Raw genomic sequence first — 57,671 nt, 5'->3', positions numbered from 1 at the left:
TGGAATTTTCTTTCGGATGATCGGGATAAATCTACCGATCAATTAGTTGCCAAGATTATACTCCCGAACACAACAACGGTAGATTCTCTTTACGGTTGGAGCCGGGGACCTCAAGATCAAATAGTGCTACAAAAGTCAACAGGTAGCTATAAGGCTACTGCAACAGACATTAATGACCATGACTTTGCCAAAGTTCGGGCTGTCTTTCCTACCCGATTGTTATATAAATCGCGTGTTGAGGTCAATGACCAACAATTTGCACTGGCCCAGGCCAAACAAGAAGAACAAGCATACCAAGAAAAAATAACCAAGCAGAGAAAACAGGATGCATACCTTGCAGCCCTGTGGGAAAAGCTGGTATACCTGTTCATTATTTTGAGCATCGGATTTTCCTACTTTCTCTATAATAGATACGGTAAAAGACACTCGACCTCGCATCTATCTTCTACTGAAACAATTATGATTCCCGGTCGTCTACGTCCGGCTACTGTGGGTTGGTTACTTCAAGGGCGCAATATTTCAAGTCACCTTCTGATGGCCACCGTTCTTGACCTGGCCCGCCGCGGATATTTCAAACTGCGTGAAGAGGATCCTGAAGAGGCGTTTTTATCGGATAATAAACCCACTTTTTCCATTACAAGAACCAGTAAAGAAATTGATGAAAGAGTAACAAAGTGGGAGAAACTGCTTGTCAACTTTATTGAAAGAAGAATACAGGAAGAGGACAAACAAAAGCTGCACAACATTTTTAAAAGCGGTAATTCGAAAGTCACCTCATGGTTTACGGAATGGAAAAATAGCTTTAAAGCATACTGCAAAGATAAAGGCTGGGTTGATCAAGAAAGTTATACCGGCTTGTATTGGAATCTATCCATTCAATTCTTATTGATGAGCCTCAGCATCGTTGCCTTAGTATTTACTGGGCCGGAAGCCCTGGCAAGTCTCTTGATCACTTTTTTAGCTTTTATCTTTTCTTTTGGGATTGTCCGCCGTACGCCGAAGGGAGAAGAAGTTTATCACCAGTGGAAAAACTATGAAAAAGGCCTTAAAAAGGCGAAGGAACACAATATCTCTTCTGACAAGTTAGACAAACATTTTATCTACGCTATGGCCTTTGGCCTGAAAGGTAAAAATATTGAGACGCTAATTACTACTAATACAGAAATGATCCCGGCATTTGCATGGATCGCTTTCAGTTCAGACACTACCTCAGTGGCAGATGTGGCAAATAGCTTTAGTTCTCTAAGTGCTACGGGTGGAGCATCCTTTCCAGGAGCCGGTGGTGGTGCAGGAGCCTCTGCCAGTGCTGCCGGAGGTGGAGCCTCTGCCAGTGCGGGGTAATCAACTGTTCCATATCAGACGATTGGAGCCTCGTCTCATATTCCAGTAAGAAAAAACTATGTCTCTCGGAGCTCAGAAGGGGATAGTTAGAAATCAGAACTCAGGAATCAGAAGGGATATTGCCAAGAAAAATCTCAAAAGCGCTCCCCCTTTTTTCTCCTCCTGGTGGATAAATGGTGCTGTTTCTTGAATAATATCCAAAATTAAGGATCGGAATTTAAGTTTATTTTGGAATACTTGACTCCTTATTTTGGATAAATTCCTATCTCTCGTCGGGCGACTGGGAGGGCGTCCGGGGAATCATCTAAAGCAGTCGAAGGATGTCCAATCCAGCTGGCATAATAGATCATCTGTGAGTCATAACCTTTGGTCATGCCGGGAGTGTAACTCCCTTGGAGCTAGTGCAAGTTCAAAACTCAGGAGTCAGTATAAATATTGCTTGAATAATATCCCACAGTAAGGTGTCTCTCCTCCAGGGAGGAGAACAAGAGGTGGGTCGCCCATATCAACATGAGTGCCCCATACTGTCGCAAGTTTGCAACTTGTGACAGTATATTATTGCACAATTGATACAACTCACCAATACATGTGTCGTCCATCTTTTATTATTACTCCATTTTAACCATGCATCCTCTCGGCTAATTAATAATCCCATCCTATAAGCTCCTCAATATTATCTAATGAAGGCGGCGTCCGGGTCCTCAATGAATTACTGAATGTACCGGTCAAATATGACAAGGCAGTATCAAAACGGTCAGAACTACTATCCTTTTTTTCACGAATCAATAACGTTATCTGAAAAAGTGTGATCAGCTTTTTAAAGAGTGGCTTTGCTGTAGCCTCAACCTGATCTCGGTCTTCCATCTCTCCTATTAACTGCCACACACTTTTTACCTCAGAAAGCTGTTTGTTCAATAGACTGCCATACTCTTCAGAGGTCGCTGCTGTATCAGCGATATGCTTAAATATAAGCTTCAACCCATCTGATTTCCGTGCTGCCCGCAGCATATCCAACACAATAATATTTCCCGAACCCTCCCAAATAGGTAGCACATTGACATCACGCAACAGTTTGGGCATCACAAAATCCTCAATATAGCCGTTGCCGCCCATCAGCTCCATACATTCGCGAACTGCGTACACAGCATGCTCCGCCGAGCACCACTTCGCCATTGGAGTAATTATCCGCAGTAGATCTCTTTCGCTTTCATCTCCATTTTCAGAAGCATCCATAGCTTGTAACCCTCGCCAGACCAACAGAAAATTCGCCAAGTATTGCGCACCCAACTCATAAAACTTCTCCCTAATAAGAGCATGTTTTGTGGCCTGCTTTCCAAATGTTCTGCGATGATTCAAATATTGCCAAGCTTCAATAATAGCACGTCTATTAGCCGCCAAAGCAGCTACAGAATTGTAATTACGTGAGATATTAATCATACGAGCCATTAGCTTAAATCCTTCGCCCTCTTCTCCCAGGCGTTGGCCCACTGTATCATCGAATAGCACTTCTCCGGTAGCCATAGATCGCACGCCCAGCTTATCCTTCAGGCGGACAATATCCATGGAATTCCTATCACCGTTCGGCAGTGTTTTCTCTACCAGGAATAAAGAAAGTCCTCTGGTACCTTCTTTAATGGGCCCCGTTCGTGCCAGAGCCATAATCACATCAGCATTTACGTTACTACAGAACCACTTTTCTCCATTTAATACATACTTATCGCCCTCAACTTGTTCTGCCCTCGTTAGATTCGCTCCAACATCGGAACCCCCGGATTTCTCTGTTAAAAACATCGCCCCCGAATATAACTCCTCTCCCTGCTTGGCCCCCAGTTTGGGCAGTAGTCGTTCTTGTACTTCTGCAGGAGCTAACTTGCTCAATCAAATAGGCAGCGCCATCCGTCATACAATGGGGACAGTATTGTCCCAGTTCACTCATCGCATATAGCTGGCCGATTGCAAAGCTAAGTCTGTGTCTGCTTCCTTTAAACTCTCTTTTTTTGTTGGGATGGTATTTTAAGTAAAACATTTTCGACCTGGCAGCAATATCCATCAGTTCCCAATAAGCCGGATGAAATTCAACCTCATTAATATCGTTGCCCAGTTGATCTCTCTTTTTAAGTTTAGGTGGATTCTGGTCTGCAGCCATCGAAAGTGAATCCATTGTAACAGCAGCCACTTTCCCCAGTGTCACCAACGTTGATCCAATAAACCGGCGGTCGTCTTCTGACACATACCTGTTTAAATATGAATGCAGTATGCGATCACTGGTATAAAAATTTTTGTTCCTGCGATACTCCTCGGTTAGTACACTGTTTTTGGAGGATGACATACGATAACCCTCTCTTTTTTATTACTAATATGGTTACCAGCAACTTGCCTATTTTCATCCTCAAAGTACAAAATAAATATCCCTGCAAATTGATATCGGCAAACTGAAAAGGAAGGTAGAAAATTCTGCATCCGCAGCAGAACTACGGATGCAGATTAACATTGAAATATGAGAGGCCGATAATTACTTATCAGTAAGAGCAACCACACCGGGCAGATCTTCTCCTTCGAGGAACATTAAGCTGGCCCCGCCCCCGGTAGAAACGTGGGATACGGCATCCTCAAGTCCAGCCTGTTTGATAGCGGCCGCAGAATCTCCCCCGCCAATGATCGTAGTAGCCCCCATCTCGGTGGCTTCTGCCAGTGCTTCTGCTACAGCATTAGTCCCATCAGCGAAGTTTTCCATTTCAAAAACGCCCATGGGCCCATTCCAAACGACAGTTCGAGCATTTTTAATAATATTCCCAAATGAAATAGCCGACTGGGGACCGATATCAACGGCCATCCAGCCATCCTCAATACCATTCATCCCCACGACCTTATGTTCGGCATCATTTTTAAACTCATCAGCGATAACAGAATCCGCCGGTAATACAAATCTTACCCCTTTCTTTTTGGCTTTTTCTATCAGATTTCCGGCTAATTCAACTTTATCCTCTTCTACCAATGAATCACCAATAGGCAGATCCTTGGCTTTATAGAATGTATAGGTCATGCCACCGCCCACAATAATGGTATCGACTTTGTCGAGCAGGTTTTCGATAACGCCAATTTTATCTGACACTTTGGCCCCACCTAAAATAGCCACAAAGGGACGATTCGGATTATTGATAGATCCACTCAGATATTTAATCTCTTTCTCGAGCAAGTATCCTGATACTGCCGGCTGCAGATAACGTGTAACCCCTGCTACCGATGAGTGGGCCCGATGACTACTTCCAAATGCATCATTACAAAACAGATCGCCGTGATCAGCCAATTTTTTACAGAAACTCTCGTCATTTCCTTTTTCGCCGGGATGGAAACGAACATTTTCTAGCAGTACTATTTCACCATCAGCAGCCTTATTAATTACTGATGCTGCTTCTTCGCCAATGCAATCTTCTGCAAAATATACCTCTGTATCTACCAATGTCCGAAGATGCTCTGCTACCGGTTTCAAACTCAATGACTTATCAACCGCCCCTCCCGGTCGCCCGAGATGACTCATCAAAATAAGCTTTCCGCCTTGCTCAATTACATATTTTATAGAGGGTAAAGCCTGTATAATACGGTTGTCATCTCCAATCCGCCCATCTTCAATAGGCACGTTAAAGTCTACGCGCATTAATACTTTTTGGCCTTCAATATCTACATCTTTCAACGTCATCTTATCCATGAGTCAACAAAATTTTGCTCGGTTTTTTATAAATAATTTAAGAGTCGGAATTTACCAGCTTATTGTAATTCGTCCAAACCAGACATTGAAACTAAACCAAATTCCATAGAAGATTATACCCTGTAAAACGATTTGTTTGAACCTTTTTTTCTATTCATTTTTAGATATCTTTGATTGATGAAATTCTAAATCCAAAATTAAGATATGAAGACCGTTTATTTCGACCACGCCGCAACCACACCGGTAGATGAGCGTGTACTGGAAGCAATGACTCCTTACTTTACCGAACACTATGGGAATGCTAACTCCCCTCACCAACTGGGTAATAACGCCAAAGTAGCTGTTGAAGAGGCCCGGGAAACCATTGCGGAAATAATCGGTGCAGAGCCTGCTGAAATCATTTTTACCAGCGGCGGTACAGAAAGTGATAACACTGCCATCAAAGGAGCATTAAGTGCTACTGGCGGCTCAGAAATTATCACCTCTTCCCTGGAACACCATGCCGTGTTACATACCTCAGAAGCGATGAAACGAAATGGCGGCAAACCTGTCTATGTAGAAGCAGATTCAGAAGGATATATCGATCCTGCAAAAGTAGAAGAAGCGATTAATGATGATACCGCCCTGGTATCGCTCATGCATGTAAACAATGAGATTGGGACCATTAACCCGCTTAAAGAGATTAGCGAAGTCTGCAAAAAACACGACATTCCCTTCCACTCTGATACGGTCCAGAGTGTGGGTAAAATTCCAGTGGATGTTGACGAGCTGGGACTCGATTTTCTCAGTATCAGTGGCCATAAGATATACGGGCCCAAAGGAATTGGCGTATTTTATATGCGTCATGCTACTCCCTGGCTACCATGGATGCACGGCGGCTCACAAGAGCGAAGACGTCGCGGAGGTACGTTAAACGTACCCGGCATTATCGGCTTGGCAAAAGCTATGGAACTTGCTGTAGATGAGATGGAAGAACATAAAAAGCATTTCCAATCATTGCGCAAGCGCCTGATCGCCGGACTTGATGGTATTTTTGGAGATCGATATCAAATAAATGGAGACAAAGAAAATGGTGTTCCCCATATCATAAATATCGCCTTCCTTGATCCACAAGGTGACGGTCTCGATGGTGAGATGTTGTTACTTAATCTTGATGTAGAAGGTATCTGTGTATCCAACGGCTCGGCCTGCACTTCCGGGGCTATGGAACCTTCGCACGTACTTGAGGGTATTGGCCTCAATAATAAGACTGCAAACTCCAGTATTCGCCTGAGTCTTGGAAAAGACAACACTGCTGAAGAGATCGATTACTTCCTTGAAAAGATTGAGCTGGTAGTAAACCGTATGATGTCAACTGCTGAAGCATGAGTCTTAAAAAAAGAGTTTGCGTCTACTGCGGGTCTAAAACCGGCACAAACGGATCCTTTAAAACCATAGCGCAACAGTTGGGACATCAACTGGCATCCAACCACATTGGCTTGGTCTATGGAGGTGGGTCGGTTGGCCTCATGAATGAAATTGCCGACGCTACCCTCAGCCGTGGCGGACAGGTTCACGGTGTTATTCCACAGCATCTTTATGATTTAGAAGTTGCCCACGAACAGCTCACGGCCCTCCATATTACCGATACTATGCACGAACGTAAGGCAATGATGGCAGAGCTTTCGGATGCCTTTATTGCCCTGCCCGGTGGTTTTGGCACCTTCGAAGAACTGATGGAAGTTATCACCTGGAAACAGCTGGGAATCCACCACAAAACCGTTATTCTCTTCAATATTGATGGCTATTACGATAAATTAATTAACTTTCTTGATCACTCGGTCGATAATGGCTTTATAACCGAAGAAAATAGAGCCTTATTAAAAGTAGCTGATGATGTTGACCAGTGTTTATCGTATTTGCCATTTTTCGAAACATAGTTTATTCCTTATGGCTATTCTTGGATCGCTTTTAACCATAGGATGTGGTTCTCAATCCCGGGATATCCCCAGTGATGTACCTCTCTCAGAAAATCCATTGCCAGCCTGTCCGGGGTCTCCCAACTGTATTCGTACAACAAAGGTTTTTGAGGTTCCTGCCGCCAAACTCTTTCCGGTGGCTATCGATTCTCTCTGTGAATTGAATCCCAAGAAACTAATACTTCCCCAAGAAGAGTATACCATCAAAAGCGTTTTCAAGGTGATGTTTTTTAATGATGATATGACTATCAAACTCACACAGCGCGACTCGGCAACAACCCTTGTACATCTGCGCAGCGCGAGTCGGGTCGGTCAAAGTGACTTGGGCGTAAACAGGCGAAGGGTTAATACATTTATTAAGAACCTTCGGGATCAGCTAACGAACACTACAGACAAGATGGCTAGTAGTAATTTAAATACCGGACAATAAACTAGCTCAAAGCCGGTTTCAAAATCCCTAAAAAGATACTTAGTACCACAAGAGCATAAATTATCATCGATATTCGGTAAGCATTCCTCCACCTTTTCTTAATCTTGCTATATAATATCTCTTTTTGCTGAGACAAGTACTTTTTTAAGATGATGTTTCTTTTAATTTCAATAGCGAGAAAGAGTATAATGATACCAAAAAGCAACTGTTTGAGCGCAAGCCATGGATACAACTGAACATCAAACCATCCCCATGGAGGGCCCACTGACATTGAACTCATAATGCTACCCGAGATAATGATTCCAATTGCTCCTGTGTAACTGCCAATAGCAGAAAGCAAGCGTTCGTAGCGTATCAATCGTTTTTGTACAGGGGTGCTATCCTCAATTCTTATTTTTATACCACAAATCAAACTACCTGCAAAAGCCACTAGCCAGATCACATAAGAAATGATATGTAACCAAAAGTAAAATTGATAAGACATAAAACGATTTTTTCACTCAACTATCCTAGTCGGAAAAGATGTCATCAATAAGATGTCCGTATTTATCTTCCACAATCCTACGTTTAATTTTAAGCGTAGGTGTTAGCTCTCCGGTCTCTACCGTAAATTCATTACTAACCAAGCGGAAATCCCGTATTTTTTCGTGCGAAGCAAGCTCACGCGATCTGCTTCGTGTTTCTTTACGATAGATATTCTGAATTTCCTCTTTCTCTAAAAGTTCTTCTATGGCATCATACTCAATGCCTTGCTCTTCGGCATGGGCTTCAAGAGCCTCAAAATCAGGAACAATAAGGGCCGCCATGTAGGGCTGTTTCTCTCCCACCACAACCAACTGATCGATCCATTTACTGGTTTTAAACATATCTTCAATGGGGCCGGGATAAATATTCTTCCCCCCGGCATTTAAGATCATATGCTTAATGCGATCAGTAATTTTTAGTTTCCCATCCACAAACTTTCCGACGTCTCCAGTGTGCAGGTACCCCTCTTCATCAACCATCTCGCGAGTTTCCTCCTCCTTTTTCCAGTACCCTTCCATTACATTGGGACCTTTGCAGAGAATTTCGCCCTGCTCAGAACTTTGATCGGTGGGGTAATCTTCACCACTTAATTCCGAGATAATCGTACTGTCCTCTAACCGCTGAATCGCTACAGTAACCCCGGGCAATACCTTGCCTACTGTTCCCATCTTTTCATCGCCATAGGTATTACAGCACATAACGGGTGAAGTTTCCGTAAGACCATATCCCTCAATAATATGCAACCCTGCAGCCATAAAGAATTGACCTATTTCTGCCTGGAGGGCAGCTCCACCGGAAACAAAAAAGCGAATACGCCCGCCGGTACGCTCTTTGAGTTTATCAAATACCAGTTTATCAGCCAATTTTTTCTGTATTGATACCAAGCCTCGTTTTCCATCGGCATACTTTTGACCAACATTCTGTGCCCATTCAAAAATTTTCTTCTTTACTACCGTACCCTCTTCAATACTTTTTGCTACCAGGTTATAGATTTTTTCAAATAAGCGTGGCACACTGATGATAATAGTAGGATGCGCTTCGGTCATATTTGCCGCCACAGTATCTACACTTTCAGCATAGTATATCTCGGCTCCCCCCGCCATCATAGCATAATATCCGGCCGTACGTTCAAAAGAGTGGCACAATGGTAAGAACGACAGGCAACGATCGTCATCGTTAATACCAATACGTTGGTGCGCAGCTTTAATATTGCTGACAATATTGCGATGTGTCAGCATTACTCCTTTGGGCTTACCTGTTGTTCCTGAGGTATATATAAGCGTAGCCAGATCCTCGGGAGTGATAGATTTACTGCGATCATGGATTTCTTGCTCCTCCTTTGGAAAAATCTTAAGCCCTTCGCTCATAGCCTCTTCGTAGAGCTTTACATAGGGATCATCCAAGTAGCTTTCGATATTAGGCGTATCGAAAGCAATAACTTGATTTAAATGCTCACAATTATCGAACACCTGGCTCGCCTTTTTTAACTGTATACCGGTAGAAACAAAAAAAACTTTTGCCTCGGAGTCCTGTAAAATATATTCACATTGATTGGGAGGCAACGAGGTATACAGCGATACATTAATGCCGCCTATAAGCTGCAACGCTAAATCTACAACGGCCCACTCGTAGCGGTTTTCGCTCAAAAGGGCTACCCGGTCTCCTGCCTCAACACCATGCCTTACAAGATATGCAGCCATAGTATTCACGTCTTCAGAAACCTGATCCCAGCTTATGGTCTCATAATCAGAGTCATTGGTAGGTTTTCGGGCAAAAGCTGTTTTTTGTGTACCCTCATATTTCTTTCTTAAATTTAAAAATAATTCAGTCAACGTTTCGAAAGCTACAACTGTTGGCATAAAGTCACCTATTTTACTTTTAAAATCGTAGATACCCCTATCATTTTGAAAAACACTGTTCGAATATAACATTCTGAAACGAAAATTCAGTACAGCTTCTCAAAAGAGGATTCGATCTTATTTTTTTAGGGATTCCAAATCCTTATATTAAAGAAAAAAATTTTGACCTATGGCGCATCCAGCGAAAGAAGAAACAATTGATTTAGTAAAAGAGATATTCAGCTCATATCTCAAAGAACATAACCAACGGCAAACGCCCGAACGTTTTATGGTTCTTAAAGAGATCTACCAGGCCGACGGCCATTTCGATGCCGACGATATCTTCTTTAACATGAAAGATGGCGGTACGCGTGTTTCTCGTGCTACTGTTTATAACACGCTGGATCTGCTGGTTGAATGCGGCTTGGTTCAACGCCACCAGTTCGGTAAAAACCAATATTATTACGAACGTGCTTATGCCTACCAACAGCATGATCACATCATCTGCAAAGAATGTGGAGCCGTAATGGAATTTTGTGATCCCCGTATCCAAGAGATAAAAACGATGATGGAAAAGATGCACGATTTCAATATCTCGGGACATTCCCTGCACTTTTTTGGTGCTTGTAATGATATCGAAAATTGTAGCCGCAAAGAAGAAATCAAAGACAAAAAAGGATCTAGCGTTAAATAATCGTGATTTAACGTCTCACTTTTTGCAGTGTGAACTTTGAATTATGATCCGTCTTGCACAGTCTGAGCACCTCAACGCTATCAACAAGATCTATAATCAAGCTGTTGAAGACGGATTACGCACTGCTCATACTCAACCACTATCACTTCAGGAAAGAAAACGTTGGTTTAATAACCATTCTTCTACTTTATATCCCGTTTTTGTTTATCAGCAGGATGACGACGTTATAGGCTGGCTTTCAATCTCTCCCTACCGATCCGATCGCGAAGCCCTCGATGATGTTGTGGAGATCAGCTACTATGTAGATTACAATCATCACGGTGAGGGCATTGGTTCGAAGCTTATGCAGTACGGGCTGGATTTCTGCTCTTCGGCTCCCTATCGTATTGTGGTAGCTATCCTCATCAACAGTAATGAAACAAGTATTAAACTCCTTGAAAAGTTTGGCTTTGTTGAAGGCGGGCGCATCCCCGATGCCATCCATTACGAAGGTGAATTTCGAGATCACCTGTATATGTTTAAAAAGCTGAACATCCCATCCCAATAAAAAAGGGACCACAAATTGCTTTGTGATCCCCCTGAAATGACGTTAAATGATAACACGTTTAGCGTTTACAACAAATCAAGATTGGATACCACCACGAGATCCCGGATCAAGTCCGGGATGACAAGAAGGGTATATATCGGTTTTAGCCATTTATCAAACTGCTAAACGAGTTAAATGATATACTTACTCAGCCAGGTATGTCGGCTGGAAACCGAAACCACACTGTAGGCGGCTATGTCCATGACTCTGGGCATGCCAATCGTAGTTGGAAGGATACCCGTGCTGTTCCCACCAAAATGGCATTCGTTCTTTTTGGCGCAATCCAATTTCGTTCATAGTAGCAGCGTCGTACAGACGACCATTTACCATGGTATGTGTTACCTGCTCAGTAACACGGATATCTTCAAGCGGGTTACCGTCAATCACGATTAGATCGGCCAGCTTGCCCTCTTCTACAGAACCGAGCTCATGATCCATCCCAAGATACTTGGCCCCGTTAATAGTGGCTACCTGCAGGGCTTCCATATTGCTCATATCTCCCTGGTGCATCATCCAAAGTTCCCAGTGAGCCCCGAGTCCCTGCAACTGCCCGTGAGCTCCCAGATTTACATTTACCCCATTACGGAGGAAGTTCTTTGTCATCTCGGCACTTTTGATATGTCCGGCTTCATATTCTTCCTGCGGTATCATCTTGCGATGACGAGAACGGGCATCCACAACACCTCGAGGAGTAAAATTAAGCAAGCGTTCTTTTTCCCATACTTTGGTGTTTTGATACCAGTAGTATTCACCCGTTACACTCCCATAGTTTACCACCAATGTTGGCGTATATCCGGTATTACTTTCACTCCAAAAGCGATGTACATCTTTGTAAACGGGAAAAATAGGGATATTATGCTCGATGCCTGTGTGCCCGTCCATAATCATGCTCATATTATGTGTAAAGGTCGAACCTCCTTCCGGCATAACCATTACTTCGAGCTCGCGCGCCGCTTTTATCACCTGTTGACGCTGATTTCGTCGTGGCTGATTATAACTCTTCACCGAAAATGCACCATAGGCTTTCGTTCGCTCAATAGCAGACTTCGCATCTTCATAACTGTTGATGGGGGCCTTAAACTCAGCATCAGCTCCATACAAAATATGTCCTGTTGAAAAGATACGGGGACCTACCATATTCCCGGCCTTAATAGCCTCTGCTTGCGAAAAGATCATATCCGTATTAGAGGACGGATCATGTGCCGTAGTGACGCCGTATGCCAGATTTGCGAAATACTCCCACTGCTGCTGGGGACTTAATCCTTGCCGGAAGTTTCCAATATGGGCATGCACATCCACAATACCCGGCATTACCGTTTTGCCCTCCACATCAATAACCTTTGCATCAGATGGGATCTCAACTTCGCTGCTGTTGCCAACGGTTTCTATGCGGTTATCACGAACGACCACCGTCCCATTGTCGATCACACGGCGATCTTTATTCATGGTAATCACACGGGCATTGGTAAAGGCTAATACGCCCTCTGGTTTATCCAGGGCCAGTTCCAGGTCTATATCCACGCCTTCTTTATAATCTAATGGCAACTCTTTGCCAGAATCCCCATTCAAAAACTCAAAGGCATCCTGCACTTCTACAGAGAAGTACTCCTGTCCGAGCGTCCAGTGTAATTTTTGTCCGTCAGCCGACCAGTGCAAATTCATTCCCGCATCTTCGGCCACATGTGCCACCGGAATTGCTTTTGTATCGGGGCCAAGTGTAATATCTGTCCCTGCTTTCGGCATAGGGGCGATATACACTTTGAACAAGTGATTAAAGGCTATCCACTTGTTATCGGGGCTGGGTACAAAATTATTTGCATATTTGGAAGTGAAATGGACACGCTTATCATTCCCCGTCAGATCCACACTTTCGTAGGAGTTATCCAGATAACTTCCGCCAAGATAGAAGACGCGCTCTCCATTGGCACTAAAGATCGCATCTGAACCGCCTTCAAACAATAGTTCTCCCTCTCCACCCGAAGCAGACATCGTATACACACCCGGTTTGGTAGTATAGGCAAAACCCTGATGGTTGTTTCCACTTTCACGTCGATAAACGATAGTATTTCCATCCGGTGAATACGACGGATTTCGATAAATACCTTTACGACTGGTCAGCTTCTTCGGCTCGGCATCACCATCTTTCCAGTCTAGCGTTTTGATGGCACCAAGGTCAGTATCACTCCATGTCACATAAACAAGCTTATCTCCATCGGGAGAAAAAGCGGGACCAAATTCAAAATTCTGCTCGTCAGTTAACCGTTCAGGCGTGCCATTTGGTAACTCTTTTTTCCACAGATAACCAGCCGCATTAAAAACGAGATATTCTCCATCGGGAGAGGTTACCGCATGACGAATCGCCTTCGCAGTAAACGTATCCGGGGCCGGATTTTGCTTAAATGTTACGGCCTCGTAAATCTTCTGCTTGATCTCTGCCTCAAACGGAATCACTTCTGTTTTTTGGCTCTCTACATCTATCCTTCGAATCTTTCCTTTTGACCAAAATACCAGCTCTTCGCTGTCAGGCGTCCAGTCGATATTTGTATAAGGACCGAAAATAGCCCATGCTTCCTGCTGATCTCTGCTCAAATCATCGTAAATCGGCCGCTCAATACCGGACTCCATATCACGGACATAGAGCACGCTTTGGGTACGAACGCGTTTTATAAAGGCCATTTTGGAACCGTCCGGCGAAATAGTGGGACTGATAGCACCACCGGGACCACCCGTAATACGATCAATCTCTCCCGTTTCGCGATCATACCGATTAACCACATAGATCTGGCTGTTGGGATCTTTGTTATACTGGAAATACCCCCCGGGATACACACTCTGGCTGTAATACAGATATCGTCCATCAGGCGAAAGATAAGGCTGACCTAAATCCTGTTGGTCATTAGCTTTCTCCACCAACTGAATTCCGGATCCACCTGATCGATGATACATCCAAAGTTCCCCTGCGCCCAAAGAACGCGTTGAAGTGTAGTGTTTTCGTGCAATCAGGTAATCACCGTCAGGCGTCCAAACGGCGTTATTGAGCAATCGAAAACTCTCATCAGTTACTTGGTGAGCATCAGAACCGTCTGCGTCCATCACCCAGATATTATCACCACCGCCGGCATCACTGGTAAAAGAGATCTTGCTGCCATCGGGACTAAAGCGCGGCTGAAGCTCATAGGCTAGGTTCTCGCGCAGCACCTCGGCCTCACCACCGTCAATAGACATTATGTAGATATCGCCCAACATATCGAAAACCACTTTCTCGCCGTCCGGACTTACATCGACATTCATCCACGTTCCTTCGGTGGTAGAGAATTCAATCTCTTTATGAGGTCCGCCGGGATCATTCACATCCCATTCATCCTTCTCATCTTGCGCATAGGCCGATGAGATTAACAAAAAAACAAAAACTGCTGATAAAAGTTTTCTCATAACTCAATCTTCTGGTTCAAAATAATTTGACTTAAAGTATAAAAAATAACGCTCACCCTGAGACCTTTCTCAAACTTTTATCCTAATCACCCGATCTTTTCTTTGCCCTTCAGTAACCACCTATTATATTTGGCTCTAATTTCTAAATTTGAATCACTGCCACTATCATGAAACGCTGCGCATTTCTGTCGATGGATAACCTCGACGATTTTGAAGTCTATGATGAACTGCTTTATGAACCTCTGAAAAATCGAGGCTGGGAGGTTGATGAAGTTTCGTGGCGCAACGAAGAAACAGATTGGGATCAATATGATGCTGTTATAATTCGCACTCCCTGGGACTACCAAGATGCCCCAAAAGCATTTATCGAGGTATTGAAAGATATTGACGCCTCATCGGCTATTCTTGAAAACAGCCTGGATACCGTGAAATGGAATATTGACAAACGATATTTGCAAGACTTACATAGGGATGGAATCGAAATTGTACCTACCTTGTGGAAAGACGAATTTCATAAAGAGCAGCTACCATCTTTCTTTGATGAGCTTGAGACCGATGAAATTGTAGTTAAACCCACAATCAGCGCCGGAGCTGACAATACCTATTGGATTAAACAAAAAAATCAGTCCGAATATCTTGAAGAACTGGCAGAAGTTTTTGAAGATCGTCCCTTTTTGGTACAGCCTTTTATGCAAAACATCGTTGAAGAAGGAGAGTTTTCGGTATTCTTTTTTGGGGATACCTACAGCCATACCATTCTCAAAACTCCTAAAACAGATGATTTTCGCGTGCAAGAAGAACACGGAGGGCGCCTAAACAAAGTAGAACCTGAAAAATCGCTGCTGACGATTGCTCGTAAGACACTCAATAACATTACTCCCCTGCCCCTTTACACACGCGCTGATTATGTACGCACTGCTAAAAACAGTTTTGCCCTGATGGAGCTGGAGCTCATTGAACCATCTCTCTATTTTAACATGGATCCGGAATCTCCTGAACGTTTTGCCGATGTTTTTGATGAATGGATGAACAAGCGGTTAACCGGTACTACCTAAAACTACGTTGAAAAGAAACCAAATTGATCTACCACTCACCACAAGTCCAAAAACTGTTATTACGGGCAGGCTGACCCACTCCTGGCCTCTCCCTACTGTTCGCAGGGAGAGGGACGCCTATCTACTGACTGTGCTGGACAAAACAGATATAACCAATCGGAGAATCCCAGCTATATTTCTAGCTAATTTCTTGATAAAAAAGTCTCTTTCCATGCTTGCAGGGTAACAACAAGGTGGAGTCAGCACAAGGAAAAAACAACAAGGGGGCCAAAAAACAACTGGTTGCAACGCAGAGCATTGCAACCAGTTATAGTGTGCTAATCAAATTTATGATTACCAACAGTTAAGTAAAGACATCCTTAATTTTGTTAAAGAATCCTTTCCCGTCATCTTCTTTATTTTCTGCATCAAAGTGCTCCGTTCCTTTCAGGGCCTCAACATGCTCCAACTCCTCATCAGTCAGATTCTTGGGGATATACACATTAACACGCACATATTGATCGCCAACACCTGAACGATTGAGTCCATGGATGCCCTTACCACTCATTCGGAGCAGCTTACCGGGCTGGATACCTTCTTCAATATTTATCTTGGCCTTGCCTTTCAAAGTGGGCACTTCAACTTCCGTTCCCAGGATAGCATCAGGTACACTTAACACAAGATCGTAGTAGATGTCATTGCCATCTCGCTCAAAGTGCTCGTGCTCTTTTTCTTCAATTAATACGACGAGAGCACCGGCTTCGCCACCGCGCTTTCCGGCATTTCCTTTACCGCGCAGGGTAATATAATTCCCTTTAGAAACTCCAGAAGGTACTTTTACCTTCACCGTTTCCTTGCCTTGATAACGCCCTTCGCCCTTACACTTAGAACATTTATTGCGGATGATTCGGCCATCGCCGTTACATTCGGGACAAGGTTGTACATTTACCATCTGTCCCAGCATGGTCTTACGTACCTGTCGTACTTCTCCCATACCATTACAGGTGCCACAGGTCTCAAAATCCTCTTCAGTCTCAGCACCGGTGCCGTTGCATTCGTCGCACTTAATCTGCTTTTTGACCTTTAGTTTTTTCTCGGTACCGAATGCAATTTCTTCAAGAGAAAGTTCAATGCGCAGCTTCATATCAGCACCGGGCTGTCCCGTAGAACGACGTCCGCGCGAACGACCGCCTCCTCCAAATTCACCGCCAAAAATATCACTGAATCGGCTAAATATATCTTCAAATCCGATATCTTCGAATCCAGCTCCCCGGCCACCAAAGCCATTACTTCCATTTACACCACGGTGACCAAATTGGTCGTATCGCTGCCGTTTTTCTGAGTCTCCCAGCACTTCATAGGCTTCGGAGGCCTGTTTAAACTTTTTCTCAGCATTGGGATCATCCGAATTCCTATCCGGATGGAATTTCATGGCCTTTTTTCGATAGGCCTTTTTAATTTCGCTTTCTGAGGCGTCTTTACTGACACCGAGTACTTCGTAATAGTCTCGTTTAGACATGAATTGAGTGTACTTAACCTTAAATTATTCGCTTACAATTACTTTTGCATGACGGATGGTACGATCTCCAATACGATATCCGCTCTCCACGACATTGAGTACTACATCGCTGCCGATATCATCATCTTGTGGCTTTTGACGCATCATAGCATCGTGCAGATCCACGTCAAACGGTACTCCTTCTTCATCAATACGCACAACACCGTGCTTGTCGAGCACTTCGTTGAATTTGTTTGCTACTAAGAGTACGCCATCCATAAATGTCTCATTAACATCCAGATCTTCAGCAGCAGTCAGGGTACGTTGGAGATCATCGTTGATATCAAGAAAATCTTCAAGAGCTTTTGCACGGGCCTGCTCATAAATCTGTGAGCGTTCTCGCTTCACACGCTTCCGATAGTTTTCAAGCTCAGCAGCTTTGCGGAGGTGTGAATCTTTTGCTTCATTGAGGGCTTGCTCTAATTCTTCAACCTCATTATCTCGTGCAACTAATAACTCACGAAGTTCATCAGCTTCGTAGTCTTTATACTTAGCAATCTGTTCTTCTGCCGACTGTTGCTCTTCGTCGTTTTTTTGTTCTTCAGTTACTTTTTCGTTCGATTCGCTCATGTATTCTGTTTCTGTCGTTATAAAATACTTTTTGTTTCTGTGTGCTGAAAAATGCAAATAGCATGCCACAGCGCTCCCACCCCCTGTCTGGTGACAAAGTTACGGAAGAATGTAATTTGCTGTAATAAAAAGATTCAGAGTGTCAGTTATATTCCCTTCCTAGTCATAAAAGGCACTCTTTTCCACTATTACTCATCCTCTTCGTAAAAGAATTCAATCATATTTCCGTCGGGATCTGAGATAAATAAAAACCGTCCTCGCTTTCTATTCGCCGGTCCACTAAGAATAGATATCTCTTTTTCGCGGAAATATTCGGCCATTTCATCCACTTTTTCTTCCGACTCCAGGTAAAAACCGAAATGGTCGACCCGGTAATCACGGGATGATGGATCATAACTGGTTTCAGCTTCAACGAGTACCAACGTATCTTCATCGCCTACCTGGTACACCGCCATGCTTTTCCCCATCTTCCTAATAAGCTCAAAACCTAATACATCGCCATAAAACTCTTCTGCCCGTTCAATCTCATTAACACGAATAGTGATATGATTAAGTCCCGAAGGATTAAAATCTGCCATAATACTTTTAAATATTGTTGGTTAATACTGTTTGAAAAGCGTGATAACAATAAATAACGGTCTTATCATTTCATCAAAAACACCACCATTAAGTATAGACCTTTTGCACCTAAAATTCAGCCTAAGGTTTTTGGCCTAACAGTCGAAATAGTGTGTTAGTTTTTGTTACTTTCTGTGGGATTTTAACACAACCGCTAATATTTATCCAAAATAACCATTGAGTACTCTCTACATTGTTGCTACCCCTATTGGAAATCTTGAAGATATCTCTGAGCGTGCTCGAAAAGTGTTAAGTGAAGTTTCATATATAGCATGTGAAGATACCCGCACCTCCGGTGTTTTACTAAACCACTTGGGTATAGAAGCTCAGACTTTTTCATTTCATGCTCATAATGAACACCAAAAGGTAGAACATGTACTGAATATACTGGATGCCCGACAACATGTTGCTATTATCTCTGATGCCGGCATGCCTGGGATTTCCGATCCAGGCTTTTTAGCAGTAAGAGCAGCACACAAAGCAGGGCACACGGTTTCCGTTATTCCGGGTCCCGATGCAGCAACAACAGCTCTTGTAGCAAGCGGCCTGCCCTGCGATAAATATGTGTATGAGGGATTCCTTCCACAAAAGAAAGGACGTCAAAAACAGCTTAAACAGCTAGTGGATGAAGAACGATCAATTATACTGTACGAGAGTCCTTACAGGCTAAAAAAACTGTTGGGAGAGCTGCGCAAATATATGGGTGACCACCGTATGGCGGCTGTTTGTCGTGAACTTACCAAAAAGTTTGAGGAGGTTGTCCGAGGATCATTAAAACATGTATCCGATACTTTTGAACTGCGAGATGAAATTAAGGGCGAAATTGTGGTCGTCATCGCCCCAAAAAGCTATAGTGAATGAAGTCATCATTAGAAAATTTCTGGAATTTGAAATGGAGTTTAATCCTAACTGCGGGTATTTTACTCGGACTTAGCTACCCCCCGGTACCTATGCCCTTCCTCGTGTTCCCGGCTTTCTTACTGATCTTTCGTCTTATAGATCTTTCTAACTCGGCTCGCGAAGCTGCTTATTGGACCTACCCGGCGTTTCTGATCTGGAATATCATTACTACTTATTGGTTGGTGATGGCCACTATTGGGGGCGGAGTAGCAGCGATATTAGCAAATAGTGCGGTCATGACGATCCCCGTTATACTGCAGTATAAGGTACAGCAAAAGGATATTGCTCCCTGGCTTATTGCGCTGTTCCAAACGGCTTTTTGGATGAGCTTTGAATACCTGCACCACCATTGGGATTTGGCCTGGCCGTGGCTTACAATAGCCAATGCCTGGTCCAACGTTCCTGATCTGGTTCAATATATTTCCATAACCGGATTCTGGGGTATTTCTTTCTGGGTGATATTTAGTACTGCTCTCGCATATCAGTTCATCAAAAAATCTGACAGCACCAGTCTTAGAATTGGAATTGCTGCTGTACTACTTTTCCCCCTCTGGTCGCTGGGCTTTGTTCTGTTTGAAACGGAAACCAATCCTCAGACCACACAAGAGGTAGTTGTAGTACAACCTAATTTTGACTCCTACGAACGCTATGGTGGTTTTTCAAGCTCGTTAAAAGCCCAAGACCATCTTCTGAAGATCACCGATTCTACCCGTACTGATAGCACATCAGTAGTGGTTTGGCCGGAAAATGCGATCCAAGCTGATATAGCCAATATTCCTTCGTACAGCAGAACATCAAATTACACAAAAGGGCAGCTTAAAAGAAAAGCCGACCGTTGGAATGCTTCTATTATCAGTGGAGCGACATTTTATGAATTCTACAGTGAAGCCCAAAAACCCCCGCTTCCGTATAAATCAGAATACGGACCATTCCTACCTTTTAATGCCGCTCTCGCTTTCCAGCCGGACAGTACGGTTGAGGTCTATAAAAAGCATAATTTAGTACCTATTGTTGAACGTGTCCCCTTTGTCCACTTTCTTAACGCTATCGATATCTTCGGATGGGTAGATTGGGCACAGAACCAAAGCTATGGCAAAGGATATCAGGCAAAACAGTTTAACGTTGGGGTGACCAAAACCCCCGCCCTTATCTGTTATGATTCGGTATATCCCAGCTGGATTCGAAAGTATGTTCAAAAAGATGCCGGCTACCTAACCATTATCACCAACGACGGCTGGTGGGGCAATACCAGCGGACATGAACAACATTTTGCCTACGCCCGTCTGCGGGCTATAGAGTTCGACCGTTGGGTAGTACGCAGTGCCAATAACGGCATTTCGGGCATTATTGCCCCCGACGGATCCATTAAAGTGGAAACGCCCTACTGGCAACAAACTGCCTTCCGCTACGATGTGCCGGTATTAACATCCCAAACGTTTTATACCCGTTTTGGAGATTGGCTGCCCTATCTAATGATGACTCTTTCGACCATTGGTATTGGAATTACCATTATCAATAAAGACTCTTAAAGCCTTTAGAAAATGTACCTCTTTACCAAGGGTAGTTTCAATTTTTTACGTGAACATAGCACCCTCAAAGCTGTTACTTATCAGATTTTCAAAGCCTCCTGTTAATTAGAACGGATAGATACCACAATGTTAAAACGAATATCGTGGTCAGTGCGGCCGTAAACCCCTGATGTTTTGGGGATTAACTTGCTGTAATTGTACTCAAAGTTGGCTTGAATGGTTTGTGAAAAACGATATCCGATTACTGCCGCTCCCTTAACTCTCGACTGTCCCCCGGTAACCGTTCCGGAAAAATCAGCATCAGCAGCATCCTTTACAATATCATCAGGCCCTGCTGATAATGATTGATCGAGATCAGAACTCAGCTGATATTTTTTCTCCTCATCTTCGATATAGCTGCCATTTAAACTGAAGTCTACTGCGTTGTCGATACGCGGAAAAAACGGGAGCTTAAACCCTCTGATAGTATAGGATAATGATAACTTCAGGCCTTTCGATATGCGTTCGATAACCGTAGAGTTCGATAAGGTCAAGCTTGTCACTTTGCTCTGTTCGTATTGTAAATTAGTACGCAAATTTGACTTCCAGGTAATATTTAATCCCAGTAAAGGCCTAAATCGTTGTTCAATATTAATGCTTTTCGGCTCATATGCAGGGCGTTTATTTACAATCGAATAGGCTCCTAAAGAAAGGGCTGGCAGCTGACTTGTGTCAGAATTAAATTCCCATCCTAAACGGTACAGCCCACTGTAGTTATGTGTTAAAGAAGCGCGTGACATCAAGTTACCCAAAAAAGGAATCACCGATTCTATTCCTGTTAGGGTAACCCGCCAATTGGGTAAAGGAAATGGTGTAAAATGCTGTTTGCCAACACCTCCATTCCCCACACTCAAATATGCTCGCCGGAAATCTTCCTGTAACGTGTTACGGTCTAATACAGAGCGTCCGTCACTATTACCGGAAGAATCGCTGATAACTGTTGACCCTTTGTTAATATCCTTAAAAGCAGTTTTTAATTGTGTTCTGAAGAAATCTTTGTACCCTCCGCCGAAAGCCCAAACACTAGACCGGATCGTCCCATTTTTAGAATTAACAGTGCTAATATTTTCATTGGGATCTATCGTAATTGAAGAAGATCTGTTTTTTTGCCATTCAGAGTTCCATGTTAAATCGATAGATAAATTTTTAAACGGCTGAAAACGCGATCCTACGGTTAGATTATCAGTTAAATTTCGGTTAGATGGTAACTGAAGACTGGAATTGTCACTGGGATTATCAATGAGTTGTGACCGGGCAATTTTATCCCCCAAACCGGTACGATAAGAAAAAGGCGGCGAATAATTCTGGTCCGAATTTGAAAACATTTGAAAAAACTGGGAACTACCGGCATACCCGCTTTGCCGCGAGCTCTTAGAAATATCAAAAGAAAACTCAAGCGACTGTATGCTCAATAGGGCTGCCAGACTCTTCTTGCCAATTTCAGCTAACGTTTCGCCGAAATCATTCTGTGAGTACCCCGCCTCCGTAGTATCGGATTCAACTGGTTGTTGCAGCTTATTTCTATCGTCGTTTTGCAGGTTTTCATACCAGTCCATTTTATTAAAGAGGCTCCGTATGTCGAAATCCAACGACTGATTTAGCGTCAGATTATTCGACACATTGGCTCCCAGCTGCGATCCCCTGGAACTATTTCGCCATTGATAGCCCCCTCCGTAGTTCGCCGAATAACTGATCCAGTTAATTGCTTTAATAGACCCTAACCGTGGTTGCCAGCCGGCCGTATATCCCTCCTCATAGTTACTTCTTCTTGGTGAAAGGGTATCAAAGGCAACATCACTAAGCACATCGAAGGTAGGCCTGACCGAATATTTTGTTGAATCAGAAAGCGGATCCCCCGTCCCCGCCCCATTGATACCTGCCCTGGAAAGGTCAAATACCGATCGGCTTTGGAAAGTGGTTTTTATAGAGGGCGTAAAATTATATCCGAGCCCAAATTCTGTATCGTACGTAAAGCTATGCGACTGTTGTACTTTCGACTCGGTTTCACCCGCAGTGAATCGGCGAAGCTGCTCATCATATTCGCGATCAATACCTAGCGAAGCATTAATAGAGGCCGGCGTATACCCTAATTGCAACCCTGCAAGCGGGTGCAATATGGGTACTTCCCCGAGGAACCCAAATGGCCGAAAGAGCCTTGTATTCGGAAAATTTACATCGTAGCGCAGCGAGCTGCTGTAATTCCAATTATCTTGAAAAGAATACTGAGGATTACGCCGTTTCGTAGTGTTATATACATAATTCAACGTTGTCTTATCCAGAGTATACTGGGCGAAATCAGACTTCGACCGAGATTTCGAGACATTGGAAATATTGACCGAATAACTTTCTGTAACTGTTTGGCTTTGCTTTATTTTTTGATTGATAAGCCGCTGCTTTTCTTGCTCCCCGATATCATTTCTGGCATTTACCGCATTTTTAAAATCAGAAAGTCGAACATCCCCTGCATTAGGTAAATAGCGAGGCGTAGATGATGACTGCCGGGTTGAAAGGGAAACGGGAATATTCCATCCAAAACGTTCTGGGATAAATTTATGAATATTCACCGTTGAATTAAGGTCGTAGGCCAATACATCCGATAGCCGACGTTGCCCCAGTCCCGAACTTAATGAACCGAAACCGTCCGTTTCACGGTTAAAATTAGCATTAAAGGTGGCAAAATCAGCAAACTGTATTTCGCCCTTAGCTTTTGCTGCCCATCCTTTCTTGTTGTCAAAGCCGGATACCCGGAGTTCATTAAACCAAAACTGCCCGCTTAATGATGATATTCCCCCATCCGAGGGATTTTCGGGGTTAAACGGATTACGAATCCCCATACCAATTTCCCCGATACGATCTAACGAAGGATTCCCTTTTATGGCTATACTGGCACCCGGTGCTGCATTCTTCAAGAGTTTACTACAGTTTGTACAGCTAAACAGCTCGCCTGTATCTCCCCCCTGCTGATCTCTCAGCTGTTTTAATTCATTAAAGGCCCTCAACAAAATATTCATGCTATTTTGGTCGTAGAGCCATACTTTTTCGGCCTCGAGCTCAACCTCTGCTTGTCCCAGCTCTCCGATAGGATCTGAACTGAATGGAAAGTTTTTGTTTGTAGGTGAAATAGGTTGCCGGTACTCGTAATAGTTATTTGTTAAATCGGTACCAAAACGCATAACCAGCTCAGCATCCTCCCTGTTCTTATATCCCTCTCCATGAATAAACATGCGAACATTGGAGTAGTTCACCATATTTAGCCCACCGGGGTACACCCGCTTCATCATGGTCAACTCTCCGGGGCCCAGGTTCTCAACATCCATTACAATGGATTGTTCATTTTCAATCGTTTGGCGCTGTCGCCCCCTGTTTTTTGCACGAATAGCCCCTTCTGGCTGCCGGTAAGGAATTGGTTCACGCTGGCTGTTTTCCTCAATGTTGACAGATGATATATTAAATTCCCCCTGCAATGGTCCTTGTTCATCTCCCACATTTTCGGCTCTTCGCCACTGGCTACCAACCAGTTCAAAGGTGGCAAAACGCAAAGTAAACGGTTTTTCATATCCCGAAAGCCAAACCCGGATATACGAGATATTCTGAAAATTCTGGATACCTCCCACTTTTCGCACCCAATCTTCAAGTGGTAAACGAACCTGGTACCAGCGATCTTGCTGTTTAGGACCGTCTACTTTATCAACAATAAAAGTTCCCTCTGTACCCGGTTCAAGCTCAGAAAAATCAGCGGGATTCCAATCAATTTCATACTGGAAATAAGCATTATTCTGCTCTACAATCGATGGGGTAATCAACCCTTCGGTATCAGGCTTATTGGTTACGGCACGTTTATCACCTTCATTTGGTGGAGAGTTTCCATCGTGGTAGCCAAACATCCGGTGAAATCGTTTATGCAATGGTTTCCCATCCACCTCATCTTGCCCATAATAGAAATAATCATCATTTGAGGGGTCCGTCACTATTCTGCTAAACTCTTTGCTTGCTCCCCCATATTGCGACTTCATATTATTTATAAAATCGGAAAAGAGGTTTTGTTCATTTTTATTGTCAACTCCCTCCGAATTAGGTGCTCCATCTAACCCCACATCGGCCTCTTCTTGCGTTTCATTTGCAAACTGCCCCTCTGGGGCCGGTGGTGGAACCGGGATAAAAGAGCGGGCATCGCCCCCGATATTATCCTCTTGCAGATCATTGGGATTGCGCACCAACCCATCTTCGGTATTGGTCTTAAAGTTTGGTATTACATCTTCCGAAACCACCCCTATATCGATATATATTTTACCCTCATAATCCTGCAGATCCTGGGCCGTTGGACTTTTACCGTCGGGCAATACCGATTGTACCCAAAATTCTAAAAACTCTATATTATTCTGGCTTAGATCCTCTTGTCCCGAAGGCAGTGTGGTTGTCATTCCCCCCCAGGTGCGTTCTTCTTCATTTTCAAGAAGGTTTTTAAGGTTATCATTATAGTTATAAGGCCCGCGCTCGGTGGGATCAAAATATACATCCATCGTTCGAATAAAATTTTCTTCCCGTAACACATCCCTGTTAGGAAAAACATCCTTAACACTTACCGGCTCCGATTCGGGCGTAAAAGAAACGCCGCCTAAAATCTTATCAATATTTTGAGGAATACTATACCACGCCAGCTGACTACGAAGATCTGAACGTGCTCTTTTATCAACCAAATTGGTAGATGGATTTTCCGGCGGATCATCTTCGAAATATATTTCATCCGGCCCATACCCCGGTACCGCAGCAGGAGCAGCCGCCAAAGACCATCGCGAAGGGTTTTTAAAACTCAGCCCAATATCCGATCCTTCAAAATCATCGATAAAAGAAAGCCCATTTTCCTCATCTTCAAATAACCTGTTATTCTCTATTGCATCATTTACGGCACTGGTCTGTGCAATACCCGGACGCAACTGCGCAAACTCACCGCTAAAAGACATCATCGAACGTTCTTTTGTCTGCAGAAAGGGTATCCCGTCAACTAAGCGCGTAAGCCAGGGAGTATCAAAATGAGCATTTGCATCTACACCAATAACTGAGTTATTAACCGGTTCATCTCCGATGCGTATTTTATCTTGCAGCGGTTTCTCTTTCAGCTTAAAAAAGGTACTGCCCAAAGAAATGTTATCCGTAAACTCATATTCTGCCCTAATTCCCGTAAACGATTTCTGACCAATTTGGGTAAGCTGATTATTTTCATATTCAATTTTAATCTCTTGCCCCTGCCGCAGATATTGATCATTTAAAATTGTGATACTGCCAATGGAGTAATCTACTGCGTAGTCGGTACCCTCTTGGAGCTCGCGACCATTTGCAAAAACTTTGACGGATCCTTCAACTAACGAATATCCCAGAGAATAGCTGGCAGATATACTCCCTTTCGAAATTCCTTCAACAACATAAAAGTTGTTTTTAGACTCTTGGTTAGCGTTCACTTTTTTCTCTTCATATAACTCATTAAAAGTGAGCGCCTGGATTCTATTATTCCCCATTCCAGCCTCTGTAAGTAGCTCCTCTATTCGATCACCAAAGGGCTGTAAATAGGGAAAAGTCAAGGTCCCCGTGGCCGGGTTCAACACATTCGTGCTAAAATCAATTTTATTGTCCGGGTTTAGTGCCCCCTGCTGATCTACGCGGTCTAAGCCCAGATCTTGTAATAACACGGTATTGCGCCCCGGCAACGAACTGCTGGGAACATTTTGTTCGGTGAATTTTACATCAATATTTAATCCATCGGCAGTGATATTTGAGACCCCGAGAGAATATACATTTTTCATCATCAGGTCCCACAAATCATTGGTTGTTGTAACCGTCTGGGGGCGCAACAATTTAAGGTATATACGACCTCCGCCACCTTGACTCACATCACCCACGCTTATTGTTCGACCACTCTGTGGATCGCGATATTTGAATGACACTGCTAACGCCTGCCGTGCCCCTAAATTCCGTTTTAATGAAATATAACCAAGATCTGCTCGCAGCTCGTAATCGGTTCCTTTTTGGAGAGGCACAAAATAACCTTCCACAAATTGTGAAGGATCCACCCCAAAATCTGAAGCAGAAACCCCTTCGGCCGGATCCCGATATTGGTTTAGGAGAGCATCAGAAAATTGGTCTTGTTCATCATCAGGGCGAGCAAACTGGCCTGGCGGTCCCTCATCTACCCCCAACGGCCCCAATGCTATGGCCTGCCGTTCACCCTCAACAGATTGTGAAGCCTCACGCAAGGCCCAGAGGTTAACTTCCACGAGCTGCAGGGCCTGGCCTGTCTGTTGTGGATTCGATACGTTCTTCTCAAACTCCTGGCGAGTAAAGAAATCGAGAAAAAAGTGTCGATCTGTTTCATAATCACCGGGACGAATTGAGATATCTTGTTCCTGGGCACCACCCGTAATTGTTTCTGTTTTCCCCTCACCTTCTTGTTGCGATAGTACCGATGTAAGCTTAAACGAGCCGAGTTGAGCAATTGATTTTACCCCGAAAAGGGCATTACCTCCGCGAATAAGAGAATTTCCTGTCTGCATCGAGACATTCCCCAACTCCAGACGTTGTATAATTTCATCATCATAACCGTCATAAACAATATTGAGCCGGTTCATAAAATCGAAATCCCGTTCAGTATCCCAATCTGTCTGGATAGAAAGTTTATCTCCTATCGTTCCCTGAATATTTAGTTTTAAACTCTGTTCAAAAGTAGGATCAACCTGGGTACGTTGATCTTCCGGAATTTCTGTATTCTCGGTTTTTTGGATAGAAGCCCCAACATTCATATTGGCCGTCCCGTTAATACTGAGGTTAACCTTCGGCTTTCCGAAAATTGTAGTAAAAGCCGACTCTTCGGCGCCGGGGATGTCGAGGTTAAAATCTAACAACCCCCTTTTTTTCTGCTCGCGGGATTCTCTTTCATTAATTAGCTGTTCCCAGTTGTTTTGCAAAGCATGCTCTTTATTGCGCGCTGCATACTCATCAAAACTCATTACATAGGGATGAGCCACTTGCATCTGATAGAGCAAACGCTGGCTATAATAGGTTCCGGCAGAATCGCGTTGTATATACGTTTTTTCTTGCGGATTTTGAATGTAAAACAACTTAGGCGGCTGCTTCGGAAATGGGTATGAAGCCTTCGGCAAGCGAATAACCCGGCCCAGGGAATCCTGGGAAACCGAACCTAAAGAATCTGGCTGCTGTGCATACCCCACCTGTGGATACAGATACAGTATTCCCAGGCACAGAAAAGAATATATAAAAGTTGATGTATTAACTTTGAGCTGCACGAAACGGTTGTAGAATAAATTTACGTATTAAAACGTCAATAAATCAGTAATAGCGTTTTCCTATACACAGCTCCTTTTTACTTAAAAGATTTGATCTGTACTAAATGTCGTCGCAATATTATAATGGATAAATACTTTTGATAAAAGTTAAAAAATCATCTTAATTATTTGTTTTGTAAAATAGGAGTATAGGCCTAATTTAAGGGTTCTTCAACAGATCAATACTATGAGATTTATTCCGAATAAGCTACAACTTGACGTACTTCGGCGACATTTAGGCCCATTTGTTTTCTGTTTCTTTACCCTGATGTTTTTGCTGCTGATGCAGTTTTTAATTTTATATATCGACATGTTGGTCGGTAAAGGGCTGCCCTTGGGTATTATTCTCGAACTTATTGTCACGAACTTGGCTTCAATGGTAGTGTTGGCCGTACCCATGGCTGTACTTGTCGCCTGTCTTATGGCCTATGGTAAATTTACCGAACTCAATGAGCTTACGGCCATCCGTGCTGCCGGTATTAACCCTTTCCACGTGATCACCCCGGTTTTAACTGCTGCAACCTTACTCTCCATCTTCTTGGTGTGGTTCTCTAATGATGTTTTACCCGATGCCAACCAACGGGCTCGTTCCCTGTTTATCGATATTCGACTCAAAAAGCCCGGCTTCGACCTAAAACCTGAAGAATTTTATGAAGGCATCGACAACTATACTTTTCTGGTCGAACGCATTACTCATGAATCTGATTCTCTACATGATGTTACAATTTTTCAGCATGCTACCAGAAACCGCAAAGAAGCGATTATCAAAGCCCAAAAAGGAAACCTTAACAGTGAAGCAGACGGTCAAACACTCACTCTTTATTTGAAAGATGGGAGTATACTGCGAAAAATGGATCACAGACGAGACCAGAAATCCATTAAAGTATTCGAAGAAACTGATTTCAATCGTTATCGCATCAGCTTTGATTTGTCTGAATTAGCATTTTCTAGGTCAAATCCAGAAAATCGCTCTCGCAACGATCGTACAATGGATATTAAAGCCATGATGACGGTTGTTGATTCTCTACAAAAAGCAATAGTAGCACAAAAACAATCAATATTGGATGACAAATCTCACATAATCCCATATAAAGAAAGTACAAACAATAGAATACCTAATCGAGCTATTACTACTGATACTTTAGAAAAAAAAGTTAAAAGTGAATTTATAGCTCTACAACACTTAGAAACAAGAAGTGAGCAAAAGCACCTTAAATCCAATGCACTTACTTTCTTGCGCAACTATAAATCTAAGCTCAGTGATATTGCTACTAATACCGAATGGAGAATTAGCAAAATTGCGCAATACTTGGTAGAAGTTCATAAAAAGTTCTCCATACCAATTGCATGTATCGTATTTGTATTAATTGGAGCTCCTATCGGCATGTATACTAAAAAAGGAAATTTAGGTTATGCCGCCCTCATTGGTACTATTTTTCTAACATTTTATTGGATTTCAATTATTCAAGGCGAAAAACTTGCCGACCGACTTTTTATCACCCCATTTACCGGAATGTGGTTTTCTAATATTTTACTGGGCATTATTGGACTCTACTTGACAATTCGGTTCTGTACCTCCTTTAAGTTTTCAAATCTGTGGAAAAATCGTGGCTAAAAAAATAGATAAATATATATTTTCCCGGCTTTTGGTGATCACTCTTTTCGTGATTGTTGCACTAGTAATTATTTTTATTGTCATCGATTTTTCAGAAAACAGTGAAGATTTTACCGACAAGGGAGCCACTTTTGCCCAAATATTCGGCGTATACTACCTAAACTATATTCCCGAAATGGTGAGACTTATAACCCCGGTAGCAGCATTTATTGCCTGCCTGTACCTTACCGGCCAAATGACTGAAAGACTTGAGATTATTGCCCTAAAAGCCGCCGGTATTAGTCTGTACAGACTATTGATTCCATATCTTATTTTTGCTTCTATCGCAGCTATATCCATCAGTTACCTCGATGGGTTTGTGATACCCGACGCCAACGAAAACCGTATTACATTTGAATCTAAATATCTGCGTGGTAATGACGACCGCGTAGATCGCAATCAGATCTTTCGTCAAGAATCAGAACAATCTATTTTTAAAATCAATTATTTTAACCCCGACGATAGCATTGGACACCGCGTGGAAGTTACTAACTTTAAAGGCGACAGCATCAGTAAAACGCTGTATATTCAAAAAATAATCTGGCAACACAAGAGTAAAAGCTGGAAGCTCGAGAATATCGAAGAAAAACAGTTTACCCGAACAGGATATAAAACTACTCATATAGATTCTGTTGACACTACCCTTAATATTTTACCACGCGATCTGGCCCGTAAAACCTCTGATGTTTACCAGCTCACCTACCCGGAAGCAGAAAGTTACATTGCGTCAATAGAACGCAGCGGGGCTGGTAATGTTGACCTTCCCAAAATACAACTATATGGCCGATACGCCTATCCTTTCTCTATTATCGTAGTCATGATTGTGGGCTTTGCCCTGGCTTCGGTAAAACGCAGTGGAGGCAAAGGGTTCTATATAGCAGCCGGCCTCGCGGTCAGTTTTCTTTATTTGGTTATGATGAAAGTCATAGAACCTTTTGGCGGAAAGGGAGAAATTGATCCACTACTTGCTGCTGCACTGCCACATCTTATCTTTCTGGTTCTTGGTGTGGGTATTCTTCTCAATAGCCGCAAATAAAAAGGCCTGCCTCTTGGTTGAGACAGACCTGTAAAAAGAATCTTTGTTTACAAAAGTAACTAGCTTACTGAATAGTTCGGAGACTCTTTAGTAATTTGAACTGAATGCGGATGGCTTTCTTTGTAAGCTGCTGCAGAAATTTGTACAAATTCTGACTTCTGTAGAGATCCAATATCTTCGGCTCCAACATAGCCCATTGCAGCCCGCAGGCCACCGGTCATCTGATGAACAACCTCACTTAAATATCCTTTGTACGGTACACGTCCTTCTATACCTTCAGGTACCAGCTTGTTGATATTATCTTCGACATCCTGGAAATAGCGGTCCTTAGAGCCCTGCTCCATCGCTCCAAGACTTCCCATGCCACGATACGATTTATACTTTCGTGACTCATAAATGATCGTCTCACCGGGACTCTCATCCACTCCGGCAAACATTGACCCCATCATTACAGCATCAGCTCCGCCGGCAATCGCTTTCGGGATGTCACCGGTCTGCTTAATACCACCGTCAGCGATAAGGCCAATATTTGCATCTTGCGCAAATTCAGCCACTTCCATTACCGCGCTAAGCTGTGGCACACCCACACCCGTTACCACTCGTGTAGTACATATTGATCCGGGTCCAACTCCTACTTTCAAAATATCGGCACCGGCTTCTACCAACGCCTCTGCCGCCGATTTGGTCGCAATATTACCGGCAATAAGATTAAGATCAGGATATTCGTTTCGAATTTCTTTAATCATGCCCAGCACCCCGGAAGAGTGGCCATGCGCAGTATCAACCGTAATAGCATCTACCCCTGAATCTACCAGTGCTTCAACCCGATCAAGCGTATCTTCGGTAACTCCTACTGCTGCTCCAACACGCAAACGCCCCATCTCATCTTTACAGGCATTGGGGAAGTTCATCTTCTTCTCAATATCCTTAAAGGTAATAAGCCCTACTAATTTCATATTAGCATCCACAATGGGCAACTTCTCGACCTTGTGCTCTTGTAATAATTTTTCGGCTTCCTCGAGGGTGGTTCCTTCACGAGCCGTAATCAAATTATCTGTCGTCATGATGGTACTGAGCTTTTTATCCACATAGTGCTCAAAACGCAGGTCACGATTGGTCACAATACCGATAAGAGTATTATCCTCTTTGACGATAGGGATACCACCAATTTTATGCTTCTTCATCAATCCCCGTGCCTCCCGAACGGTAGAATCTTTTCCAAGTGTAACCGGATCTACAATCATACCACTCTCACTGCGCTTTACCATGCGCACCTGATCAGCCTGATCCTGAATAGACATATTTTTATGCAGCATTGCAATACCGCCCTCTCTAGCCAATGCAATAGCCAATCGGTATTCCGAGACCGTATCCATCGCCGCACTAATAACGGGCACGTTCAAAGTTAGATTATCAGTTAACTTAACACTCGTGTCAACCTCGCGAGGCAGCGTTTCTGAGTATGCGGGTACAAGGAGTACATCGTCATAGGTAAGTCCTTGCCGTGTTATTCGATCGAAAGGAGAGGAATTTTGCATGATTGATAAAGTCTGCAGGTATTGGATTTCTGGTTTGGGCAAAGATAAAAAAAATGTGAGCGACCTGCTTAACCCTTTTTGGGATAAAATTTCTCCACAAGTCTACTCACACTTTCATTGCTCGCTCCTGGCAGCGCTCTCAAATATCCGGTTTTTCTAACACTATTTCTTACTCATAATGGTTTAACGCGTAGAGCGTCAATAGCCGTTTTTAATGAGCAAATACCATCCATAAAGCTGTTTACCCAATATACTACCCGCTGCCGGCGACGTGCTACATGTGGATCACAACTGGAATACTGACCTCGAAGCTCATCAGCCATCGCTGATACATCATCTTTAATTTCAATCTTTAAAGCATCGGGCAACTCACTCCATCCCATCACCTCAAACATCTCCTGCAGTTCGCAATGTTCGCGTTCTGCTTCTTTTAATACTTTACGAAGTACAGGTTCAAGATTTGTTGTGGACTCTTGGTGCGTAAGTTTGGTTGCAGTATTCATAATTTTCCGGTCGTTTAATTAGTGTTCATCTGTAGTATACATGATGACACTGACACCCTTATGTCACCCTTCTTTAAAAAAAACTTTCCCGCCATTCTTATCTGCTATTAGTAAAAAGAAAGAATACAGGTAAAACAGCAGTTGTTTTTGTGCTCAAAAGGATCAATTTTAAGTATTATATTTTCCTAAACCCGCATATAAATCGTTTAACCGCATATGAAAGCGCTTACATTTGTAGTCTTTGTTCTCACCCTTTTAACAGTAGCATGTAATACCCAGCCACAAACAACCATCACTTCCCCCAATGGCGTGGTAGAGTTAAACTTTTTTCTCTCTGACCAAGGCCAAGCTCAATATGCCGTCGTATATAACGGTAATATCGTTATTGATAGTTCGAGCTTTGGTTTTGAATTCAAGAATCAAGCGGCTCTTAAAGAGGGAATTCAGATCAAAAACACAGCACACAATACGGTGGACAATAGCTGGAAACCAGTTTGGGGAGAACAAGAAACAATTCGTAATCATTACAAAGAGCTTCTTGTTGAATTGCAGGAACAAAAAGAACCACACCGTAGATTTAATATTCGGTTTAGGTTGTTTGATGATGGTCTCGGCTTCCGGTATGAATTTCCTGAGCAAGAAGCACTTGCCGACAGTGTGCATATCATGAATGAGCATACTGAATTTACGCTTACCAATGACCATACCGCATGGTGGATACCGGCCGACTATGACAGCTATGAATACAACTATAAACAGAGCCTCGTAAGCGAAATTGATGCTTCTGAGTTTAAGAGTGAAAATGAGCGGGTAGATCGACAGATAGACAATTTTAAAGCAGTTAACACTCCTGTTACCCTAAAAACAGATAACGGTATTTATCTCAGCTTGCACGAAGCAGACCTTACGGATTATGCCGGAATGACTCTGGGAATTGCTGACGGTCTAACACTAAAAAGTGAACTGGTACCCTGGGCAGATGGTACAAAAGTCAAAACCGAGGCTCCTTTTCATAGCCCGTGGCGAACGGTACAAATAGCTACAACAGCCGGCGATCTGGCAGAATCTTCCATGATCCTGAATCTGAATGCGCCCAATAAACTTCAAGACACCGATTGGATTACTCCCTTGAAGTACACCGGGGTCTGGTGGGAGCTACATATCGGGAAAACAAGCTGGAATTACAGCGATCAGGCTGAAGACTCGTTTGGTCAACAAGGTGGTACCGCTCATGGTGCAACTACTGAAAATGTAAAGAAGTATATCGATTTTAATGACCGGGTTAATATCAAAGGGTTGCTTGTAGAGGGATGGAATACCGGCTGGGAATATTGGGGAACAGATTCGTTGGGATTCTTCGACTTTACCACCCCCTACCCTGATTTTGATCTCCAAAAGGTAGCAACCTATGCCCGTAAAAATGATATTGCTCTTATTGGTCATCATGAGACATCCGGGCAGGCAGCTCACTACGAAACTAGATTGGATACCGCTTTTCAATTATATCAAAAGCATGGCATCCATCATATAAAAACAGGCTACGCGGGAGGAATTATTCCCAAAGGAGAATATCACCATGGGCAGTGGATGGTACAGCACTATCGTAAAGTCGTTGAAACCGCTGCGAAATATCAGATCGGTATTAATGCTCACGAACCTATAAAAGCGACTGGAATTCGCAGAACGTATCCCAACATGATGACCCGTGAAGGTGTACGGGGCATGGAGTACAATGCCTGGAGCGATGGCATGCCGCCGGAGCATACCACTATTTTACCATTTACCCGGGTCCTGGGCGGTCCGGTAGATTATACGCCCGGTATTTTTGATATTACTTTTGATCAATTCCGTGATAAAGAACAGGTCCATTCCACCCTGGCCAACCAATTGGCACTATATGTTATCCTGTATAGTCCCATGCAGATGGCTGCAGATCTTCCTGAAAATTATACTACTGAAGGAGGTGAAATACATCCTATGTTCCAATTCATTCAAGATGTACCTGTAAACTGGTCAGAATCTATAACCCCCATGGCAGCTATCGGAGATTATGTTGTAACCGCCCGAAAACAGAAAGACACGGCAAATTGGTATCTGGGAGCCGTAACAGATGAACAAGAGCGAACCATCAATATATCTCTGGACTTTTTGCAAAAAGGAAAATCTTACAACGCTACCATCTATCGCGATGGAAAAAAAGCCCATTGGCAAAGCAACCCTACCGATTATGACATTGAAAATCGAGAGGTTAGCAGTAATACTACGCTGAAACTCTGGCTGGCGCCTGGTGGCGGAACAGCAATATCCATTGAAAACCAAAAATAAAAAATAATAAGCTGGCCCTGTAATTCCAGACGTCCCAGAGTTACAGAGCTATGCTATAGTAGAACTATTGGGGATAGATTGACTTTTTAGCGGCGAGCAAGGTGTTTTTCATCAACATAGCCACCGTCATTGGGCCAACTCCGCCGGGCACCGGGGTAATCCAACTGGCTTTCTCTTTTACGCTTTCAAAGTCACAGTCGCCTACCAGACTGTAACCTTTCTCTTTGGTTTCATCAGCTACACGATTGATCCCCACATCAACAACTACTACTCCTTCTTTCACCATTTCGCCTTTAATAAGGTTGGGCTGCCCTGCTGCTACAATAAGAATATCTGCAGAAATAGTATGCTGGGTTAAGTCTTTGGTAAACTTATGGCAAACGGTAGTTGTAGCCTTGCCCTCTTCTCCCTTCTCTTTGTTGAGTAGAATCGAAATTGGACGACCCACGATATTACTGGCCCCCACTACAACGGCATGCTTTCCTTTGGTGGGGATACTATAGTGCTTGAACAACTCAATAATTCCCGCCGGTGTACACGACCGAAAGCTGGGTTGCCCTACTGTTAACCTTCCTACGTTCATAGGATGAAACCCATCTACATCTTTTCGATAATCGATAGATTCAATCACATTGTGAGATGACAAATGGTTGGGTAAGGGCAACTGTACCAAGATCCCATCTACCGAATCATCATTATTCAGCTCCTGTATTGTGGCCTCCAGCTCTTTAGCTGATATCGTATCGGGCAAACGCATGGTATCGGTTTCAATACCAACTTCTTTACAGGCCCGGGTCTTTGCCCCTACATACACATCCGAGGCAGGGTTATTCCCAACTAAAACAACCTGTAAAAAGGGTGCACGATTGCCCGATTCCACCCAATCATTTACGTCTTTTTTGACCTCATCACGCGTTAATTGTGCCACTTTTTTACCGTCAATAATTTTCGCTGACATCTTTTATACTAACTCATTAAAAATTAATAACCCTTATTAAAGACAAAGCACTGTCAAAATCACTGCCTAAAACCTATGTTACCTTTCAATATCGTACTTCTTCATCTTGTTGTACATATGGCTGCGTTGAATACCGATAGATTTGGCCGTCTGTGATATATTCCAATCGTGCTCTTCTAGTTTCCGGAATAAAAATAACCGTTCTGCTGATTCTTTAAAATCCTTAAACTGTTTAATTTCTTCTACTAAATTATCTATCCCATCGGTCTTTTTATGTCCCGATAGCGTCAGGTTTTGAACGTCCTCTTCTGTAATTTCATTACCATCAGCCAAGAGCCCAAGCCGCTCAATAGCATTTTGCAGCTCTCGTACATTTCCCGACCAGTCTTCTTTCTTTAATGCTTTCAGAGCCTTATCGGCAAAAGAAATTCCAGAAAACATAATATCTTTTTCTGCCAACTGATTAAGCCAATTCTGGGCTAAAAGTGGAATATCTTTTCTCCGCTTCCGCAGCGGTGGAACATGAATAGGAATTACATTTAGGCGATGATAAAGATCTTCTCGGAAGTTACCTTCGTTAATCTCATCCAGCAGCTCCTTATTTGTTGCCGCTATAACACGAACATCCACAGGAATTTTTTCACTTCCCCCTACCCGAGTGATCACATTTTCTTGTAAAGCGCGAAGTACTTTTGCCTGCGCATCAGGACTCATATCTCCCACTTCATCGAGAAATAGTGTGCCCCCGTCTGCCTGCTCAAACTTACCAATACGCTGACTGCTGGCCCCGGTAAAAGCCCCTTTTTCATGTCCAAACAGTTCACTTTCGAGCAAATCAGCCGGAATAGCAGCACAGTTTACCTCCACAAAAGGTCCACTATTGCGTTTACTCTTCTCATGGATCCATCGAGCGACCAGTTCTTTTCCTGTTCCGTTCTCTCCCGTAACCATTACTCGAGAGTTTGTACGGGCCACCTTGTCTATCGTCTTTTTTATCTGATGAATGGCATCGCTTTCTCCAATAATCTCGGGGACCTGGGGCAGCCGCGATTTTATCGTTTTATTCTCCTTTGAGAGTTGATACTGGTCCAGCGCATTACGCACACTTACCAATAGTCTGTTTAAGTCCGGAGGCTTCTCTATAAAATCAAAAGCCCCTTTTTTAGTAGCCTCCACGGCAATTTCGATATTACCGTGTCCAGAAATCATAATAACCGGGAAGTGGTAATTCTCCTCTTTGATTTTAGACAGAATCTCCATTCCATCCATGCCCTTCATTTTGATATCCAAAAGCATCAGATCTATGGACTTTTCCCCCACAAGCTCAAAAACCTGTTTTCCACTCTCTGCCTCTAAAACGGTATAGCCTTCAAATTCAAGGATATCCCGGAGAGAATTCCGAATACTTTGTTCATCATCAGTAACTAAAACCGTAGGTTGGGCCATTCGCTAAAATTTTTTATACAGTTGTTTTATGAGCTTATCCTGAACGTAATCAATATACGAAGTCTTGTCAGTATAATTATTTGTAACTACCGAAAAGGCCAACGTTTGTCCGGATTTGGCATTCATGTAACCACTTATAGAACGAACTCCTGAAACATAACCGGTTTTTCCAAATAGCTTACCTTCCAGGGGCGTATTTACAAAGCGATTTTTCAGAGATCCATCTACCCCCGCTATGGACAAACTTTTTTTATATATATTAAAGTGGGGATGCTCCTGCATTTTAATAAGCATTTGGCTCAAATCATCCACCGAAACCAACGTATTCGCTGCCATTCCGGAACCGTCATTCATTTCCAGCTTTGTTGTGTCCATCTTCATAGCAACGGCAAAATCTTCGACCAAACTAAGACCCAGCTCTGTATTGCCACGCGCATTATAGTGCTCGGCTGCCACTGTTTTCAACAACATTTCGGTGTAAAAGTTGTCGCTTTTCTTATTAACACGGGTCAACAGTTTTTTTAACGGTTTTGACTCATGCTGGGTAAGCAATTTATATCGTTTCGAATTCCAATTTACTTCTTGGGGATCCACGATAATACGTCCGTTTACAGAAACATCTCCATATTCGAGATATTTTTTAAAGGTATCCAGAAAAAATCTCGGGGCATTTAATATGGATAACGATTCTTTCTCTATATATCCCTTTGGCAACTTACTTCGCAATAAAATAGTATTGGTCCCCAAAAGTCGCCGATAATACTCATCATACTCAGTACCGCGTGGCGTAATAACCTGCTCATTGACGAAGCTAACATACTTTGTATCAAAGGGGAACCATTCGATACGGGGCTTTTCTCCAATCTGTACATCTGCATATACCCGCAGATCAACTGCATTATTATTAAATGACAATGCACTAATTTCTACCCCGTAATAAAAAGACAGGTCTTGCCAGCTCCACCCTTCAGGATAGGGTTGCTCATCAAAAAAAGCGGTATTGCCGATGAGATTGCCATTAATCTTTTGGATACCCATTGAATCAATGGCGGAATAAAACTTATCAAATACATGAAAGCGATCTTCATTATAAAAAGTGCCACTTATTGACGGATCACCTGAACCACGAATAATAATATCCCCTTCCCAGGTACCCCCTGCCTGGTAACCAATTCCATATATTTTTGTTTTAAAAGTATAATCAGGCCCCAGTTCATCAAGAATAGCTGCAGAGGTCAACAGTTTAATGTTTGAAGCCGGTCGTACTAATTTTTCATCGTTATATCGTTCTAAAATTTGTCCCGTCGAATCGCGTACAACCACCGACCAAAACGCGTCATTGGCAAGACTTTGTTCAATCGTATGCCTAATATCCGGTTGGGAAGAGTTAGATTGGGCAACTACCGGATCTGCAGCCCCCATTACCATCAAAAGAAATATTACCACATATATTATTTTATTTTGCGACATACAGTATCATTTTTATTTCTCTCTCAACCACTGAACGAGACATGTTCTTCATCTTTAAAGCGTTCAATAATATCTTCTGACGTTTTACATTCTCTCAGCGAATCCCGAAAATCCTTATTGTTCATTAACCGCGATATTCTACTCAATAGTTTTATATGCAAACTATTACTAGACTGTGGCCCCACGAGCAGAAACACCATATTTACCGGTTTATCATCAATAGCCTCATAATCTACCGGTTCATCAAGGATAGCAAATGCTGCATAGGTTTCTTGCAGACCCGCTGTTTTACCGTGAGGTATGGCCAGCCCCTTGCCAACGCCGGTAGACATTATTTTCTCTCGTTCGATAACAGCCTCCCGAACTCGTTCAATCTCCCCTTCTGATATGGTACCTTCCAGTGATGAAACTAGTTTATTTAAAATTTCAGCTTTATCATTGACTTCAAGAGCAGAAAATACAGTTTGGGGATCCAACAAGCTGAAAATGTTCATTCGGCAAAAAAAACTAAGTTATTAATTGTAATGCTGTTCAAATATACTCATCGTTTAAGATGTGATCCAACTATTTTAGTAAGTGAATCTTAACTTATTTTTTTGGATTAAAAAGAGCATACGCTTACTACTTCATCACAAATTTTGTAAACTTCGTCGATGGAATTTTTACAAGGAATAACGGCTGTACTGGCCAAGGATTTACAAACTGAACTCCGCTCACGATATGCTATCAATACCGTTCTGGCATTCGTAGGGGCTTCTTTACTGCTAATTTTGTTCGCATTAAATGCACAACAGTTATCCCCGACGCCAAAAAGTGCCCTTGTTTGGATTATCATTCTCTTTGCTGCACTCTCCAGCTTATCACGTTCTTTTGTGATGGAGACCGACCGCAAAACCTTTGATTTGCTACGGCTTCACGGCAAAGCCAGCGAAGTTTTTGTAGGCAAATTGTGCTACAATTATCTATTTACATTCTCGGTAAACATTGCCACCTTTTTACTCTATATTTTTCTTTTGGGGATGCCGATCGCAGACGGATGGGCACTTCTGTTGGTACTTATTCTGGGAACGGCAGGCCTCTCTGGCATTGCAACCATGCTTGCGGCCATCGTCTCTCAGGCTGATCGCAAGGGGGCCATCTTTTCTGTTTTAAGCATTCCATTGCTGTTTCCTCTGATATTAATACTCGTACGAACAACAAAAGCAGCCCTTATTGAAGGTTTTACCGAAAACTACTTAAACGATTTCTGGGCCCTGTTCGGTTATGCCGGTGTAACCATCACGGCCGGCATTTTACTTTTTGACTTTATTTGGGATGAATAAACCATCATGATAAACTATAATGAGCTAACATTTGAATTCGGCGACCAGCGTCTTGTAGGACAGGATTTTGCCCGAGAACAAATTGAACGAATTTTAAAATCGGGACGCATCAGCCATTCCTATCTATTTTCGGGGCCACCGGGAATTGGGAAAACTGCATTTGCCCTGGCCTTTGCAGAACTTATCAACGGTATTGATAACTTAACCAATCTGGGCAGCCAGGCATTTTCTAAAAAATCTTCATGGTTTAACCACCCCGACATTCACGCTTTTTTACCGGTGCCCACCAACGTTTCTGTGGATGAGCTTCGCAGTCGGCTGGAACTGCTAAAAAAAGATCCCTACGAAATTGTAGACTTTAGTCTTCGCCCTTCACTCACTAACGAAGATAGCACCAAAAACAAGCGAGCGTTTTATCCCATCGACTATTTCAGGGAAGAGATACGCCCAACAGCATATTATAAACCCAATGAGGGGCAAAAAACGGTTGTCATTATGACCGGTATCGAAAACATGAGAAAGGAGGCGGCAAATGCTTTTCTTAAGTTATTAGAAGAACCCGCCGAAGACCTGATGTTTCTGTTAACTACCGATCATACCGAGGCTTTACTGCCTACCATCATATCTCGATGCCAACACATTCAACTTTCGGCTTTAAAAACCGGCGAAATTGAGCAAGCCTTGATCCAGCAAGATGGGTTACCCGAAGACGATGCCGCTTACCTTGCCCGGGTATCGGGGGGTAATTATGCTATGACCCGCTTTTTTGATGTTGATACGCTCAAACAAACAAGGCAAGAGATTATCGAATACCTGCGCTATGCCTACGTTCAGGATGCCGTTAATATTACAGAAACAGCTCAAGACTGGCAAAGCCAACAAAATCTTGAAGGGCAGATCGCCGTACTCAATGTAATGGAAGTATTTCTGCGCGATCTGCTTGTATATCGATCTACTCAAAAGAAGTCATTAATTACCAATGCCGACCAGATTGATGTCATTAAGAAATTTTGCAAAACGCTCAGTGATGCCCGGTTAGAAGACATGATTGCCCAGGTAAACAACTGTAAACCAATGATTTACCAGAATGTACAACCCAAACTCATTTTTACTTCTCTGGCCCTTCGGTTTTCTAATTTGATGCGTAATATGGATCCGGTTATCTCTGATGATGAGTCCTGGAAACATTTACCTGCATTTAGCCAATAACAATATCTTATGTTTAACTCAGCCCTTCCATTTATTAAAATGCATGGTGCCGGCAACGACTTTGTCGTATTTGACAACCGCAAGCTTCAGCTTTCAGAAGAAGATATTGCCTCATTAGCTCCTGATATATGCGACAGAAAGTTTGGGGTTGGCTCTGATGGTATCCTGGCTTTGTCCATACCTCAAAAACCTGAGGCAGACTATACCATGATCTATCGCAACCCGGATGGAAGTAACGCCGGAATGTGCGGTAACGGGGCCCGCTGTATTGCCCTTTTTGCCTACTCCCTGGGCTTCGATGCCACTCATACTTTTAATGTACACAACCAGGTATACCAGGCAAAAATCATATCTGAAGATACGGTAAGCATCTCATTTCCGATGGAAGCATCGATTAGTGAACAACAAATCAATGAACGCCGGCTGTACCAGATACATACCGGCACAGAACATATTGTCACAACTGTTGAAGAGGCCGATCTCAAAAAAAGCGATCTACTTAAAAAGCAAGGAAAAAAACTGCGCTATCACGAACATTTTCAACCCAAAGGCACCAATGTTAATTTTATATGCGGCACAAATTCTAAGAGCCTGGAGCTGCAAACCTACGAACGGGGCGTTGAAGATTTAACATTGGCTTGTGGTACCGGAGCTATCGCCTCTGCCTTGGCATGGCATCATATTCAAAAACAGCATCAGCCAAATGCAAAATACCAAGTTAAAACAGAAGGCGGAACACTGAACATTCATTTCTCCTTTGATCGTAATACCAATACATATTCAAATATAAAACTTGAAGGTCCTGCCCATTTTGTTTTCAAAGGTACATTCTTATAGCAAATCAATTTTTATAGTTTTAGTATTATTGTTGGGGATGGGTTGCGCGCCATCAAAAGAATATTCCGGCGATAATAACTATACCCACCCTGTTTCTAATGGACTGAAAAACAGCCTTGCCCTACCCCAGCAAAAAGCTCCCCCAAGAGATATACAAAGCATTCAACTGCACCCAAAAGGCAATCCCAACGGAGCCCCGATACTATCATTAGGCTCACAACAAAAGCTGGTACTCTCTTTCGATTACCTGGCAGAAGAAAGCCGCCAGTTTAGAATACAGGTTTCTCATCGTACTCAAGACTGGAAAAAAAGTACTATCTCTCCTTCTACCTACCTCAACAGTTTTTCACACACGTACATACAGAGTGCCCGGGAAAGTTTTAGCCAGCGCACCTCGTATTGGCATGTAGAGCATGAGTTTCCCGGCAAACTTCGCCCCGCGGTAAGTGGCAATTACCTGTTAGAAATATACAGTTATACAAGCGGTGAGCTTCTTTTCTCTGTTCCATTCTTTATTACTGAAAATAAAGGGAGTCTCGACACACGTATTGAAAGATTATACAGTAAACGTAAAGATGGCCGCCCCCTGGACCAGCCGTTTAGCACCTATCACTATCCCGAATTTGTTGAGTATCCCCAGTTCGATCTTTCAATCTCGTTTGTGCAAAACCGTTTTTGGGGGCGAATGAAAGAAGCCGGATTCCTTGATACCATAGATCCGGGGCAATTACACGGGCATCTCAGGCGAAACCAGACTTATATCGGAAATTATGAATTTAACGTACTTGATTTGAGATCCTTTACCCCTGACGGGCAACAAATTATTGAGTACACCCCCGGAAAAACCCCGCCCTCGGTACTGCTTCGTCGCGACTCACAAACGCTGGATACCAACGCCCAACATCGATCAGCATCTGTTCTGGGAAGACCTCAAAACCATAGAAATAGCGAATATGGTCGTGTGAGATTTTCATTGGAAACAAACTCCAAATTTTCTGCCTCATCAAATATTTATATTGTGGGGCATTTCAATAACTGGATGATTACCCCGCTTAATAAGATGCAATATAATAGCGACCGAAAGCTTTGGGAAGGTAACGCCTTGGTCAAGCAGGGGCAGTACGCCTATAAATACGTACTTGTACGCTCAAATCGTATTTACGACCTCGCCCTGGATCATGGATTTCTATCGGCGCAACAAGAGTATTTGACGTTTGTTTACTTTAAAGATCCTGATAAAAAGTTTGATCGGATACTCAAAGTAAAACGCGTTATAGGCCGATAGAATATTTTATATATCCTGAAATACGGGACCAGATTTTATTTATGATCTTTAGAAATCTATTCCAATAGTAACATAGTGGATGGGATCATCACCAAATCCGTTGCGGTAATAAGGCCACCCCACGTCGTAACGGAGCGGGAACCCAAACAAGATTGTTCGTAAACCAAAGCCGGCACCCATCAGTATATCTCCTTCAACTGCTGGTACTTCAAAATAATCATCGGGATTGGCTGGAGGTTCTTTCTTTATATCCGAGGTTCCACGATTAACGTAATAGGTTACTTGTTCTCCAATTGCAAAATTAAGATCCTTATCATTTAATGTTGCAATTTTTTCATTCTGACCTTGAGAATTAAACACTTCTAACGGAATATCTTTACCCCAGGCCATACCAGCATCTACAAATGCAATCCCTGTAAGATTATAGAGTGGTAAAATAGGAACAGGTCCCGGCAAGAGTGCTGCAAATAGAGGGAATCGAAATTCCGCATTTAGCAGCGTATATTTGTCTCCATAGGTTGCATTATACGGATGCCCTCGCAGGGGCAGTGCCGGTTGAGTAAAAAACTGATCACTCAATTCTTCTATTGGCAAACTCTGGTTGGAATATTTTTGATTTATCCAGCCCAGCATTCCTCCCATAAAGAAATTTTGAGACTCTTTACCAAAAGATGCTGCCCCAGATCCCCTAACAGCGAAAGAATACCGTGACCCGAGGTTAAAGTATTTTCTATAGTCACCTAATACAGAAATAAACTCAGGCGTACTTCCTGTCAGTGGTGGACTACCGGTAATACTTAGTGAATATCTGGACCCGGCCCTGGGGGTAATAAAACCTCTTAGCGTTCTATCAGTCGTGTAAGTTACCTGCGGATGTAGAAAGGTGGAAGTTAAGTTTTCTGAGATATCCTGAAATGCAACGGTGTAATCTTGTGCCAATCCAAGCATTGATAAACTCACATCAATACGACGGAATTTATCGAAAGGATATCGCATATTTATAGCGCCTCCATACGATCGAAACCGGTATAAGCGACCCGAAAAGTCCTGGAAGTTATTTGAGTTATGAAAAAAGCTAAAGAGCCAATCAGTACGCTCTTTTAGGTAACCATACTGTAAAAAGTAGGTACTGTTTCTCAGATCAAGGTTGAGGTTACTACCAAATGATATCTGGTGGTTACCTAAGAGATCACTAAACTGAATCTGGGTAATTCCGTATGTTCCATAGCTGGTTGAAAAATTACCCCCTGCAAAAATAAGATCCGTGCTGAATTTCAATCGGTATTTTTGGGGTTGATACCGGCCATCCTCTGTCTTATTGCCTTCAAGATCAAACTTGGCTGCATCCAGATATTTTTCTTTGAAGACAGAATCTTCTTCTACCGAAGATTCAAAAACATAGTTTCTAAAATCGATATTTTCAGACTCTTGCCCCGTCTGTTGGGTCGTATCCTGTTTTGCTTCAGCAGTTTTCGCCAAGGTATCAACAACAGCTTCTTTCGGCATTGGATCAACTTTATCGGCCACCTTGTCTGTTAAGCTTGTCTCACTAAGGGAGTTGCTTGTTAACATTGCCCGAACATACCCTGTGGCCGGCACACGTTCTGCTTCAGTTTCCTGGGCTCTCCGCTTTGCCCAATGATTAGGTTCTAAAGGAGCATTCTTTTTACGAGAGAGCGGAGACTGCACCATAAAAATATCCAGATCGCCTTCGTTAATAGAGTTTACTGCCAATCGACTACCATCAGCACTTATTGACATCTGCCGAACCCCTGTCTGCAAGTCTGTTATCGGATTAGACGTACGATCACTTAGATCAATTTGATAAATATTGGAAATACCATTTTCATCTGACACATAAAATAGTCGGCCATCATGGGTTGTGGCGGGCTGTTGTTCATTCCATTTGGGTGTTTTGGTTAACCGTTTTGCCTTGGCATCCCCCATTGTAACAGCATAAATATCAGTACTGTAGAGATCATCATCCAATAACAACCGCGACGAATTCTTTACTGAATTTAGGGTTACTTCATCACCCCGTGTTGAAGTAAAATAAATAGTTTCTGAATCGCCCCCCCATGCAGGGTTATAATCGGAGATTACATCATTCGTTACGTTGTTAAACTCTTTACTCTGCAAGTTATACACATAAATATCCTGGTAAGGACCAATATTTCCATCAAACGCAATTTTATCGCCATCTGGCGACCACGCCACAGAGCCAATTGCATCCACTTTAGGGAACCTGATCATTTTTACTTTCCCGGTATTATAATCAACAATAGCCAGGTTATCTTCTCCCTTCGATTTTGTAGAAAGGGCGATCTTGGTACCATCCGGCGACCACGTAAGATTAGGGTTTAGAATATTAAGCTCTTCAAAATTAATATTGTCCTCCCCTTTAATAAGCGTTTTAATTTTTTTCCCGGTTATAGCACTAATAACAACCACGTCAAAATAACCGCGCTCATTAGTAATCATGGCAATTTTATCTCCTTGTGGAGAAATTGCCGGACTCGTATCATAGACCCCTCTTTTATCGCGTTCCGTAAGGTTTTCAGCAAAACTTGAAATCTTCTCTCTATTAGCTACTTCGGGCAGATAACGTTTACGATAGTAATCTTTCCACCGTTCACTTAATTCCTCCATGTCTAATCCCATCGTTCGCTCAAAAGTCAACTCGATATTGCGAGACGACTTCAGGTTTTGCATGATTTCTGTAATCTTTTGACGACCATATTCCTCCGCTATAAAATTCCAAACAGACTGTCCGCCCCGGTATGCGAAGAAACCTCCCAGTCGTGGAATAGGAGGCAAGTAGTTATTAATAACAGCATCTCTGATAAACATGTCTGTATTAGTATCCCATCCGAGTGACGTATATTCGGCCATCCCTTCGTTAAACCAAAGCGGTATTTGCAGGGCATTGCCACTTAGCCGCGATTGCACACTTCCGCCATAAAACATGTCATTAATAACGGCATGCTCCAGTTCGTGGTGCAAGGTACTTCTGAACTTCGTCCAATCGCCCCCAAAAGGCATGGTTATGCGGTTTTTATAGGGATCGGTAACCCCTCCGATACCTTCGGCGTCTACCGGTAACGGTACCACATTGGTCTGTGAGAAATCATTATGAGAATCGTAAATAATTACCTGGATACGATCAGCTATCTCATGGTCGAAATCGTCTCGATACTGCTTAAGGGCCGCCTCCAGCGAGTAGGCAGTAAAGTTAGCCAAGTCGTAATTTTTAGACTCATAATAATAGATATCAAAATGTTCTGACTGAATATATTTCCAGTCAAAATCTTTGTATTGCACCCTGTTTTTTCCAAAAGAGAGGTACTGGGCAGAAGCCTCTTGCACAAGGCTTCCTCCCAATGCTAATAGCAGTATGAGCAGTAACGATCGCCGTAATATTTGAGATGCGTTCATAGCAGAATCAATATTTATGGATAAATTAAATTATTCACCGTCATCAACAAGCTTCAAATCAATTTGTCGTGCTTCTATGTCAGTTTTAACAACTTTCACACGAATTTCTTTCCCCAGCTGATACTTTTTGCCTTTATTTCGTCCAACCAAGCAATGTTGATTTTCCTTGTATTCATAATAATCATCGGTTAAATCACTTACTCGTACCATCCCTTCGCAGTGCAGATCTTTCAGATCCACAAACACACCACTGCTCATTACACCACTTATGACCCCGTCGAAATCTTCACCGAGGTGTTGGCTTAGGTATTCAACTTGTTTTAACTTAACCGAATCACGTTCTGCATCAATAGCAGATCGTTCTTGCTCACTGCAATGTGAGCCCATCTTTTTTAGTTCATTATATGAATAACTCGGTTTACCGGCACCGTAGCTTTTCAGCAAGCGGTGGACCAGTACATCTGGGTAACGACGGATGGGGCTGGTAAAGTGTGCATAATCTTCAAAGCCAAGCCCAAAGTGCCCAATATTGTCAGGGCTGTACTCTGCCTTCGACATCGCCCGCAACATCAAGTCATTAACCGTGAGTTCAAGCGAGGTATCTTTTATCTGTTCCAGCAATACATTAATCGCTTTTGAGCTCACTGTTGGGCTATCAATATGAAAGTTGATCCCAATAGGTTTCACATTTTCTTCAATATTTCTGAGTTTGTCAAGATCCGGTTGATCGTGGATACGGTATAAGAACGGATACAAATCATCATTATTTTTCTTATGAGATTGTTCCCGTAGATTGTCTATATGTTTGGCTACGGTTTGGTTTGCCATCAACATACACTCTTCAATAAGCCGGTGTGCAAACAATCGTTCTTTAAGTTTCACATCAATAGGCGTGCCATCATCATCTAAAATGAATTTTGGCTCAGGTGTTTCAAAGTTAATACTACCTTCGGCAAAACGTTTGTCGATCAGCGTATGTGCAAGCTTGGCTGCAGTCTGTATCTCCACGGCAAATTCACTGTCGGCTCCGTCAATAACCTCTTGCGCCTGTTCATAAGTAAATCGTTTATCAGAATGGATAACCGTCTCTTCGATAGAGTAATCCACCATTTTACCATTGGGAGCAATCTCCATAAAACAACTGTAAGCTAATTTATCATCATGAGGACTTAAACTACATACCCCATTACTGAGCTTCTCCGGCAGCATCGGTATCACCCGATCCACAAGATATACACTGGTTCCCCGGTTATAGGCTTCATCATCAAGAACGGTATTACGTGGCATATAGTGAGTAACATCGGCAATATGCACGCCCAGGTAATAGTTACCATTATTTAGGACTTTAATACTCAGAGCATCATCAAAATCTTTAGCCGTATCGGGATCAATCGTAAAGACCGTCTCATCGCGGATATCGCGTCGACGATTAATTTCGTGCTCTGTAATGCCAGTTTCCATATTTTCGGCATAATCTACCACCTCTTCAGGAAAACCGGCTTTAATATCATTTTCTGCCAATATGGAAAGTACATTGGCATCGTTGCTGCCCTCTTTTCCAAGAATTTCAACGATATTAGCTTCCGGCAAAGATTGCGGATGCACCCAGTCTACGAGTTCGAAGACAACTTTATCTCCCGGTTGGGCATAGCCAATATTGTCGGGAAGAATAAAGAATTCTGTATGGGCTGATTTTTCATCGGGTTTAATAAGGTAATTTTGTTTACCCTGTTTGTTGAGGGTACCAACAAAAATACTTTTGCCGCGCTCTAGTACTTCAATAACTTTTCCTTCTTGACGATCTTTCCGCCCCCTGCTAAAGAGCTCTACCTTTACTTTATCATCCTGTAGAGCAGTTCCCAGATGTTTTGAAGGAATACGCACATCTTCGTCGAAGGCATCCGTAATTAAATATCCGGTGCCACGTCTGCTTATATCGAGCTTACCGGTAACGGTATTTTTACTTTGTTCTTGTCCATTGCCGGCCAGCTGAATAGATCCGCCCTTACGTTTAACGATAAGGTTTCGGTCAAACAGACTGTTGATTACACTCTTTAATCGTTTATTGTCTTGTCCACTGTTTATTTGCAAAATATTCTTCAGAACATCGAATGGCAGATGCGCATTCGGATTCTTGCGAAGAATTTTGAGGATAATTTCCTCGAATGTTTCTTTTTTACTTTTACTCATTGAATATGTTCTAAATTCTTAAAAATTCTTACTTCTCTTCTTCTACTGCTTTCTGATTAGATAATTCTTCTTTGCTTTTTTCTTTGTTTTTCTTTGATCCAAAAATACTGTTAAAAAAATCTTTTATTCTTCCCATTAACTCTTTCCAACTATTAAATTGTACTTGGGATTCCAATCCAATGCCATCAACACTGGGCGTAACATCCCCGGTTTGTGTTCCAGGGCTGCCCAGACTGTTCAAGACCTGATCTTGGCGGTGGAAAGCGGTAAGCGATAATCCGCGCTGAATTCGGTAGGTTGCATTAATATCTCCTATACGATCACTAAACGACTGTTGTGAACCACCGCCTGTAATCTGACCTTCACGCCGTAAAATGAGTCGATCGTTATACAATCGCAATGCAATTCCCAAATCGACTTCATTATAGGCGTTCAAATTAAAGTCTACATCCAGCCGATTTACATCACTGTTAAGTAACGCATTTATTTGGTTAGATAATAATGGACTTATTACCTGGTTAGAAATTAGTGGATTTATTACGGTTGAACCCCTGGTGAGGTTTTGACTCAGTGAGGCCGTTGCACTACCTGTTCCTTCAGTTGGAATAAACTGCCCGGAAAGCAAAATACTGGTAGCTTGGAATAATTTCTGTTCTTCATCGCGATTTATTTGATTGATCGTATACTGCATTGTTGAGTTAGAAGACAGATCAATTGAAGACGGCAAGCGGAAGTAGTAATTATTTTCTACACTGTTTAGCGTACCGTTAATCTCCAAAATAAGTTCAATAGGTACACGCTGCCCATTCCTTTGATTTTGAGACTCCAGGGTTGTCTCTGAGGTGAGCGTAGCAATATTGGGGCGGGCCCGATAAACCGCACTGATATCTAACCGTGCATTATCAGGCGGCCCTTCCCACGCAATCGTTCCTCCCGGTTCCAACTCTAGATTTCGACTGATAATTTCACCGGTAACAAACTGATAATCCCCGCTATTAATATTATAGCGCCCAAACATCTGAACATCCTGGTCTTGCATGCTAATACGCATCTGCCCGGTGCCCTGTGCCGTTAATACCTCACCCAATACCGGATCAAAAATAAGATTTACCGTAATATTTTCAGGGGCATTAAATTGCAGATCCAGATCAAAACGCTCGCTAAATGTCATATTTTCGAGAGCAAGCTCCAGTTGTTCTTCATCCATCTGGGCCGGATCTACATTATTGCCATTTTCTGCTTCTTCCGTTGACTGATCAAACGATTCTACAAATCGAATAAATTTGCTGTTCTTGCTCAGCTCCGTTTCCTCGAGTAATGGAATAGAAACTTCCGAATCGCTGGTCACACGTACCGGATTTTGCGTTCTCATATACAAATCGGTATTGGACCCTGTGAGACGAACAACGCCAGTACCCGAAACACTCCCAAAAAATGGCACATCGGGATCCATTGTATTATTCAGGAACTGTAGCCGCTGCATATCAAGGGTGAGATCAAGGTAGGTAATGGGATCAAAATCATTCAGATCTACCACCCCGGTAACCACTCCGGTACCTCCCTTTGTATCCATAACATCTAATGAATCGAGGACTACCCCCTTGTGGCGATCAAATTCAACAGGCCCACTTACAAAGTAGTTGGTATTAACAAACCGGGGCTTGGCAAATACATTTTTGGTATCGAAATTGGCATTAAAGTCAAAATCATCGAAGTTACCGGTAATATAGCCCTCTCCGGTAGCCTGTCCCTCCATATTTTTAAACACCTTATCCACAATAAGGGGAATCACCCACATATCGATTTGGTTGAAATCCGCATCAAAATAGAAGACGGTATCCTGTTTTACTTCTGGCTTGGGCGTCACGAAATACCCATCAAGACGTATATCCTGCCCTATGCCATCGTTAGATTTCAGATAATCACTGTATTTTGTGCTGTCAGTTTTAATATCAATTTGGGTGTCGAACTGTTCGTTTATTGGGTTAAACTCACTGTTGAAAGTAACATCGCCCACCAACCGATTATTTAAATGAAATTTCTCAACATCGAGATCACCCTGAATACTCGGGCGGCGCGTTAAAGATCGGGTTACAAGGGTACCATCCAAAACACCACTGAAATTGATCTTTCCTTTAATTAATTCCGAAATGCGCCCTAATTTAATATCACGTAAAATATAGGTTAGCGAATCAGTCCTGTTTTTACTGAGCACTCCTTGCAGTTTGAAATATTCATTTTGATTCTGAAAACTAAAATCTCGAAATGATACCTCGCCGCTGCGATGGTAAGAGAAAGAAGGCAGATGCTCGTTTGTCCATGCATATCTATTGTTTCCTACATAAAACTCGGGAATCGACACAGATATTGTTGAATCTGATAATGATGAGTTCAATGTCATATTGAATTCGGCATTATCAGAAATACTACCTACGTATTGTTTATAATGTGCAGAATCTTGCTTGACAGATAAATTAAATCCCAGGGAATCCATATCTACAGAAGGTGTTTTCACCTCTCCGATACGTGTCTGGAGATCAACTGTCGAAAACTCTTTGAAGCTACGATCGCTTCTGAAACTCGCTGTCATTTGTGTACGGCTGTCGCTAAAATCAAACTGATTATAGTGTAAGGTATCAGCTTGCACTTCGGCCGATAACAGCAGACGAGTACCATCGGTATTGGCACTGAATGAAATCTTGGAATCTGTTTGTATCGTCGGGAAATTGGGTATATATCGTTTAATGAGCGTCAGATCCTTTGCTGATATACTCCCTTCCAGTACTATTGGTTCTTGGGGAGGCTCAGGTTGTACAGAACCTGTAACAACTGTTGTATCCATCAATACCTCTTTACGAAACTGTTGCGTCAAAAGAGGAACCCAAAATTTGCTGTGAGATATGATAGCTCTAGGCTTGATATCACCGGATACATTCATATCGAACACAGAACTGGTTAGCCGGAGAGACCTATTCTCCTTATCCACATCGTTTAAATCTACATAAAACTGGTGCGCACGTACAGAGTCGGCACCAATTACAGAGGGACGAACATCAAGGTTTGCCCTCCCATGAAGGTGATCGATCCGCAGATCTTCGATTTCTGTGTTATAATCAAAATTGAGCTTAGTTGATACTACGGAAGTATTATTAACCAGCTTTCCAAGATCCATATTGTCGGCACTGCCACTCATTGTCAATACATACGGCTTTTCGGTGAAATCAACATTACCGGAACCACTCAGCTTTTCATCACCATTGTTGTATTTATATTCGTGCTCCCAGACCTTATTGGCCAACGACGAAGTCACCTCCAGCTCTTGAATAGGGATATGATCTGCAAAACTGTTGGTAAATGTAGCAGTAAAATAGCTTTTTGCTTTTCCAAGGGTAACCCCGCGGCCTCTCAGAGAAGCACTAAAATTTAAAGATGTAGTATCAAATGTAGCCGGTACCAGTGGACTAACATCCAGCTTTGAAGCCTCAAGAGAACCCGAGTACTCGTAGGGCTCTTTTAAATCGCTCTGTCCCTTCATAGTCAGTTCTCCAAGTGGGCTCTCAAACTGCAGGTCAACCTCTACAGAATCTAAAGAACCGGCGGCCTTACCTGAAGCCCTAAGATTTTCTAACGCCTGATACTGTGGGGCAGAAAGCGTAGGAGTAAGTTTATTAATATCCTTCTTGTACAACGTTAGCTCATCCAAAAAGATATCATATGAAAATGCTTCTTTACTCTGCAACTTTTTAAAAGAACCATTCAAACTTATTCTACTCTTTCCCAAACCAACGGATGCATAATCAACGCCCAGAGAATCCGTGGTACCTTCTGCTTCCACATCTAAGGTAAACAAAGCATCAGTTTTGGGCAGAGCGGGAATAACATCACGCAGATCACGGGGACGCAGTTGTTCAGAACGCACCCATACATTGTAATGAGCCTCTAATAGTTGAGCAGTAAAATCAGGCTCCAGAATATTAACCCCGTCAATTTCTCCATTTAAGATAACCCGTGAATTATCTAAATTGACGTAAAATGAGTTAAACTCCAGGTATCGATCATCGTTGTAAACTTGTCCCGAAAATGAGATATCATCGATACCCAGATTTTCCGTATTAGCCGAAAATGATTCAACATCCAGGTAACGTTGTTCTTCACTCCAATCAACAAAAAAGCCGGCATTGATATCAGTTATGGCAAATGATTGCGGCAGGTTACCAATCTGATTCTTCTTCGTAGCAGATTTTAGATAAATATTGCCCTGTTTCACCTCCATAGTAGGAGCTACCACTTCTACCGTTGTAAACCATGAATTTTCTTCGGAGCCCTGCTTTGTAATCATTTTCTTTTGACGCGGTCGCAAAAACCGGCTCCGCCCCTTCCGGTCCGCTTTTAACCAAATGTTCGGTTGATCTACTGAAAATCCTGTAATGGTAATGCGATTTTGAAGCAGCCCCCATACATCTATTCGACTGTTGATCGTTTTTATTGACGCCAGGGTATCTGCGGATAAAGAATCAGTACCCGTTAGCAAAACATCTTGCATGGAAAGCTGGAAGGGTAAAAAGCCATCCAGTTCTCCCACCGATATTTCGGCATGATAAGATCGTTCGATCTTTTGCTCTATGCGGTCCAGTAGATAATCTTGCGTTGCATCAAGCTGCAATAACCCCAACAGTGTTGCCCCAACAATAACTATTACCAGCAAAAGGGAGAGAACAATCCCCCAAAAATATTTCCAACTCTTATGTAACCAGCGAAAAAACACTTATAATTTCGTATAAAACCGTTTTAATTGAATTGGGATAATGCATATTCCCACGATTCCTGCAGCAATGAATAGTCAGTGCACTCGTGAATATAAGGGGAACCCCACTCATTCAATAACACTAATCGTATGGTATTATTTTTTACTTTTTTATCTAATTTCATTGCATTTATCAGTTGGTCCACCTCTTCGGGTAATGTTGCCATCTGCTGCTTATAAGAAGAGATAAACGGAGCAAAGCGTGTATCATCCACCGGGTGCCCCAGTTGAGCTGAAAAATAGGTGGCGGCAATCATCCCAACAAAGACCGCTTCGCCATGCGATAACTCGCCATAACCCGACAAGTTTTCCAGGGCATGACCAAAAGTATGGCCAAAATTAAGATACGCTCTTTTACCTGCTTCAAGGGCATCTTGCTGTACAATATCTACCTTGATACGTACACTTTCACGGATTACATTCTGCCACTGGTCTTTGGGGCTTAGTGAATCGTCAACCAATGTCTGCAGCTTATCAAATATGGTAGGATTATCAATGGCGGCATATTTCAGAATTTCAGCCATTCCGGTAATCCATTCGGCATGTTCAAGAGTCTCTAAAAAAGAGATATCCGTAAATACGGCATCCGGTTGATAAAAAGCTCCTATCAGATTTTTGCCTGTTTCATGATTAATTCCCGTTTTTCCTCCAATAGAACTGTCAACCATTGCCAATAAAGAGGTTGGCATATGTAACAAGGGAATGCCTCGTAATACCGAAGCAGCAACAAAGCCACCGAGATCTCCGGTTACTCCTCCTCCTACCGCCAGAAGTGGAGTACTTCGTTCTACCCCTTCTTCTAACAGGGTATTAACATGTTTGTTCCATTCAGACATAGATTTAGAAGTCTCACCCTCAGGCACTTCTAACATCATCACCCGCTCAAAAGCCTTGCTGCACATTTTTTCAACGTTACTTCCATGCAGCCTGTTAACTTTTTCATCTATCATTACATAGATACGGTCGCCTGAAAAACGGTTATTGCAAAAGCGAACAAATGAAGAATCCAGGTTTTCACCAACAATTACTCCATACTTTTGCAACTGGGAAATTTGAACATCAATAATATCCGACATGGTTTTTAATCTTCTTTAATAGGGTCTGTACCAACTCTTCCGGCTTCTTACTTCCATCATTTGTTACTGTAATTACGGCCTGCTCATAGAGCGGTAACCGTTCATCGTAAAGATCTTGTAATTCCTTTTGGAGGGTTTTCCTGCTTTTGGGGTTCCCTTTATCATCCAATAAAAGCGGGCGGTTCTCATCACCGGAAATGCGATCTAAAATAACGGAAATTGGAGTCTCAATAAAGACCAATAAGCCATTCAATTTAAGATGGTCAACCAAGTGCTGATTTTGGAGGCTCCCTCCCCCCAGGGCCACAACCCCCTTGTAATTGCGAGCTACCGCTAACAGGGCCCGGCGTTCTGCCGTACGAAAGCCCGGCTCTCCCGACTGTTCAAAAATCTCGGGGATTTTTTGCCCCGCATCCTCTTCAATTTTATCATCGAGATCCAGGAAATTACACTCCAGCCTCTCTGCCAGGGCTCGACCTACCGTTGACTTTCCGGCTCCCATAAAGCCGGACAAGAAAATAATATCAGGTAAATTTGAAATCATTGATATAATTTATTGTTCAGGTTTCATTGGCGGCACCATCTGTACCTGCTCCCGTTCTACTACTACCGCTCCGGGAGCAGCTCCTTTTGGCTTTCGCACATATTTGCGTTTGGTATACATGACCGGGGCCGACTTCATACCCCGTGCTTTTGAAAAATATGCAGCATAACTGGCAGCCTTAAGTATAACCTGCTTGGGCGGATAATCTTTTCTGTTTCCCATACGGATAACAACATGAGAACCTCCCACTCCCCGGGCATGTAACCAGATATCCTCTTTATGAGCATGGCTGGTAAGCTGATCGTTGCTCTTGGCATTTTTTCCAATCCAAATTTCAAACTTTCCTTCTTTGTATTTTCGAAATGGAGACTTGGCTTGTTTTTCTTCATCCCCCCCAAAACCGAACTCTTTTAGCACTTTTTTGTGCTGTTTTATCCAGTCCTCCAGATCATATAGTCGATCAATATTTTCTATCTGCTCCAACAACTGGTTCACCTGTTCCAGTTCTTGCTTGACTTTTGGCAATCGCTGACGTGCATTTTGATACGATTTTTTGGCATCTTTCGCCTTCTCATAATAGTATTCTGCATTTCCGGCTATATCTTTCTCTTCTTTTAGCGGTATGGTGATCGCCTCATTATCCTCATAAAAATCTTCGACGGTAAGTTCCGTTGTCCCTTCATTAATCTCTTCGTGCGCATGTGCCATTAATAAATGCCCATATTTTTCATACTTCTCAGAACGTACCAGGCTTTTATCGGCCTGTTGCAGCTGTTGTACCAACGACTCTTTTTGCGCTTTACTGCGCTCTAGGAATTCTAGCACATCTTCTTTTTTATTATGAAGCCTGCGCAGGTGTACCGCATTCTTATAGGCAAAAGCCACACAATCATTTACCGTATCACACTCTTTTTCACTGGAAATATTGAGCCACTGTTTCGACCACAAACAGAAATCTCCGGTCTTCAACACCCGAGGGTGTGGATCTTCAATCAAAGCCTCGGTAAGCTCATTGGTAAATGTCTTAACGTTCTCCGGCTCCATCTCATCCACCTCATGCTCTTCAATAATATATGGCAACAGGTTTCTTGGTAACAGTGGATTTATTTCTGTCATCTGGTTCTTGGCATTTCTGCGCGGGCTCACTTCTTCCTTAAACTCAGGAGCATGCGGTTCGAGCGGAGCCTGCCCTTTCACCTCTTCAGGATTTTTAAAGGCATCAATAATTTCATTATCCCGAATCACAAACACATTGGGATGTCCACTAAAGAGTTTAAATTGCAGATGATCTCCATTCTCGAAATGTATAGTTACCAATCGATCTTTATCTGCCAACTGCATCTCAGTAATTTCTTTATCCTCGAGCATCGAAAAGAAGTCAATCACGTTACGCTTTTTAGGAGGACGATAAAAATCATGAAATAAAACAGTTTCTCTAGAGTTTGCACTAAAGATAAGACGCGAGGTCTCCCCATTTTTTTCTACATATATATGCAATACATCTTTGTGCGGACTGATGGCAAAGCGAAAAAAACCACCGCAAATTTTTTCTTTTATCTCGCGGTTTAAATATATTAACGTGTAAAAGTTGTTCATGCGTTTATGGAGGCGTTCTTCAACAATTTTGGAAAAAACAACTAAGGTTTAACGAATGACATACCCGATTTTCAACTCGGTCGTGAACCGAATCGAAGCCGATCTTAAAAAGAGAGATATCACTATAAATTCTTTTCGAACATGGCATGAAGATAGAATAAATGCAACGGGACTGGAAATTGAAATTGATTTAAATAAGAAGACCAATTATTTAAAAGCCCTGTCAATTAATTTTGATTGGGATCGCTTTCGTGAAACGGTACTGGCCCAAGAACTTGAAGGCATGGAAGCACATCCATTCTTGCAGGACGACAATAAAGTAGAAACCTCTATTTCTCCTGTTATTGATAT

General features: G+C 42.7%; 39 protein-coding genes (2 of these 39 cut by a window edge). 17 read left to right on the top strand and 22 right to left on the bottom strand.

What is annotated here, in order from left to right:
- A protein-coding gene (locus tag G3569_RS00420) for a DUF2207 domain-containing protein (protein WP_165264949.1) crosses the window boundary here: on the top strand, positions 1 to 1,341 show its 3' portion. 444 nt of this gene lie to the left of the window's left edge; 1,341 of the gene's 1,785 nt are visible here — the last part of the coding sequence; its start codon lies off the left edge, out of view; its stop codon occupies positions 1,339 to 1,341.
- Between the two features lie 642 nt (positions 1,342 to 1,983).
- On the opposite strand, the gene G3569_RS00415 is transcribed toward G3569_RS00420, so the two are convergent.
- The 3 genes from G3569_RS00415 to G3569_RS00405 all read right to left on the bottom strand — a co-directional run bounded on the left by G3569_RS00415 (position 1,984) and on the right by G3569_RS00405 (position 5,047).
- The gene (locus G3569_RS00415; protein WP_165264947.1) at positions 1,984 to 3,132 is read right to left on the bottom strand and encodes an acyl-CoA dehydrogenase family protein; all 1,149 of its coding nucleotides are present in this window, start codon (positions 3,130 to 3,132) and stop codon (positions 1,984 to 1,986) included.
- Positions 3,065 to 3,670 carry a hypothetical protein gene (locus G3569_RS18520; RefSeq protein WP_165264945.1) on the bottom strand — a complete coding sequence of 202 codons (606 nt, stop codon included), beginning with the start codon at positions 3,668 to 3,670 and terminating at the stop codon, positions 3,065 to 3,067. The genes G3569_RS00415 and G3569_RS18520 overlap by 68 nt, the downstream gene beginning before the upstream one ends.
- Before the next feature lie 183 nt (positions 3,671 to 3,853).
- Positions 3,854 to 5,047 (bottom strand): phosphoglycerate kinase, encoded by a 1,194-nt coding sequence (locus G3569_RS00405; RefSeq protein WP_165264943.1) that lies wholly within the window; start codon positions 5,045 to 5,047, stop codon positions 3,854 to 3,856.
- A gap of 204 nt (positions 5,048 to 5,251) precedes the next feature.
- Here G3569_RS00405 and G3569_RS00400 point away from each other — a divergent pair, with 204 nt between their 5' ends.
- Genes G3569_RS00400 through G3569_RS00390 form a run of 3 tightly spaced genes read left to right on the top strand, consistent with a single transcriptional unit; the run spans position 5,252 to position 7,435 of the window.
- Positions 5,252 to 6,415 (top strand): cysteine desulfurase family protein, encoded by a 1,164-nt coding sequence (locus G3569_RS00400; protein WP_165264941.1) that lies wholly within the window; start codon positions 5,252 to 5,254, stop codon positions 6,413 to 6,415.
- A complete protein-coding gene (locus tag G3569_RS00395) occupies positions 6,412 to 6,966 on the top strand; it encodes an LOG family protein (protein ID WP_165264939.1) in 555 nt (184 codons plus the stop codon). Before G3569_RS00400 ends, G3569_RS00395 begins: the two co-directional genes overlap by 4 nt.
- A gap of 10 nt (positions 6,967 to 6,976) precedes the next feature.
- Positions 6,977 to 7,435 (top strand): DUF1499 domain-containing protein, encoded by a 459-nt coding sequence (locus G3569_RS00390; protein ID WP_165264937.1) that lies wholly within the window; start codon positions 6,977 to 6,979, stop codon positions 7,433 to 7,435.
- Position 7,436: 1 nt separating this feature from the next.
- Here G3569_RS00390 and G3569_RS00385 read toward each other — a convergent pair whose 3' ends face one another.
- Positions 7,437 to 7,919, bottom strand: coding sequence for a DUF2269 family protein (locus G3569_RS00385; protein WP_165264935.1), 483 nt, complete (start codon positions 7,917 to 7,919; stop codon positions 7,437 to 7,439).
- A gap of 25 nt (positions 7,920 to 7,944) precedes the next feature.
- A complete protein-coding gene (locus G3569_RS00380) occupies positions 7,945 to 9,819 on the bottom strand; it encodes an AMP-dependent synthetase/ligase (RefSeq protein WP_165264933.1) in 1,875 nt (624 codons plus the stop codon).
- 169 nt (positions 9,820 to 9,988) lie between these two features.
- Here G3569_RS00380 and G3569_RS00375 point away from each other — a divergent pair, with 169 nt between their 5' ends.
- Together G3569_RS00375 and G3569_RS00370 are read left to right on the top strand one after the other, a co-directional pair.
- The gene (locus G3569_RS00375; protein WP_165264931.1) at positions 9,989 to 10,492 is read left to right on the top strand and encodes a Fur family transcriptional regulator; all 504 of its coding nucleotides are present in this window, start codon (positions 9,989 to 9,991) and stop codon (positions 10,490 to 10,492) included.
- A gap of 43 nt (positions 10,493 to 10,535) precedes the next feature.
- A complete protein-coding gene (locus tag G3569_RS00370; protein WP_165264929.1) occupies positions 10,536 to 11,039 on the top strand; it encodes a GNAT family N-acetyltransferase in 504 nt (167 codons plus the stop codon).
- 183 nt (positions 11,040 to 11,222) lie between these two features.
- On the opposite strand, the gene G3569_RS00365 is transcribed toward G3569_RS00370, so the two are convergent.
- Complete coding sequence (locus tag G3569_RS00365) at positions 11,223 to 14,510, bottom strand: amidohydrolase family protein (RefSeq protein ID WP_165264927.1); 3,288 nt, start codon at positions 14,508 to 14,510, stop codon at positions 11,223 to 11,225.
- A 167-nt stretch (positions 14,511 to 14,677) separates the two neighbouring features.
- Between G3569_RS00365 and G3569_RS00360 the strand changes: the two genes are divergently transcribed.
- Positions 14,678 to 15,565, top strand: a complete 888-nt coding sequence (locus tag G3569_RS00360) for an ATP-grasp domain-containing protein (protein WP_165264925.1) — start codon at positions 14,678 to 14,680, stop codon at positions 15,563 to 15,565.
- Between the two features lie 343 nt (positions 15,566 to 15,908).
- Here the strand turns inward: G3569_RS00360 and dnaJ are convergent, their stop codons facing one another.
- The 3 genes from dnaJ to G3569_RS00345 form a co-directional block, all read right to left on the bottom strand.
- Complete coding sequence (gene dnaJ, locus G3569_RS00355) at positions 15,909 to 17,063, bottom strand: molecular chaperone DnaJ (RefSeq protein ID WP_165264923.1); 1,155 nt, start codon at positions 17,061 to 17,063, stop codon at positions 15,909 to 15,911.
- A 24-nt stretch (positions 17,064 to 17,087) separates the two neighbouring features.
- The gene (locus G3569_RS00350) at positions 17,088 to 17,672 is read right to left on the bottom strand and encodes a nucleotide exchange factor GrpE (protein ID WP_165264921.1); all 585 of its coding nucleotides are present in this window, start codon (positions 17,670 to 17,672) and stop codon (positions 17,088 to 17,090) included.
- Between the two features lie 188 nt (positions 17,673 to 17,860).
- Complete coding sequence (locus G3569_RS00345) at positions 17,861 to 18,250, bottom strand: VOC family protein (protein ID WP_165264919.1); 390 nt, start codon at positions 18,248 to 18,250, stop codon at positions 17,861 to 17,863.
- A gap of 217 nt (positions 18,251 to 18,467) precedes the next feature.
- Between G3569_RS00345 and rsmI the strand changes: the two genes are divergently transcribed.
- Together rsmI and lnt are read left to right on the top strand one after the other, a co-directional pair.
- On the top strand, positions 18,468 to 19,151 hold the full coding sequence (gene rsmI / locus G3569_RS00340; protein WP_165264917.1) for a 16S rRNA (cytidine(1402)-2'-O)-methyltransferase: 684 nt from the start codon (positions 18,468 to 18,470) through the stop codon (positions 19,149 to 19,151).
- Complete coding sequence (lnt, locus tag G3569_RS00335) at positions 19,148 to 20,719, top strand: apolipoprotein N-acyltransferase (protein ID WP_165264915.1); 1,572 nt, start codon at positions 19,148 to 19,150, stop codon at positions 20,717 to 20,719. The genes rsmI and lnt overlap by 4 nt, the downstream gene beginning before the upstream one ends.
- Positions 20,720 to 20,820: 101 nt before the next feature.
- On the opposite strand, the gene sov is transcribed toward lnt, so the two are convergent.
- Entirely contained in the window at positions 20,821 to 28,053 is a 7,233-nt protein-coding gene (gene sov / locus G3569_RS00330; RefSeq protein ID WP_205719960.1) for a T9SS outer membrane translocon Sov/SprA, read from the bottom strand.
- 226 nt (positions 28,054 to 28,279) lie between these two features.
- On the opposite strand from sov, the gene G3569_RS00325 reads away from it, so the two are divergent.
- Both G3569_RS00325 and G3569_RS00320 read left to right on the top strand, forming a co-directional pair.
- Positions 28,280 to 29,707, top strand: a complete 1,428-nt coding sequence (locus G3569_RS00325) for an LptF/LptG family permease (RefSeq protein ID WP_165264911.1) — start codon at positions 28,280 to 28,282, stop codon at positions 29,705 to 29,707.
- A complete protein-coding gene (locus G3569_RS00320; protein ID WP_165264909.1) occupies positions 29,700 to 30,782 on the top strand; it encodes an LptF/LptG family permease in 1,083 nt (360 codons plus the stop codon). Before G3569_RS00325 ends, G3569_RS00320 begins: the two co-directional genes overlap by 8 nt.
- 59 nt (positions 30,783 to 30,841) lie before the next feature.
- Here the strand turns inward: G3569_RS00320 and guaB are convergent, their stop codons facing one another.
- Positions 30,842 to 32,320 (bottom strand): IMP dehydrogenase, encoded by a 1,479-nt coding sequence (gene guaB / locus G3569_RS00315; protein ID WP_165264907.1) that lies wholly within the window; start codon positions 32,318 to 32,320, stop codon positions 30,842 to 30,844.
- Between the two features lie 173 nt (positions 32,321 to 32,493).
- The gene (locus tag G3569_RS00310; protein WP_165264905.1) at positions 32,494 to 32,823 is read right to left on the bottom strand and encodes a hypothetical protein; all 330 of its coding nucleotides are present in this window, start codon (positions 32,821 to 32,823) and stop codon (positions 32,494 to 32,496) included.
- 216 nt (positions 32,824 to 33,039) lie between these two features.
- On the opposite strand from G3569_RS00310, the gene G3569_RS00305 reads away from it, so the two are divergent.
- Positions 33,040 to 35,148 (top strand): glycoside hydrolase family 97 protein, encoded by a 2,109-nt coding sequence (locus tag G3569_RS00305; protein ID WP_165264903.1) that lies wholly within the window; start codon positions 33,040 to 33,042, stop codon positions 35,146 to 35,148.
- Between the two features lie 64 nt (positions 35,149 to 35,212).
- On the opposite strand, the gene folD is transcribed toward G3569_RS00305, so the two are convergent.
- The 4 genes from folD to G3569_RS00285 form a co-directional block, all read right to left on the bottom strand.
- A complete protein-coding gene (gene folD / locus G3569_RS00300) occupies positions 35,213 to 36,106 on the bottom strand; it encodes a bifunctional methylenetetrahydrofolate dehydrogenase/methenyltetrahydrofolate cyclohydrolase FolD (RefSeq protein WP_165264901.1) in 894 nt (297 codons plus the stop codon).
- 78 nt (positions 36,107 to 36,184) lie between these two features.
- Positions 36,185 to 37,552, bottom strand: coding sequence for a sigma-54-dependent transcriptional regulator (locus G3569_RS00295; protein WP_165264899.1), 1,368 nt, complete (start codon positions 37,550 to 37,552; stop codon positions 36,185 to 36,187).
- Positions 37,553 to 37,555: 3 nt separating this feature from the next.
- Positions 37,556 to 39,022 (bottom strand): D-alanyl-D-alanine carboxypeptidase/D-alanyl-D-alanine endopeptidase, encoded by a 1,467-nt coding sequence (gene dacB / locus G3569_RS00290; protein ID WP_165264897.1) that lies wholly within the window; start codon positions 39,020 to 39,022, stop codon positions 37,556 to 37,558.
- Positions 39,023 to 39,045: 23 nt separating this feature from the next.
- Positions 39,046 to 39,516 (bottom strand): PTS sugar transporter subunit IIA, encoded by a 471-nt coding sequence (locus G3569_RS00285; protein WP_165264895.1) that lies wholly within the window; start codon positions 39,514 to 39,516, stop codon positions 39,046 to 39,048.
- Positions 39,517 to 39,675: 159 nt separating this feature from the next.
- Here G3569_RS00285 and G3569_RS00280 point away from each other — a divergent pair, with 159 nt between their 5' ends.
- The 4 genes from G3569_RS00280 to G3569_RS00265 are packed head-to-tail and all read left to right on the top strand — an operon-like array spanning position 39,676 to position 43,675.
- Entirely contained in the window at positions 39,676 to 40,344 is a 669-nt protein-coding gene (locus G3569_RS00280; protein ID WP_165264893.1) for a heme exporter protein CcmB, read from the top strand.
- A 6-nt stretch (positions 40,345 to 40,350) separates the two neighbouring features.
- A complete protein-coding gene (locus G3569_RS00275; RefSeq protein WP_165264891.1) occupies positions 40,351 to 41,553 on the top strand; it encodes a DNA polymerase III subunit in 1,203 nt (400 codons plus the stop codon).
- Between the two features lie 9 nt (positions 41,554 to 41,562).
- A complete protein-coding gene (gene dapF / locus G3569_RS00270; protein ID WP_165264889.1) occupies positions 41,563 to 42,390 on the top strand; it encodes a diaminopimelate epimerase in 828 nt (275 codons plus the stop codon).
- A gap of 37 nt (positions 42,391 to 42,427) precedes the next feature.
- Entirely contained in the window at positions 42,428 to 43,675 is a 1,248-nt protein-coding gene (locus G3569_RS00265; protein ID WP_165264887.1) for a type IX secretion system plug protein, read from the top strand.
- A 48-nt stretch (positions 43,676 to 43,723) separates the two neighbouring features.
- On the opposite strand, the gene G3569_RS00260 is transcribed toward G3569_RS00265, so the two are convergent.
- The 6 genes from G3569_RS00260 to G3569_RS00235 form a co-directional block, all read right to left on the bottom strand.
- Positions 43,724 to 47,110 (bottom strand): peptidase MA family metallohydrolase, encoded by a 3,387-nt coding sequence (locus G3569_RS00260; protein WP_165264885.1) that lies wholly within the window; start codon positions 47,108 to 47,110, stop codon positions 43,724 to 43,726.
- 30 nt (positions 47,111 to 47,140) lie between these two features.
- A complete protein-coding gene (gene rnr / locus G3569_RS00255) occupies positions 47,141 to 49,300 on the bottom strand; it encodes a ribonuclease R (RefSeq protein WP_165264883.1) in 2,160 nt (719 codons plus the stop codon).
- A 28-nt stretch (positions 49,301 to 49,328) separates the two neighbouring features.
- A complete protein-coding gene (locus G3569_RS00250; RefSeq protein WP_205719959.1) occupies positions 49,329 to 54,005 on the bottom strand; it encodes a translocation/assembly module TamB domain-containing protein in 4,677 nt (1,558 codons plus the stop codon).
- Positions 54,006 to 54,088: 83 nt separating this feature from the next.
- Positions 54,089 to 55,180 carry a 3-dehydroquinate synthase gene (gene aroB, locus G3569_RS00245; protein ID WP_165264879.1) on the bottom strand — a complete coding sequence of 364 codons (1,092 nt, stop codon included), beginning with the start codon at positions 55,178 to 55,180 and terminating at the stop codon, positions 54,089 to 54,091.
- Complete coding sequence (locus tag G3569_RS00240; RefSeq protein WP_165264877.1) at positions 55,164 to 55,724, bottom strand: shikimate kinase; 561 nt, start codon at positions 55,722 to 55,724, stop codon at positions 55,164 to 55,166. The genes aroB and G3569_RS00240 overlap by 17 nt, the downstream gene beginning before the upstream one ends.
- A gap of 9 nt (positions 55,725 to 55,733) precedes the next feature.
- Positions 55,734 to 57,320 (bottom strand): Rqc2 family fibronectin-binding protein, encoded by a 1,587-nt coding sequence (locus tag G3569_RS00235; RefSeq protein WP_165264875.1) that lies wholly within the window; start codon positions 57,318 to 57,320, stop codon positions 55,734 to 55,736.
- A gap of 55 nt (positions 57,321 to 57,375) precedes the next feature.
- On the opposite strand from G3569_RS00235, the gene G3569_RS00230 reads away from it, so the two are divergent.
- Positions 57,376 to 57,671: the start of a hypothetical protein gene (locus tag G3569_RS00230; protein ID WP_165264873.1), read on the top strand. 355 nt of this gene lie beyond the right edge of the window; 296 of the gene's 651 nt are visible here — the first part of the coding sequence; the start codon lies at positions 57,376 to 57,378; its stop codon lies off the right edge, out of view.

It is taken from the genome of Fodinibius halophilus, from assembly GCF_011059105.1.
Classification (GTDB): Bacteria; Bacteroidota; Rhodothermia; order Balneolales; family Balneolaceae; genus Fodinibius; species Fodinibius halophilus.
The sequence above is the reverse complement of the archived record's forward strand: the minus strand, read 5'-3'. Positions and strand labels throughout refer to the sequence as shown.

What these genes read in the sequence shown, in the direction of transcription:
- G3569_RS00415 (WP_165264947.1), bottom strand. Translation starts at nt 3,132, where the DNA reads ATGTTTTTAACAGAGAAATCCGGGGGTTCCGATGTTGGAGCGAATCTA.
- G3569_RS18520 (WP_165264945.1), bottom strand. Translation starts at nt 3,670, where the DNA reads ATGTCATCCTCCAAAAACAGTGTACTAACCGAGGAGTATCGCAGGAAC.
- G3569_RS00405 (WP_165264943.1), bottom strand. Translation starts at nt 5,047, where the DNA reads ATGGATAAGATGACGTTGAAAGATGTAGATATTGAAGGCCAAAAAGTA.
- G3569_RS00400 (WP_165264941.1), top strand. Translation starts at nt 5,252, where the DNA reads ATGAAGACCGTTTATTTCGACCACGCCGCAACCACACCGGTAGATGAG.
- G3569_RS00395 (WP_165264939.1), top strand. Translation starts at nt 6,412, where the DNA reads ATGAGTCTTAAAAAAAGAGTTTGCGTCTACTGCGGGTCTAAAACCGGC.
- G3569_RS00390 (WP_165264937.1), top strand. Translation starts at nt 6,977, where the DNA reads ATGGCTATTCTTGGATCGCTTTTAACCATAGGATGTGGTTCTCAATCC.
- G3569_RS00385 (WP_165264935.1), bottom strand. Translation starts at nt 7,919, where the DNA reads ATGTCTTATCAATTTTACTTTTGGTTACATATCATTTCTTATGTGATC.
- G3569_RS00380 (WP_165264933.1), bottom strand. Translation starts at nt 9,819, where the DNA reads ATGCCAACAGTTGTAGCTTTCGAAACGTTGACTGAATTATTTTTAAAT.
- G3569_RS00375 (WP_165264931.1), top strand. Translation starts at nt 9,989, where the DNA reads ATGGCGCATCCAGCGAAAGAAGAAACAATTGATTTAGTAAAAGAGATA.
- G3569_RS00370 (WP_165264929.1), top strand. Translation starts at nt 10,536, where the DNA reads ATGATCCGTCTTGCACAGTCTGAGCACCTCAACGCTATCAACAAGATC.
- G3569_RS00365 (WP_165264927.1), bottom strand. Translation starts at nt 14,510, where the DNA reads ATGAGAAAACTTTTATCAGCAGTTTTTGTTTTTTTGTTAATCTCATCG.
- G3569_RS00360 (WP_165264925.1), top strand. Translation starts at nt 14,678, where the DNA reads ATGAAACGCTGCGCATTTCTGTCGATGGATAACCTCGACGATTTTGAA.
- dnaJ (WP_165264923.1), bottom strand. Translation starts at nt 17,063, where the DNA reads ATGTCTAAACGAGACTATTACGAAGTACTCGGTGTCAGTAAAGACGCC.
- G3569_RS00350 (WP_165264921.1), bottom strand. Translation starts at nt 17,672, where the DNA reads ATGAGCGAATCGAACGAAAAAGTAACTGAAGAACAAAAAAACGACGAA.
- G3569_RS00345 (WP_165264919.1), bottom strand. Translation starts at nt 18,250, where the DNA reads ATGGCAGATTTTAATCCTTCGGGACTTAATCATATCACTATTCGTGTT.
- lnt (WP_165264915.1), top strand. Translation starts at nt 19,148, where the DNA reads ATGAAGTCATCATTAGAAAATTTCTGGAATTTGAAATGGAGTTTAATC.
- G3569_RS00325 (WP_165264911.1), top strand. Translation starts at nt 28,280, where the DNA reads ATGAGATTTATTCCGAATAAGCTACAACTTGACGTACTTCGGCGACAT.
- guaB (WP_165264907.1), bottom strand. Translation starts at nt 32,320, where the DNA reads ATGCAAAATTCCTCTCCTTTCGATCGAATAACACGGCAAGGACTTACC.
- G3569_RS00310 (WP_165264905.1), bottom strand. Translation starts at nt 32,823, where the DNA reads ATGAATACTGCAACCAAACTTACGCACCAAGAGTCCACAACAAATCTT.
- G3569_RS00305 (WP_165264903.1), top strand. Translation starts at nt 33,040, where the DNA reads ATGAAAGCGCTTACATTTGTAGTCTTTGTTCTCACCCTTTTAACAGTA.
- folD (WP_165264901.1), bottom strand. Translation starts at nt 36,106, where the DNA reads ATGTCAGCGAAAATTATTGACGGTAAAAAAGTGGCACAATTAACGCGT.
- G3569_RS00295 (WP_165264899.1), bottom strand. Translation starts at nt 37,552, where the DNA reads ATGGCCCAACCTACGGTTTTAGTTACTGATGATGAACAAAGTATTCGG.
- dacB (WP_165264897.1), bottom strand. Translation starts at nt 39,022, where the DNA reads ATGTCGCAAAATAAAATAATATATGTGGTAATATTTCTTTTGATGGTA.
- G3569_RS00285 (WP_165264895.1), bottom strand. Translation starts at nt 39,516, where the DNA reads ATGAACATTTTCAGCTTGTTGGATCCCCAAACTGTATTTTCTGCTCTT.
- G3569_RS00280 (WP_165264893.1), top strand. Translation starts at nt 39,676, where the DNA reads ATGGAATTTTTACAAGGAATAACGGCTGTACTGGCCAAGGATTTACAA.
- G3569_RS00275 (WP_165264891.1), top strand. Translation starts at nt 40,351, where the DNA reads ATGATAAACTATAATGAGCTAACATTTGAATTCGGCGACCAGCGTCTT.
- dapF (WP_165264889.1), top strand. Translation starts at nt 41,563, where the DNA reads ATGTTTAACTCAGCCCTTCCATTTATTAAAATGCATGGTGCCGGCAAC.
- G3569_RS00265 (WP_165264887.1), top strand. Translation starts at nt 42,428, where the DNA reads ATGGGTTGCGCGCCATCAAAAGAATATTCCGGCGATAATAACTATACC.
- G3569_RS00260 (WP_165264885.1), bottom strand. Translation starts at nt 47,110, where the DNA reads ATGAACGCATCTCAAATATTACGGCGATCGTTACTGCTCATACTGCTA.
- rnr (WP_165264883.1), bottom strand. Translation starts at nt 49,300, where the DNA reads ATGAGTAAAAGTAAAAAAGAAACATTCGAGGAAATTATCCTCAAAATT.
- aroB (WP_165264879.1), bottom strand. Translation starts at nt 55,180, where the DNA reads ATGTCGGATATTATTGATGTTCAAATTTCCCAGTTGCAAAAGTATGGA.
- G3569_RS00240 (WP_165264877.1), bottom strand. Translation starts at nt 55,724, where the DNA reads ATGATTTCAAATTTACCTGATATTATTTTCTTGTCCGGCTTTATGGGA.
- G3569_RS00235 (WP_165264875.1), bottom strand. Translation starts at nt 57,320, where the DNA reads ATGAACAACTTTTACACGTTAATATATTTAAACCGCGAGATAAAAGAA.